The organism is Streptomyces sp. NPDC049687 (assembly GCF_044465285.1).
Classification (GTDB): domain Bacteria; phylum Actinomycetota; class Actinomycetes; order Streptomycetales; family Streptomycetaceae; genus Streptomyces.
This window is the reverse complement of record NZ_JBITLN010000001.1, coordinates 739010-796680: the sequence shown is the minus strand read 5'-3', so window position 1 is coordinate 796680 and position 57671 is coordinate 739010. Positions and strand designations below refer to the sequence as shown.

Annotated in this window: 44 protein-coding genes and 1 pseudogene (1 of these 45 cut by a window edge); 22 read left to right on the top strand and 23 right to left on the bottom strand. The window is 71.6% G+C overall.

The window, feature by feature from the left end; all coding sequences use genetic code 11:
- The first annotated feature begins 309 nt into the window (after positions 1–309).
- From ACIBVL_RS03650 to fxsT, 6 genes are all read left to right on the top strand, one after another.
- Positions 310–1101, top strand: coding sequence for a hypothetical protein (locus ACIBVL_RS03650; RefSeq protein ID WP_399091115.1), 792 nt, complete (start codon positions 310–312; stop codon positions 1099–1101).
- 243 nt (positions 1102–1344) lie between these two features.
- Positions 1345–2496, top strand: coding sequence for a glutathione-independent formaldehyde dehydrogenase (locus ACIBVL_RS03645; protein WP_399091112.1), 1152 nt, complete (start codon positions 1345–1347; stop codon positions 2494–2496).
- A gap of 85 nt (positions 2497–2581) precedes the next feature.
- The gene (locus tag ACIBVL_RS03640) at positions 2582–4864 is read left to right on the top strand and encodes an FdhF/YdeP family oxidoreductase (protein ID WP_399091109.1); all 2283 of its coding nucleotides are present in this window, start codon (positions 2582–2584) and stop codon (positions 4862–4864) included.
- A 216-nt stretch (positions 4865–5080) separates the two neighbouring features.
- Complete coding sequence (locus ACIBVL_RS03635) at positions 5081–6538, top strand: hypothetical protein (RefSeq protein ID WP_399092030.1); 1458 nt, start codon at positions 5081–5083, stop codon at positions 6536–6538.
- The gene (locus ACIBVL_RS03630; protein WP_399091106.1) at positions 6535–7656 is read left to right on the top strand and encodes a MoxR family ATPase; all 1122 of its coding nucleotides are present in this window, start codon (positions 6535–6537) and stop codon (positions 7654–7656) included. The genes ACIBVL_RS03635 and ACIBVL_RS03630 overlap by 4 nt, the downstream gene beginning before the upstream one ends.
- Entirely contained in the window at positions 7656–12143 is a 4488-nt protein-coding gene (gene fxsT, locus ACIBVL_RS03625; RefSeq protein WP_399091104.1) for an FxSxx-COOH system tetratricopeptide repeat protein, read from the top strand. The genes ACIBVL_RS03630 and fxsT overlap by 1 nt, the downstream gene beginning before the upstream one ends.
- 65 nt (positions 12144–12208) lie before the next feature.
- Here the strand turns inward: fxsT and ACIBVL_RS03620 are convergent, their stop codons facing one another.
- Positions 12209–13543 (bottom strand): cation:proton antiporter, encoded by a 1335-nt coding sequence (locus tag ACIBVL_RS03620; RefSeq protein ID WP_399092027.1) that lies wholly within the window; start codon positions 13541–13543, stop codon positions 12209–12211.
- A gap of 299 nt (positions 13544–13842) precedes the next feature.
- Between ACIBVL_RS03620 and ACIBVL_RS03615 the strand changes: the two genes are divergently transcribed.
- The 4 genes from ACIBVL_RS03615 (at position 13843) to ACIBVL_RS03600 (ending at position 18097) form a co-directional block, all read left to right on the top strand.
- Positions 13843–14895 (top strand): hypothetical protein, encoded by a 1053-nt coding sequence (locus ACIBVL_RS03615; protein ID WP_399091101.1) that lies wholly within the window; start codon positions 13843–13845, stop codon positions 14893–14895.
- Positions 14892–15992, top strand: a complete 1101-nt coding sequence (locus tag ACIBVL_RS03610) for a caspase family protein (protein WP_399091098.1) — start codon at positions 14892–14894, stop codon at positions 15990–15992. Before ACIBVL_RS03615 ends, ACIBVL_RS03610 begins: the two co-directional genes overlap by 4 nt.
- 85 nt (positions 15993–16077) lie before the next feature.
- On the top strand, positions 16078–16257 hold the full coding sequence (locus ACIBVL_RS03605) for a hypothetical protein (RefSeq protein WP_399091095.1): 180 nt from the start codon (positions 16078–16080) through the stop codon (positions 16255–16257).
- Between the two features lie 22 nt (positions 16258–16279).
- Positions 16280–18097 (top strand): HEXXH motif domain-containing protein, encoded by a 1818-nt coding sequence (locus ACIBVL_RS03600; protein WP_399091092.1) that lies wholly within the window; start codon positions 16280–16282, stop codon positions 18095–18097.
- A 7-nt stretch (positions 18098–18104) separates the two neighbouring features.
- Here the strand turns inward: ACIBVL_RS03600 and ACIBVL_RS03595 are convergent, their stop codons facing one another.
- On the bottom strand, positions 18105–18812 hold the full coding sequence (locus ACIBVL_RS03595; RefSeq protein ID WP_399091089.1) for an SDR family NAD(P)-dependent oxidoreductase: 708 nt from the start codon (positions 18810–18812) through the stop codon (positions 18105–18107).
- Positions 18813–18913: 101 nt separating this feature from the next.
- Here ACIBVL_RS03595 and ACIBVL_RS03590 point away from each other — a divergent pair, with 101 nt between their 5' ends.
- Entirely contained in the window at positions 18914–19744 is an 831-nt protein-coding gene (locus tag ACIBVL_RS03590) for a helix-turn-helix transcriptional regulator (protein WP_399091086.1), read from the top strand.
- A 7-nt stretch (positions 19745–19751) separates the two neighbouring features.
- On the opposite strand, the gene ACIBVL_RS03585 is transcribed toward ACIBVL_RS03590, so the two are convergent.
- The 10 genes from ACIBVL_RS03585 to ACIBVL_RS03540 all read right to left on the bottom strand — a co-directional run bounded on the left by ACIBVL_RS03585 (position 19752) and on the right by ACIBVL_RS03540 (position 33312).
- Positions 19752–20039 (bottom strand): DUF6355 family natural product biosynthesis protein, encoded by a 288-nt coding sequence (locus tag ACIBVL_RS03585; RefSeq protein ID WP_399091083.1) that lies wholly within the window; start codon positions 20037–20039, stop codon positions 19752–19754.
- 144 nt (positions 20040–20183) lie between these two features.
- On the bottom strand, positions 20184–21089 hold the full coding sequence (locus tag ACIBVL_RS03580; RefSeq protein ID WP_399091080.1) for an LLM class flavin-dependent oxidoreductase: 906 nt from the start codon (positions 21087–21089) through the stop codon (positions 20184–20186).
- 121 nt (positions 21090–21210) lie between these two features.
- A complete protein-coding gene (locus tag ACIBVL_RS03575) occupies positions 21211–22284 on the bottom strand; it encodes a glycoside hydrolase family 5 protein (protein ID WP_399091077.1) in 1074 nt (357 codons plus the stop codon).
- A 183-nt stretch (positions 22285–22467) separates the two neighbouring features.
- A complete protein-coding gene (locus ACIBVL_RS03570) occupies positions 22468–23505 on the bottom strand; it encodes a rod shape-determining protein (protein ID WP_399091074.1) in 1038 nt (345 codons plus the stop codon).
- Between the two features lie 485 nt (positions 23506–23990).
- Positions 23991–27287: an SAV_2336 N-terminal domain-related protein gene (locus ACIBVL_RS03565; RefSeq protein WP_399091071.1), complete on the bottom strand. Its 3297-nt coding sequence runs from the start codon at positions 27285–27287 to the stop codon at positions 23991–23993.
- Positions 27277–28308, bottom strand: a complete 1032-nt coding sequence (locus tag ACIBVL_RS03560; RefSeq protein WP_399091068.1) for an AAA family ATPase — start codon at positions 28306–28308, stop codon at positions 27277–27279. Before ACIBVL_RS03560 ends, ACIBVL_RS03565 begins: the two co-directional genes overlap by 11 nt.
- 50 nt (positions 28309–28358) lie before the next feature.
- Positions 28359–30089, bottom strand: coding sequence for a trypsin-like peptidase domain-containing protein (locus ACIBVL_RS03555; protein WP_399091065.1), 1731 nt, complete (start codon positions 30087–30089; stop codon positions 28359–28361).
- A complete protein-coding gene (locus tag ACIBVL_RS03550) occupies positions 30086–30436 on the bottom strand; it encodes a CU044_2847 family protein (RefSeq protein ID WP_399091062.1) in 351 nt (116 codons plus the stop codon). Before ACIBVL_RS03550 ends, ACIBVL_RS03555 begins: the two co-directional genes overlap by 4 nt.
- Positions 30437–30535: 99 nt before the next feature.
- Positions 30536–31873: a carboxyl transferase domain-containing protein gene (locus tag ACIBVL_RS03545; protein WP_399091059.1), complete on the bottom strand. Its 1338-nt coding sequence runs from the start codon at positions 31871–31873 to the stop codon at positions 30536–30538.
- Complete coding sequence (locus ACIBVL_RS03540) at positions 31870–33312, bottom strand: acyl-CoA synthetase (RefSeq protein WP_399091056.1); 1443 nt, start codon at positions 33310–33312, stop codon at positions 31870–31872. The genes ACIBVL_RS03545 and ACIBVL_RS03540 overlap by 4 nt, the downstream gene beginning before the upstream one ends.
- Before the next feature lie 208 nt (positions 33313–33520).
- On the opposite strand from ACIBVL_RS03540, the gene ACIBVL_RS03535 reads away from it, so the two are divergent.
- The gene (locus ACIBVL_RS03535; protein ID WP_399091053.1) at positions 33521–34390 is read left to right on the top strand and encodes a RimK family alpha-L-glutamate ligase; all 870 of its coding nucleotides are present in this window, start codon (positions 33521–33523) and stop codon (positions 34388–34390) included.
- Here the strand turns inward: ACIBVL_RS03535 and ACIBVL_RS03530 are convergent.
- Entirely contained in the window at positions 34374–34991 is a 618-nt protein-coding gene (locus tag ACIBVL_RS03530; RefSeq protein WP_399091050.1) for a hypothetical protein, read from the bottom strand. The two genes, ACIBVL_RS03535 and ACIBVL_RS03530, sit on opposite strands and share 17 nt — an antisense overlap.
- 156 nt (positions 34992–35147) lie before the next feature.
- On the opposite strand from ACIBVL_RS03530, the gene ACIBVL_RS03525 reads away from it, so the two are divergent.
- Both ACIBVL_RS03525 and ACIBVL_RS03520 read left to right on the top strand, forming a co-directional pair.
- Positions 35148–35921, top strand: a complete 774-nt coding sequence (locus tag ACIBVL_RS03525; RefSeq protein ID WP_399092024.1) for an IclR family transcriptional regulator — start codon at positions 35148–35150, stop codon at positions 35919–35921.
- Complete coding sequence (locus ACIBVL_RS03520) at positions 35918–36781, top strand: SMP-30/gluconolactonase/LRE family protein (RefSeq protein WP_399091047.1); 864 nt, start codon at positions 35918–35920, stop codon at positions 36779–36781. The genes ACIBVL_RS03525 and ACIBVL_RS03520 overlap by 4 nt, the downstream gene beginning before the upstream one ends.
- 45 nt (positions 36782–36826) lie before the next feature.
- Here the strand turns inward: ACIBVL_RS03520 and ACIBVL_RS03515 are convergent, their stop codons facing one another.
- From ACIBVL_RS03515 to ACIBVL_RS03505, 3 genes are read right to left on the bottom strand one after another with little or no spacing between them, the layout of a single operon-like run.
- Complete coding sequence (locus tag ACIBVL_RS03515; RefSeq protein ID WP_399091044.1) at positions 36827–38227, bottom strand: NAD(P)/FAD-dependent oxidoreductase; 1401 nt, start codon at positions 38225–38227, stop codon at positions 36827–36829.
- Positions 38220–39449 (bottom strand): MAB_1171c family putative transporter, encoded by a 1230-nt coding sequence (locus tag ACIBVL_RS03510; RefSeq protein ID WP_399091041.1) that lies wholly within the window; start codon positions 39447–39449, stop codon positions 38220–38222. Before ACIBVL_RS03510 ends, ACIBVL_RS03515 begins: the two co-directional genes overlap by 8 nt.
- The gene (locus ACIBVL_RS03505; protein ID WP_399091038.1) at positions 39449–40069 is read right to left on the bottom strand and encodes a toxin-antitoxin system, toxin component family protein; all 621 of its coding nucleotides are present in this window, start codon (positions 40067–40069) and stop codon (positions 39449–39451) included. Before ACIBVL_RS03505 ends, ACIBVL_RS03510 begins: the two co-directional genes overlap by 1 nt.
- A gap of 239 nt (positions 40070–40308) precedes the next feature.
- On the opposite strand from ACIBVL_RS03505, the gene ACIBVL_RS03500 reads away from it, so the two are divergent.
- The 7 genes from ACIBVL_RS03500 to ACIBVL_RS03470 all read left to right on the top strand — a co-directional run bounded on the left by ACIBVL_RS03500 (position 40309) and on the right by ACIBVL_RS03470 (position 47515).
- Positions 40309–41667, top strand: a complete 1359-nt coding sequence (locus ACIBVL_RS03500) for an extracellular solute-binding protein (RefSeq protein WP_399091035.1) — start codon at positions 40309–40311, stop codon at positions 41665–41667.
- Between the two features lie 34 nt (positions 41668–41701).
- Positions 41702–42646 (top strand): carbohydrate ABC transporter permease, encoded by a 945-nt coding sequence (locus tag ACIBVL_RS03495; protein ID WP_399091032.1) that lies wholly within the window; start codon positions 41702–41704, stop codon positions 42644–42646.
- Positions 42643–43494 carry a carbohydrate ABC transporter permease gene (locus tag ACIBVL_RS03490; RefSeq protein ID WP_399091029.1) on the top strand — a complete coding sequence of 284 codons (852 nt, stop codon included), beginning with the start codon at positions 42643–42645 and terminating at the stop codon, positions 43492–43494. The genes ACIBVL_RS03495 and ACIBVL_RS03490 overlap by 4 nt, the downstream gene beginning before the upstream one ends.
- A 9-nt stretch (positions 43495–43503) precedes the next feature.
- Positions 43504–44469, top strand: coding sequence for an arabinan endo-1,5-alpha-L-arabinosidase (locus tag ACIBVL_RS03485; protein WP_399091026.1), 966 nt, complete (start codon positions 43504–43506; stop codon positions 44467–44469).
- A 90-nt stretch (positions 44470–44559) separates the two neighbouring features.
- A complete protein-coding gene (locus tag ACIBVL_RS03480; RefSeq protein ID WP_399091023.1) occupies positions 44560–46074 on the top strand; it encodes an alpha-N-arabinofuranosidase in 1515 nt (504 codons plus the stop codon).
- 64 nt (positions 46075–46138) lie between these two features.
- The gene (locus ACIBVL_RS03475; protein ID WP_399091020.1) at positions 46139–46597 is read left to right on the top strand and encodes an RrF2 family transcriptional regulator; all 459 of its coding nucleotides are present in this window, start codon (positions 46139–46141) and stop codon (positions 46595–46597) included.
- 270 nt (positions 46598–46867) lie between these two features.
- Entirely contained in the window at positions 46868–47515 is a 648-nt protein-coding gene (locus tag ACIBVL_RS03470; RefSeq protein ID WP_399091017.1) for a DUF4360 domain-containing protein, read from the top strand.
- Between the two features lie 182 nt (positions 47516–47697).
- Here the strand turns inward: ACIBVL_RS03470 and ACIBVL_RS03465 are convergent, their stop codons facing one another.
- Positions 47698–48465: an intradiol ring-cleavage dioxygenase gene (locus tag ACIBVL_RS03465; protein WP_399091014.1), complete on the bottom strand. Its 768-nt coding sequence runs from the start codon at positions 48463–48465 to the stop codon at positions 47698–47700.
- A 337-nt stretch (positions 48466–48802) separates the two neighbouring features.
- On the opposite strand from ACIBVL_RS03465, the gene ACIBVL_RS03460 reads away from it, so the two are divergent.
- Positions 48803–49774 carry an arabinan endo-1,5-alpha-L-arabinosidase gene (locus tag ACIBVL_RS03460; RefSeq protein ID WP_399091011.1) on the top strand — a complete coding sequence of 324 codons (972 nt, stop codon included), beginning with the start codon at positions 48803–48805 and terminating at the stop codon, positions 49772–49774.
- A 1-nt stretch (position 49775) separates the two neighbouring features.
- On the opposite strand, the gene ACIBVL_RS03455 is transcribed toward ACIBVL_RS03460, so the two are convergent.
- From ACIBVL_RS03455 to ACIBVL_RS03430, 6 genes and pseudogenes are all read right to left on the bottom strand, one after another.
- Positions 49776–51473: a pyridoxal phosphate-dependent aminotransferase gene (locus tag ACIBVL_RS03455; protein WP_399091008.1), complete on the bottom strand. Its 1698-nt coding sequence runs from the start codon at positions 51471–51473 to the stop codon at positions 49776–49778.
- Positions 51474–51662: 189 nt separating this feature from the next.
- Positions 51663–52718 (bottom strand): annotated as a pseudogene (locus tag ACIBVL_RS03450) (aldose epimerase family protein); the annotation flags it as partial.
- A gap of 58 nt (positions 52719–52776) precedes the next feature.
- Positions 52777–54024 (bottom strand): multiple monosaccharide ABC transporter permease, encoded by a 1248-nt coding sequence (gene mmsB / locus ACIBVL_RS03445; protein WP_399091005.1) that lies wholly within the window; start codon positions 54022–54024, stop codon positions 52777–52779.
- Positions 54021–55571, bottom strand: a complete 1551-nt coding sequence (gene mmsA / locus ACIBVL_RS03440) for a multiple monosaccharide ABC transporter ATP-binding protein (RefSeq protein WP_399091002.1) — start codon at positions 55569–55571, stop codon at positions 54021–54023. Before mmsA ends, mmsB begins: the two co-directional genes overlap by 4 nt.
- 32 nt (positions 55572–55603) lie before the next feature.
- A complete protein-coding gene (gene chvE, locus ACIBVL_RS03435) occupies positions 55604–56710 on the bottom strand; it encodes a multiple monosaccharide ABC transporter substrate-binding protein (protein ID WP_399091000.1) in 1107 nt (368 codons plus the stop codon).
- 142 nt (positions 56711–56852) lie between these two features.
- Positions 56853–57671, bottom strand: the 3' portion of a protein-coding gene (locus tag ACIBVL_RS03430; protein WP_399090997.1) for a hypothetical protein. It continues 153 nt past the right edge of the window; the window shows 819 of its 972 coding nt (coding positions 154–972); the start codon falls outside the window, past its right edge; it ends in the stop codon at positions 56853–56855.

Here is a 57671-nt window from a genome sequence, read left to right as displayed (position 1 = left end):
ATTTCTACAAGCGGACCGCCCCGCTGACCAGGCTCGACGTATGGCACTTCCTGACCGAAAGTGCCCGTTTTCCGAAGTCCGGATGCCCTGGATGAGGCGGTTGAGGGCCCCGGGGCGTGCGAGACCGCTGCCTGCTTGGCCGCCGGGCGTGCCCGTTCGGTGCCCGTTTCCCGGATGATCAGCGACACCGGACCGGAATCGACACAACGGGGCAACCGGGACCCGTCCTCATGGGTCTAGCGACTGTGACACGACCTCAGGCCTCGCCGTGAGGAGACGGCGAGGCCGACGATCCCTGAGGGGGATTCCATGCGCATCCGCCCTGTTGCCGCCGTCGTAACCCTTGCCACCGCCCTTTCCGCGGCGGTGATTCCGGCGGCCGCCCGAGCCGCGGGCCCGGCCGCGTCCAGCGACACGACGTTCTCGAACCTCGTCGTCAACGGCGGCAAGGACATCGTGCTCGGCCTGACCACCAGGAAGACCATCACCCTCACGTGGACAGCGAAGGACCCGGACGGCATCGCCGCGTCCTGGGTCTACCTGTGGCACGGCCCCAACACCGACGACCAGGACGGCGTCCTGCCGCTGTACCCGCCGGCGGGCACGTGCACCGTGTCGCCCACCGACCGCACCACCTCCACCTGCGAGATGAGCTTCGTCGTGGACGCCGCGCGCGACCTCGACCACAACGGCCTCGCCGGCACCTGGAAGGTGTTCGCCGCGGCGCAGGACACCACCGACGACTGGACGGAGGCCGACGTCGCCGGCACGACGCAGATCAAGCGGTACGCCAAGGTCACGGTCAACGCCTCGCCCGAGCCGGTGAGGAAGGGCAGGACCATCACGGTCACCGGCAAGCTGACCCGCGCCAACTGGGAGAGCGGCACGTACACCGGCTACCGGGACCGGTCGGTCAAGCTGCAGTTCCGCAAGAAGGGCAGCACCACCTACACCACCCTGAAGACCATCACCAGCGGCAGCAACGGCACCCTGAAGACCACCACCAAGGCCGTCACCGACGGCTACTTCCGCTTCCTCTTCACCGGCACCGCCACCACCGGCCCGGCCACGGCGGCCGGCGACTTCGTCGACGTCGGGTAAGAGCTCCGGGCCGCACACCCACCACTGCGACGCGGGCTCGTCCCGGGCGAGCCGGGGCGAAGCCGGGCGGGAGTTGCAGCGCACCCCGGACGGGAGTTCCCTGGAAGTATCCAATGAGGAAGCCAGAGCGCCTGCGGCTACGAACGGACCAAGGGGCTCCGTCTCGGTGTGTGATCCTCCCGGCAAGAGCCTCGGTCAGGGCGTTTCGTCGTCGCCACCCGGCGCTCGACGGAGGTGATTCAGGTGAAAGCCGTTGTCTACGAGAAGCCCTTCAGCGTAACTGTCCGGGATGTCGACGACCCACAGATCCAGCACCCGAACGACGTGCTGGTACGGGTCACGTCGACCGCCATCTGCGGGTCCGACCTGCACATGTACGAGGGCCGCACGGCGGCCGAGGCGGGCATCGTCTTCGGACACGAGAACATGGGCATCGTCGAGGAGGCCGGCGCCGGTGTGACCTCCCTGTCCAAGGGTGACCGTGTCGTCATGCCGTTCAACGTGGCCTGCGGGTTCTGCAAGAACTGCCTGGCCGGGAGGACCGGCTTCTGTCTGACGGTCAATCCGGGCTTCGCCGGCGGAGCCTATGGCTATGTGGCCATGGGACCGTTCATCGGCGGGCAGGCGGAGCGGCTGCGGGTGCCCTACGCCGACTTCAACTGTCTGAAGCTGCCGCCGGGCGAGGAGTTCGAGACCGATTTCGTGCTGCTCGCCGACATCTTCCCGACCGGCTATCACGGCTGCGAGCTCGCCCAGGTGTCCCCCGGTGAGAGCGTCGCCGTCTTCGGTGCCGGCCCGGTCGGCCTGATGGCCGCGTACTCCGCGCTGCTGCGCGGTGCGTCGAAGGTGTTCTCGGTGGACCGGGTGCCGGAGCGGCTCGCCAAGGCCGAGGAGATCGGGGCCATCCCGATCGACTTCACCGCGGGCAACCCGGCCGAGCAGATCAAGGAACACACGGACGGCGAGGGAACCGACAAGGGCGTCGACGCCGTCGGCTACCAGGCCCAGGCGCACGACGCGAGCCATGAGGAACCCGCCGTCGTTCTCAACACCCTCGTCGAGACGGTGCGGCCGACGGGCATGCTGGGCGTGCCGGGCCTGTACGTACCGTCCGACCCGGGCGGTCCCGACGAGAACGCCAAGCACGGCCAGCTGCTGGTCTCCATCGGCAGGATGTTCGAGAAGGGCCAGCGGATGGGCACCGGCCAGTGCAACGTCAAGCAGTACAACCGGCAGCTGCGTGACCTGATCATCGCGGGGCGCGCCAAGCCCAGCTTCGTGGTCTCCCACGAACTGCCGCTGGACGAGGCGCCGACCGCGTACGAGAAGTTCGACCAGAGGATCGAGGGCTACACCAAGGTCGTACTGCATCCCGGTCACGCGCTCGCCGCGTGAACCAGGGTGGTGTCGCGGGTCGGCTGCCGGAGCCAAGCCCGGCAGCCGGCCCGCACTGAGCATGGACACAGGCAAAGAGGCGGTCATGGCCGACAAGCCCGTCAACCCGACGTCGTCAGGTCCCAAGAAGGACAGCGTCGGAGTGCACGGCATCACCGAGTCCGCGCGGTACTCCCTGGCCGAAATGGGGCCGAGGCGGAGTCTGCAGACGCTGTTGAAGGTGAACCACACCGACGGTTTCGACTGTCCGAGCTGTGCGTGGGGCGACCCCGAACCCGGTCACCGGAAGATCGCGGAGTTCTGCGAGAACGGCGCGAAGGCGGTCGCCTGGGAAGCCACGCGCAAACGCGTCGGCGCGGCGTTCTTCGCCGAGCACCCCATCGCCGACCTGCGGAAGCGGGACGGTCACTGGCTGGAGGCGCAGGGCCGGCTGGCACAGCCGATGTATCTCGCCCCCGGCGCGACGCATTACGCGCCCCTGTCGTGGGAGGACGCGCTCGCGCTCGTCGCCGACCGCCTGCGCGGCCTCGCCGATCCGAACCGTGCCGTCTTCTACACCAGCGGCCGGACGAGCAACGAGGCCGCCTTCCTCTACCAGTTGCTGGCGCGCAGGTTCGGCACGAACAATCTGCCGGACTGCTCGAACATGTGCCACGAGTCGAGCGGTGACGCCCTGAGCGCGACCGTAGGTGTCGGAAAAGGCCTCGTCACCTACGCCGACATCAGCGATCAAGCGGACCTGATCATGGTCGTGGGCCAGAACCCCGGCACCTGCCACCCCCGGATGCTCACCGCGCTGGAAGACGCCAAGCGGCGCGGCGCCCGGATCATTGCCGCCAACCCGCTTCCCGAGGCCGGTTTCGGCCGCTACCACAACCCGCAGACCGCGCGCGGCCTGGCCGGCCCCGGAACGAAGATCGCCGACCGCTGGCTCCCGGTGCGCGTCAACGGCGACCTGGCCCTCTTCGCGGGTCTGAACCGGGCCCTGATCGACCGGGAGGACGCCGCGCCGGGGTCCATCCTCGACCACGAGTTCATCGACCGCTACTGCGAGGGCTTCGAGGAGGCGGCAGCGGCGTGGCGTGCCCTGGACTGGTCGCGGATCGAGACGATGTCGGGTCTGTCCCGCCGGCTGATCGAGGACTGCGCGGCAGACGTGATCGCCGCGGAGAGCGTCGTCGTCTGCTGGGCGATGGGGCTCACCCAGCACCGCAACGCGGTGGCCACCATCCGCGAGATCGTCGACTTCCTGCTGCTGCGCGGCAACATCGGACGCCCCGGTGCCGGGCCCGCCCCGATCCGCGGGCACAGCAACGTCCAGGGCGACCGCACCGTGGGCATCTGGGAGAAGATGCCGGACACGTTCCTGGACAGGCTCCGAGACGAGTTCGGGTTCGATCCGCCCCGGGCCCACGGCCTGGACACCGTCGACTCGATCAAGGCCATGCGCGACGGCGAGGTCGACGTGTTCATCGGCCTCGGCGGGAACTTCGCCGCGGCCACACCCGACACGGAGGTGACCGAGGCCGCACTGGCCAACTGCGCCCTCACCGTCCACATCGCGACCAAGCTGAACCGTTCCCACCTGTGCCACGGCACCGAGGCGCTCCTCCTGCCCTGCCTGGGACGCACCGAACGCGACCGGCAGGCCTCGGGCGAGCAGTTCGTCACGGTCGAGGACACGATGGCGATGGTGCACGCCTCGCACGGACGACTCCTCCCCGGGTCACCGCATCTGCGCAGCGAGGTCGCGATCGTCGCCGACCTCGGGCACGCGCTCTTCGGCGACGACCTCGGCTGGCGCGGCATGCGCGACGACTACGCCGTGATCCGCCGCCACATCGAGCACGTCATCCCCGGATTCCACGCCTACGAGCAGCGCGTCCGGCAGCCCGGCGGCTTCATGCTGCCCCGGGCACCGCGCGACTCGCGCACCTTCCCCACCCCGACCGGCAAGGCGCGCTTCACCGTCAACCCGCCGACCGCTTCCGAAGTCCCACCGGGGCATCTGCTGCTGACGACGGTACGGTCGCACGATCAGTTCAACACCACCGTCTACGGCCTCGACGACCGCTATCGCGGCATCAAGGGCGGACGCCGGGTCGTCTTCCTCAACAAGGACGACCTCCGCGACCTCCACCTCCACGACGGTGACCAGGTGGATCTGATCAGCGTCTACCCGGACGGTGAACGCCGCGCCGCCGGCTTCCGCGCCGTCCGCTATCCGACGCCGCGCGGCTGCGCAGCCGCCTACTATCCGGAGACGAACGTCCTGGTCTCGCTGGACTCCACGGCCGAGACGAGCAACACCCCCACGACCAAGTCCATCGTGATCCGCGTCGAACCCTCCGGCGGACAGCGGCGGTGACGACCCCTCTCCAAGCCGTCCGACGCTCGGGATTCGCCGCTCGCAGGGTGGCGACGTGTCAGGCCCGGGCCATACCCTGGACGTAGGGCGGCGGCGCCTGGACTACCCAGCGTCGATCGGGAGTTGGGGAGCGTGGGGGCCGTGACGGGGGGGCGTTTGTTCAGCGAGGGCAATGGCGTTCTTGCGCCGGGATTCGAGCATGAGCTGGTAGATCTGATGTGCGCGGTGACGGGACTCGATGCTCCGGAGGGGCGCGATCTCTTGATCAGTATGCTGGCGAGCCGGTTACCCGAACTGGGCGACATCCGGCGACACGGCCGGATGCGGCTCGAGATGCTGGAGATCGTCCGAGCCTGCCTGCGGGAGCCGCACGGGCTGCCCGCGCTGCTCGCCACGCTGCACGACTACGCCCCCAACGCGACCGCCGTGCTGAGGATCAGGGAACTGGTCCTCGCCTCCCCGGTGCTGGGCGTTCTGCCCGAAGCCGAGTTACGGGCCGTCCACACACTGCTGGCCCGTGTCCGTCATCTCGACGCGCACGGCGTGCTCTACGCCGCCGCCGGTGACCTCACCCTCCCGCAGCGCCCCGTGGCCACCCTCCGGGAGGCCTTCGACTTCCTCGCCAGGATCAACGCCCGCCCCGACGGTCTGCTCCCCGTGATGGTGCTGGTCGAGCATGTGATCACGGCGCTCGAGGAGTCCGACGTCCACCGGCCGGTCGCCCACGACCTGCGGGAATGGAACGACGTCCAGGCCGCCAAGCTCGGCCTGGGCGCGCAGCTCAAGGCGCTGCGCGCGGAGATCGCCCAGGGCCCGGTGGCACAACCAGCTCCGGCTTGCCTCGTTGTGCAGTTGTGCAGACACGGGATGAGCGCGGACCGGTATCTGCTGTCCCACTGGCGCCAGATACGTCCGGGCCCGTGGCGGCCGGAGCGCGGAGAGGACCAGGTCGTGGCCCTGAGTGAGGTCGAGGCCACCGTGGAGCGGCTGGTCTACCAGGCCGAGCAGGACTGGGCCGGGCGACCCGGCCGGCCGGTGCTGGAGTTCGTCCTGCCCCTGCATCTGCTGAACCATCCGATGGAGTGGCTGCCGATGGCGTCCCAGTCCACCTCATCGACCGCCCTGTGCCTGAGCTATCCGGTGGTGCTGCGGAGCCTGGAGCGGATGCGGGCGCGGGAGTTCCACCGTCGGTGGCACAACCGCTGGCAGCGGATGATGGGCGACCGCGACATCGTCTGCCACTGGGACACGACGGGCCGGCGCGGCCACGACCCCGTGCGGTGGAACAGCTTGCTCACCGCCGACGAGCGGCTGGTCTCCGTCGCGCTCAACGCCCCTCCGCTGCCGGGACCCGGCGGCAGCCAGGCCTCCCTGGAGGCCGCCCTGCGCGCGGGCGTGCCCCTGGCGGTGTGGGACCGCCGGCCGGCGGCCCCGGGCGAGTTCCGCAAACGGGTCAAGAAGCTGCTGAAGGGCAAGGCCATCGAGCTGCCGCAGCGTGTCCAGCACTTGCGGAACGAGGCGGCCACCGCCGCCGCGACGCAACGGGATTCGCACGCAGGACGACATCTCGCGGTTCTCTTCGATGATCCGAACCGCATCGTCGACTGGTCCGGATTTCCGGGGGCGGACCCCGGGAGCGCGCGGGGCGGACACAACGACGAGGGGGACTCATGAGCGGTGTCCATCATCCGGTCGAGAACAGCCGGAACGCAGGGGCCGTCGCCGGCCGCAGCTGGTGGATCTACCGAGGCACCGGGCAGCCGCTGACCGACATCCGCCTCGCGGACATCCTGCCCCCGCCACCCGGGTGGCGGGACTTCGACGGCGGCCCCGTGCTGCCGCCCGTGCCGGCCGAGAGCGCGGAGACCGACCGCCGGCTCGGGGTCGTGGGCCGGGCCACGCCCCGGCAGGATCCGCACGACATCGACATGATCAACACGGCCCTGCTGCTCCGCAGGCCGCTGCTGGTGACGGGCCGGCCCGGCATCGGCAAGTCCACCCTGGCCTACCTCGTCGCGCGCGAGCTGGGCCTGGGCCGCGTCCTGCACTGGGGCATCACCTCCCGCAGCACGCTGCGCTCCGGTCTGTACGAGTACGACGCCATCGGCCGGGCCCAGGCCTCCCTCGGACGCGGCACGGCCGGCGCCCCACTGCCGCCCGGCGCGTCCGGCACCCCGGACGGCGCGACCGAACCGGCCCCGGACGGCGGCGGTGCGAAGATCGGGGACTTCGTGCGGCTGGGCCCGCTGGGCACCGCCCTGCTGCCGTACGAGCTGCCGCGTGTCCTGCTCATCGACGAGCTGGACAAGAGCGACATCGATCTGCCCAGCGACCTCCTGCACGTCCTGGAGAACGGCTCGTACGACATCCCGGAACTGGTCCGCGCCCGCCACCACGAGGACCGGGCACAGGTGTACACCGACGACCCGGACGTCACGGTCACGGTGACCGACGGCCGGGTACGGTGCAGGGCCTTCCCCTTCGTCGTGATCACCAGCAACGGGGAGCGGCAGTTCCCGCCGGCCTTCCTGCGCCGCTGCGTCCGGCTGAATGTCTCGCCGCCGCGCGAGGACCAGCTCGCCGCCATGATCGCGGCCCACTTCCGGGACCAGGACGGACGGCACGACGCCATGATCCGCAGGTTCGTGGAACGCAGCCGGGAGAACGGCGGACTGGCCACCGACCAGTTGCTGAACGCCGTGTTCCTGCGGACGGCGGGCGTCCGGGAGGACGACGAGTCATGGGGCGAACTGCTGGACGCGCTGTGGCGTGAACTGTCGGGGGCGCCCTGATGGGTGACGACCCGCGCCCGTATCCGGAGGCCTTCGAAGTGGCGGAGGCACTGTGGCTGCTCGCGTACCAGACGCTCGCGGCGCGGTTGCCCCCGTCCACCCGTCCGCCACAGGCCCGGCCGGCGACCCTGTCCGCTCTCTCCGTGCTGCCCGAAACCTCCGGGCAGCCGCCGCCGGCCCGATCCACGCCCGACGGCGCGAGCGGGGGAGCGGGCGGCCCCGCGGCCGGCGGTACGACGGAGTCGCCCCCGCCGGCCGGCGGCGCGGCGGACGACCTCGCGCCGCACGAGCCGGCTCCCTCGGGCGACCCGGTCCAGCTGCCCTTCCGGCTTCTGCCCGGAAGGACGACGGAGTCCGGGGAGGAGGTTCCCCGGGATTTCCGGGGCGTGTATGTCCGGGAGGAGCCGGCGGAGCCGACGCCGGATCTGCGGGACGCGGCGGGCATCGGCCGCCGGCTGCGACCGCTGAAGCAGGTGGTGCCCTCGGCGTTCGAGATCGAGCTGGACGAGGAGGCCACCGCCGAGCACGCCGCCGAGGACGGCCTGTGGCTGCCCTACACCCGGCCGGCGGACGAGCGCCGCTTCGATCTGGTGCTGGTGGTGGACGATCACGCGACCATGGTCATCTGGGAGCAGACGATCACCGAGTTCACCGCCGTGGCGGAGCAGCTCGGGGCCTTCCGCGACGTACGGGTCCGCCGGCTGGGCCTTCGCGACACCCCCGCGGGCGAGGAGACGGTCCTGCGCGGCCCGTACGGCGACGACGCCGTCGGGGTCCCCGCCGAGCTGGTGGACCGCACCGGCCGCCGGATCATCCTCGTCCTGACCGACGGGCTCGGGCCGCTGTGGCGGGCCGAGGCGGGCCGAAAGGCGTTGGAGCTGTGGGCCGCCGCCGGGCCGACGGCGATGGTGCATCTGCTGTCGCAGCGGGACTGGCACCGCACCGCACTGACACCCCGGCAGGTGCGGCTGCGCAGTCCGCGCGCGGGCGCCCGCAACACCGAACTGTCCGTGGACTTCCCGGCGGAACATTTCGACCCGTTCGACCCGCCGCCCGAGAAGTGGACGGTCGCCGTCCCGGTGCTGGAGCTGGACGCCGACTGGCTGGGCCGCTGGGCCGGGCTGGTGGCCGGCGAGGAGTCCGGCTGGGTCGAGGCCTCCGCGCTGCTGCTGGGGGTGCCCGACCGGGCCGCACCGGAGGAGCCCGAGCCGCCGTTCGTCCTCCCGGCGCCCTCGGTGCAGGAGCGCATCCGCCGCTTCCGCAGCCATGCCACCCCTACGGCCTTCCGGCTGGCCACCCATCTGGCCGCCGCGATCCTCGAACCCCGCCTGGTGCGGGACGTCCAGCGCAAACTGGTGCCGGAGGCGCAACCGGTCCACCTGGCCGAGCTGTTCCTGAGCGGCCTGGTCGAACAGCCGCCGCCCGGCGAACCGCAGAGCGCCGCCTCCCGTGTTCCGCTGGACTTCGTCGACGGCGCACGCGAGGCACTGCTGTCCAGCGCGATGCGCGCGGACACCGCCCGGGTGGTGAGTTCGGTGTCCGCTTTCTACGGCGACCGTTTCGAGGCGGCCCGTGGACTGCACGGGGCCCTGCTCGCCCCGGAAGACGTGCCCGATCCGCCGCTGACGGCGGAGAACCTGCCGTTCGTCCGCGTCGAGCTGGCCGTTCTGCGTGCCCTCTCAGGGCCCTATCTGTTCCGTGCCCGCCGGATCAGCGCAGCCCTGGAAGGGGCCCTGCCGGGAGCGTCGATCACGGCGAACGCGGGGCACATAGTCCACGATGTCAGTAATGAACATGTAAATTCCGACACGGGCGGCCTGACCATGACCGACACCACTGCCAGCCAGCAACGCGAAGACGGGGGTTCCCCGAGCGGGACCCCGGTCCAGGGGCTTCCGGCCCCGAACCCCGACGGGCAGTCGGGTGCCGCGTCACCTCCACCCGGCAAACCGGTCCCGGGTCCGGCCGCACAACCGCACCAGCTCCCGCCGCGCAACGCCGTACCAGCCGTCTGGGGCAACGTCCCCCCGAACAACCCCAACTTCGTCGGCCGGGAGGATCTCCTCGCGCAGGTGCGGGAACAACTGGTGACCGGCGACACCTCGGCCGTGCTGCCGCACACCCTGCACGGCATGGGCGGTGTCGGAAAGTCCCAGATCGCCATCGAATACGTCTACCGGTACGCATCCGACTACGACGTCGTCTGGTGGATCCCCTCCGAACAGCCGACGATGATCCTGACCGCGCTCACCGAACTCGCCCACCGGCTGGGCCTGAACGTAAGCAGCGAGGCCAACCGGGCCGTCCCGGCGGTCCGTGAGGCACTGCGCCGGGGCCAGCCCTATGACCGATGGCTCCTGGTATTCGACAACGCCGAGAACGTCGAGGCCGTGCGCCCCTACTTCCCGACCGGCGGCACCGGGAAGATCCTCATCACCTCCCGGAACCAGGAATGGGACCGGGTGGCCAGGACCCTGTCCGTCGACGTCTTCACCCGCGAGGAGAGCAAGGCCCTGCTCCGCCGCCGGGCCCGCGACCTGAGCGACACCGACGCCGACCTGCTCGCCGAGGCCCTCGGCGACCTGCCGCTCGCCATCGAGCAGGCGGCGGCCTGGCAGGCGGTCACGGGGATGGCCGTGCCCGAGTACCTGCGGCTGATCAACGAGAAGATCGCCGAATTGATGCTCGAACTCGTCCCCTCACCCGACTACCCCATGTCGGTCGCCGCCGCCTGGGACGTCTCGCTGCGCCAGCTCGAACAGCGCAATCCCGCCGCGTTGCAACTCCTCCAGGTCTGCTCCTTCTTCGCCCCCGAGCCGATCTCCCGCAGCCTGTTCAACAACTCGCGCAGCACCACCATCGCCCCCGAGCTGGACGACGCCCTGCGCCACCCGATCAAGCTCGGCCGGGCCATCCGAGAGATCAACATCTACGCCCTGGCCCGCATCGAGCACCGGCACGACACCATCCAGCTGCACCGACTGGTCCAGGCGGTGCTGGTCAACCGAATGTCCCCGCAGCAGCAGGCGGACATGCGGCACGGCGCGCATCTGCTCCTCGCCGACGCCAACCCCAACGGCCCCGACTCGCGGGAGCTGTGGCCGCGTTACCAGGCACTGCTGCCGCACGTGGTGGTGTCACGGGCGGTGGAATGCGACTCACCCTGGGTGCGGGGCCTGGTCCGGGGGGTCGTCGAGTTCCTCTACGTCTGGGGCGACCACGAGGGCGCGGCGAGAATGGCCCGAGAGGCGCTGGCGATCTGGACCGAGAAGTTCGGCGCCGAGGACCAGCTGACGCTGGAGATGGCCAAGTGGCAGGCCTTCATCCTCCGCATGATCGGTGAGTACGAGGAAGCCGCCGACATGATGCAGCGCACCGCGGACATCTACCTCCGGATCGCGGGTGAGGACGACGAGGGCACCCTCGACGCCCTCATCCAGCTGTGTGACGGCCTGCGGCTGAAGGCCGAGATGGCGCGGGCGCTGGAGATCAACCGGTCCGTCTTCGAACGCTCGCTGCGCGCCTTCGGCGAGGACGACCCGGCCACCCTCCGCGCGGCCCACAGCCTCGGCGTCGGCCTGCGGCTGATGGGCCTGTACAAGGAGGCGCGGGCGCACGACACGGAGACGGCCCGCCTGCGCGCTCTCACCCTCGGCGAGAACAGCCTGGCGACCTTGAACACCCTCAGCGGGCTGTCCATCGACATCCGGGAGACCGGCGACTATCCGGCCGCCGTCATCCACCAGGAGGACGTCTACGCCCGCTATGTCGCCAACTACGGTGAGGACAATCCCGCCACCATCAGTTGCGGCCGCGTCCTGGCGGTGTGCCGCAGGCGCGCCGGTGACCACGACGGGGCGCTTCAGATGGCGGAGCTGGCGCTGTCGAAGTTCCAGAACCGCTACGGTCCCGATCACCCGGACGCCGTGGCCTGCGCGGCCAACCTGGTCGTCGACCTGCGCCAGGACGGCCAGCTCAGGCGGTCCAGGGAGATCGGTGAGGCGACCATCGGACGCTACGTGGCGAAGCTCGGCAGCGCCCACCCCTACACCTTGTCGGCCCGTACGAACGTGGCCATCACCCTGCGCCACATGGGGGACCTCGAGGCCGCCGGGGAACACCTCGCCGAGGCACTGCCGGGCCTGCGCGAGTCCCTGGGGGACGAGCACATCCTCACCCTGACCACGGTCATCGGCATGGCCAACCAGTACAGCGCCGAAGAGCGTCACGAGGAAGCCCTGGAACTGGACAGGCAGGCCCTGGAGAGCCTGACCCGGATCCTGGGCGAGGACCACCCCACCACGCTGGCCTGCGCCAACAATGTGGCCCTGGACCTGCGCGCGCTGGACCGCGTGGACGAGGCCACGGCCCTGCACACCGAAACCCTGACCCGCTTCCGCAGCAGGCTCGGCGAAAGCCACCCGGCGACCGTCGCCGCCGCGAGCAGCCAGCGGGCCGAGGTCGACATCGCCCCGGTGCCCTTCTAGGGCGAGCGGAAAGCGCCGAGCCGGTCGGGCCCTGGGCCCGACCGGCTCGGCATGCGCAGGGGACGCTACGGCTGTGGCGCCGGTTCGGCGTCGACGGTCGGGGTCTGCCCGGGATCCGTCCCGGGCAGACCCCGCGCCTTCTGGGTGCCGGCCAGGGTTCCGGTGCCGTCGGTCGGCGGCGTCTCGGCCGGCGGGCGCAGCAGCTCGATCAGCGGCCCCGAGGCAGCCGTGGTCACCAGCGCCATCACGACCAGCAGCGCGTAGAGGCGCGGGCCGATCACGTGGGCCTGCAACCCGACGTTGAGCACGATGAGTTCGGTGAGCCCGCGGGTGTTGAGCAGTACACCGATCAGCAGCGAGTCACGCCACGGCATACGGGCGCCGTGGGCCGACAGCGCGCCGGCGGTCACCTTGCTCAGCACCGCCGCACCGCAGATCAGCGCCAAGAGCAGCAGGTCGGACGCGTGCAGCCCGCTCAGCTTGACCGCCATCCCGGAGATCGTGAAGAACACCGGCAGCAGCAGTCCACCGGTCTCCTGGAGCGGGCGCAGCACCTGGCTGTCCGGAGAGCCGTCGGGCTGGCGGGGCATGATGATCCCGGCCAGCAGGGCACCGAAGATCACATGGAGTCCGAGCGCGCTGGTGACGCAGGCCGACCCCAGCGCCACGGCGACCGCGACAGGGACATGGTTGGTCATCAGGGCGCCCGGCCTGCGCATCCACCACACCAGCAGGGGCCGTACGGCGAAGACCATCACCAGGACGTACCCGATCAGCAGGGCCACCTTGCCGGTCCAGGTTCGCACCGATCCGTTCTCGGTGCCCACCAGGACCACGGCCAGTACCGGCCAGCTCAGCGCGTCGATGACACCGGCGGAGGCCATCGCGACCACACCCGGCCTGCTGCCGGCCAGCCCCTGGTCCCGGATGATGCTGGCCAGGACGGGCACCGCCGTGATGGACAGGGCGACCGCCATGTAGAGGGTGAAGGTGGCGTCGACGGGATGCCCACCGTTGGCGGAAGCGAATGCCCTGGGAAAGAGCAGCACGATCCCGGCACCCATCAGCATCGGAATGACGAATCCGCCCAGGGATACGGCCGTCACCGCCCGCTGATTGCGCAGCAGACCGAGGTCAAGTTCATAACCGACAGCGAAGAGAAAGAGAACCAGCGCCACTTGCGCGAGCGAGCTCAGAATTGGCTGGATCTGCTCAGGGAAGAGGGTTTCGTATACCCGGCCCGGTGCCAGGCCCAGCAGACTGGGGCCGAGCGCGATGCCCGCGAATAACTGCCCGATGACCGATGGCTGCCCGAGCCTGCGGGCAGCCGCGCCCAGGACGTAGGAGGCCGCGATCACCACCGCGAGAGCTGCGACGACGTGAGTGACGATCAAGTCCATGCTCACCGGCGTTCCCCTTCCGGCAAGTGCCGCCCACTGTGGCACAGTCAGTACGGAGTGTAGCCGGGTTCCCCGTGAGTGACCTATTGTTGACACCGTTTGGTATATGCCGTCATGGACGGGGGGCAGCTGTGACGACGGTGTTATTCGTACACGGCACAGGAGTGCGTGAGCCGGGATTCAGCGCCACTTTCGAACTCGTACGGGAGGGCTTGCGGTCTTTCCGGCCCGATGTCCGCATGAATTCCTGCTATTGGGGCGGAAGCGCCGGATCAGTGCTGCATTCGAACGGTATCTCCGTGCCAGGGTACGGAACGGGGCGCGGAATACCGGAAGCCGGTTCCGACACAGGAGCCGACGACCTCGACGAGGACGTCGAGTTCTGGGGCCTCCTCTATCTCGATCCCCTGCTCGAGTTGCGCCTGCTCACCGAGGAACCCGCCACCCGCGCGGAACTGGCGCCGGGCGCGCGACCGCCGGGCGAGGCCCTCTCCTCGGCGGCCCTGTCCCTCACCGGGGACACCGGGCTGCGTCGGCTGCTGGACGCCGCGGGGATCGCGGAGGACTTCGCCGCCGCCGTGGCCGCCGTACTCACCGCCCCCGACGGCCGCAGCTACCTGCGCACCCCCGCCGCGGACGCCGGGACGGCCGTACTGGCAAGGGCGTTCGTCGCCGAATCCGTACGCCGCCGGACCGGGCGGGAAGGACCGGCACCGGCCCTCGACGGCACCGCCCGCGACGCGGCCGTCGCCCGGATCGCCGACCTGCTCCCCGGAACCCCCGGCCCCGACGAGAGGGGAACGCACCGCGGCCCGGTCACCCGGCGGGTCAAGCGGCTGGCCGGACGGCTGGCGCTCGGCCTGGCCTCCGCCCAGGCGGTGAAACGGCGTTCGGCACTCACCGACGCCGCCCACCCGGCGGCCGGTGACGTACTGCTCTACCTGGCCCGGGGCGCCGCGATCCGCGAGGCCGTCGCACAGGCGGTACGGACCGCCGAACCCCCGGTCGTCCTGCTCGCCCACAGCCTCGGCGGCATAGCCTCGCTGGACCTGCTGGTGCTGCGGCCGCTGCCCGAGGTCGCCCTGCTGGTCACCGTCGGCTCCCAGGCACCGTTCCTGTACGAACTGGGAGCGCTGCCCAGCCTGGAGCACGGCAGCCCCCTGCCCGCACACGTACCGCGCTGGCTGAACGTGTACGACCGGCGCGACCTGCTCGGCTATGTCGGCGCCGGCGTCTTCCCCGGCCGGGTCCAGGACATCGCCCTCGACAGCCGCCAGCCCTTCCCCCTCTCGCACAGCGCCTACTGGAGCAACCCTGAGCTGTACCGCCTCCTCGCCGGGGAGCTGCCGTGACCGCCGCCCGCCCGGACCGTACGTACGCCGTCGTCGTCGGCGTGGAACGCTATGCCGCCGGCCCGTCCTGGGACCTGCCGGGCCCCGCCGCCGACGCCCGCCGCTTCACCGCCTGGCTGCGCGGGCACGGCGTGCCCGCCTCCCACATCTTCCTGCTGCTGGACCCCTTGGCCGGGGCCGGCGGACCGGAGGTCGATGTCACGGCCGCTCCCGCCGGGCGTGAGGCCGTGCAGGAGGTGCTGACCCGCCGGCTGCCCGCGCTGGACGGCGATCTGCTCTGGGTGTTCTGGGGCGGCCACGGCGTCACCGACCCGCAGGGGCACCGCAGGCTCTTCTACGCCGACGCCGCCGCCGACGACCGGCGCAACCTGGACCTGGACGCCTGGCTGACCGCCTTCACCACCGACCTCCTGCCCGGCTTCCGGCGGCAGGTCTGGCTGGTGGACTCCTGCCAGACCTTTGTCGAGGACCTCGGTTTCGCCCGCGCCCTGCCCTCCGAACTCCCCCCGGGCGGCGACCGGTTGCCCGCCCGGGAACAGTTCGTCCTGCTGGCCTCCGGCCCCGGACAGCGCGCCGTCAACGACCCCGCGCGGCAGACCGGGGCGTTCTCCCGGGCGGCGCTCGCCGCCCTGGCCGCCACGGACGGCGGGTGCTGGCCACCGGACATGAACGTGGTCGCGGAAACCGTGATCGGGCAGTTCAACGAGGGGGCACAGCGGCCCACCTCGCTCTGGTACCGGTCAGGGGCCGGCGACGTACGCCACCTCGCGTTCCCCGCGCCCCGGCGTCGCGAGGAACCGGTGCCGGACGCCGCGCTGACCGCACTCGTCAACCTGCTGGCGGGGTGGCCCACCATGGCGGACCGCGACCACCGCCAGCTCGTGCTCGACGGGCTGCCCACCGACCAGGCCGGTGCCATCCGCCGGCTGGCGGCGCCACGGCCCGACATCATCAGCATCGTACGAACCAGCTGTCGCTACCCCGATGGCCTGGCCGAACTCGTCAGGGCGCTCGCCGACGTCGAGCCGGGCTCGCTGGAGCAGAGCGAGCTGAAGGACTGGGCCGACCGCTGGCTGCCGCCGGACCCCGGAGTCTGAGCGGCTGATCACGCTCTTCCCCAACCCTTCTGCCTGCGTCATCATGAAGTCATCGGGATGCAGGGCGTTTCTCAGGGGGAGCCGCATGAATACGTCCACCGAGTTCATGGGGTCCGAACTGGTCGATCTCAGTGAGATCCCGCTTTCCGCTCTTCGGGCACAGAGCCCGGACGCCTATGCGCCGTCACTGGACCGGTTGCTGCGGCAAATCGAACGGCCACGGGTCAACTTCGCCGGCGGTGAAAAACCGGGACGGGCTGACTGAGGGTTCCCGGGGAGGGAGATCTGTGCAGCCCCACGGACGCTCGGAACCCGCCCACACCGCTCACCACCTCGTCCCCTCGGCGTACTTCGACGAGCTGGCCGCGGGCCGGGGTGGCCCCGACCTGATCCGTTTCCTGTGGACGACCGAGTACAGCAGGCGGCTCCTGCTGCTGAGGACCCTGCTCGACGCCGTTGCCGCCACCCCCGGCGGGCTGGGCCCGCTGCCGCCCGTGGACAACGCGTGGGACATCCTGACGGCGGCCCAGAAGCGCGCTCCGGAGCCCTTCCGGGAGCTGCTGATGCACCCGCAGATCGGGATCTGGCTCGGACACAGCCTGCGCAGGCTGTCCCGCACGGCCTGGGGCGACGGACCGCTCTGGACCGATCTCGGTCATCTGCACGCCGTGTGCTCCGTGGCCGCGCTGCGTTCCGGCCTGTCGCTGCGTACCACCGTGCCGTTGCGCGACGGCACCGCGATGTTCCCCACCCTCGGGCTCGCCCGTTTACCGGGCCGTCCGCACTGGGGGACGGCGGAGGTGGTGGTGGAGGCCGGACGGCTGAGGGTGGACCCGCACGGCGCGTGCGTGGGCCCGCCCGAGCGGTCCGAGCTGCCCGACGGGGACGCCCCCGGATGGCAGGGACTGCGCAGACTGCGGGCGGACGTGGCGGGACGGTCGCTGACCGTCTGGCTGGACGACATCGACCCCTACCGGGACCTCAGCGAACCCCTGCCCCCGCAGCGCCTCGGCAAGGACGAGATCACCCGCTGGCAGGAGCGGTTCGACCACGGGCTGGATGTCCTCGTGGGCAGCGACCCGGGCATGGCCGCCGCCATCGCGGAGGGGCTGCGCAGCGTCACGGCGGTACCCCAGTCGCCGACCGGGGTCGTCCTCAGTGCCTCCTCCGGCGACGCCTTCGGCGGCATGCTGACGTCGCTGCCGCCGGATCCGGCGACCATGGCGGTCACCCTGGTCCACGAGTTCCAGCACACCAAACTGGGCGCGCTGCTGCATCTGCTGACGCTGGAACAGGACAGCGGCACCGAACGCCACTACGCCCCCTGGCGGCCCGACCCCCGCCCCCTGAGCGGCCTGCTCCAGGGCGCGTACGCCTTCCTGGGGATCACCGACTTCTGGTGCCGGTACCTGGACCGGGCGCCGCAACGGCGGCTGGCGGAATTCGAGTTCGCGTTACGCAGACGGCAGACCCGGGACGCCCTCGGCGTCCTCGGGGCCGATCCCGGTCTGACCGCACACGGACGCCGCTTTCTGCGGGGCATGGCAGCCCGGCTGCCGAACTGGTGGTCCGACAACCGGGTACGGCCGGACACCGCCGCCCTGGCCGAGTTCGCCGCCACCGACCACCGCACCGGCTGGCGGATCCGGCATCTGGCCCCCGCCCCGGATGACGTCCGTGCGCTGGCCAGGGCGTTCGCCGCCGGTGCCGCGGCCGACTGCCGTATCGCCGAGTCCTCCGTCGTCCCGGACCTCGCCGCCTCGTGGTCGTACGCCCGTATCGGCCTGATCCGGCAACGACTCGCGGCGCCCTCCGAGGACGGCGACTGCCCGGAGCCCTCCGCCGCCGACCGTGCCCTCGTCGGCCGGGATCCCGCCGCACCGGAGGCCTACGCCCGCCTCCTGGCCGACGATCCCGAAGCCCCCGAGGCCTGGACCGGCCTGGTCCTCGCCCTCGCCGCAGCCGACCCCGCCGCCCGCCCGCTGCTGCGGCGCCCCGAGTTCCCGCGCGCGATCCACCGCGAGCTCCGCCTCTCCGGCACCACGGCCGACCCCCGGCAGGTCGCCCTCTGGTTCGCCGCCGGCCCGGCCGGCCGCCGGCCGTGAGGCGGGGTCACCAGGGCAGCGGCCCTTCGGCGTCGAAGTAGCCACCCGTCGGCCCGTCCGGACCCGCCTGCGCCATGCGGACGATGATCTCGGCACCCTGCTCCACGGTCTGCACGCCGGTGTTGCCGTTCAGGTCGGTCTTGGTGAAGCCGGGTTCGACCGCGTTGATCCGCATGGCCGGGAACGCCTTCGCGTACTGCAGCGTGACCATGTTCAGGGCGGTCTTCGACGCCGGGTACGCGACGCCCGGATAGGCGTGCGCCGGAGTGCTCGCGTCGGAGACCAGGGTCAGGGAGGCCAGACCGCTGCTGACGTTGACGACCACCGGGGCCGGCGAGCGCCGCAGCAGCGGCAGGAACGCGTGGGTGACACGCACCGCGCCGAAGACGTTCGTCTCGAACACCTCCCGCATGGCGGCCGCGGTCGTCTCCGCGGCGCCGGGCACGCTGTTGCCGGGGCCGCGGGACTCGATGCCCGCGTTGTTGACGAGGACGTCCAGGCCGCCGTCGGCCTCGACGGTCCTGGCCGCGGCCTCGACGGAGGCGTCGTCGGTGACGTCGAGCAGGACGGCCCGCGCACCCAGCAGTTCGGCGGCCCGGCGGCCGCGCTCGGCGTCACGGCTGCCGATGTAGACGGTGTGGCCGGCGGCGAGCAGCCGGCGGGCGGTCTCGAAACCGAGGCCCTTGTTCGCTCCGGTGATCAGTGTCGTCGTCATGCCCTCAGACTGCGGCCGGGGACGGGGAGCAGACAGGACCCTCGTCTTCCTGGGACCGCCAGTACCAGGACGACGCGGGCAGCGCGGTGCACAGTGGTGGCATGGCTGGCACGGAGTTCGGGCGTACGGTACGGCGGTGGCGGGACCGGGTCTCCCCGGACGCGGCGGGACTGCCCTCGGGCGGCCACCGGCGCGCACCGGGGCTGCGCCGCGAGGAACTGGCGATGCTGGCGGGTATCTCCGTCGACTACGTGACCCGGCTGGAACAGGGCCGTGCCGTCAATCCCTCGGAGCAGGTCGTCGAGGCCCTCGGGCGGGCGCTGCGGCTCTCCACGGCCGAACGCGAGCACCTGTTCCACTCCGCCGGGCTGGTGCCGCCGGGACACGGCACGGTCCCCGCGTACATCGCGCCTAGCGTGCACCGGATGCTGGACCGGCTGACGGGGACGCCGGTGGCGGTCTCCGACGCGTCGTGGACGCTCCTGCTGGCCAATCCGCTCCACACGGCGCTGATGGGGGAGCGGCACGGCCGGGAGCGCAACGGCGCGTGGCGCACGTTCCTGGGCTCCGGTGAGAGCCGTGTCCGCCACACCCGGCAGTCCCGTGAGGCGATGGAGGCCGCGGTGGTCGGCGATCTGCGCGCGGCGGCGAGCCGCTACCCCGCCGACCAGCGGCTGCGCCGGCTGATCGCGGAACTGCGCGCGCACAGCGCCCGGTTCGCCGAGCTGTGGGAGTCCGGGGCCGTGGGACACCACGAGGCCTCCCTGAAGACCGTCGAGCATCCCCAGGTCGGCCCCGTGACCCTCGACTGCGATGTGCTCAGCGTCGCGGGCAGCGACCTGCGCATCATGATCTACACGGCCGAACCGGGCAGCCAGGACGCCGAACGCCTGGAACTGTTGTCGGTCGTGGGCCTGCACACCCTCGGATGACCGCCGCTCAGCAGGTACGACCGGTGTAGTGGGCGCCCTGGATCTTGGCGGCGGAGCCCAGCCAGGACGTGCCGGGTCCGACGCACGTCTCGTAGTCGGGCGCCCAGGCGACCTCGACCTTGATGACCACCCGGGAGCCGTCCGAGGTGCAGTGGTTGTAGAAGGCGTCCGATCCGGTCTCGTAGAAACCGCACGGGGCGGCGGCCGCGGGGCTCGCGGCGGCCACCCCGCTGACGGAAGCGAGAACGAGGGCGGCGAGACCGAGGCTGCCGGTCACCAGACGACGAACACGCAAAGGAGGACTCCTTACCGGTGGGGACCAGGACCCGCGGAACCCGGGCCCGCTGGTCGGTCGAATGCCCGCCCAGGATCGTCGCCCCGTCCCGGCCGGTGCGCGAAACGCGGCACCGTTCACCCAACGGATCGTTTCACCGCTCCCTCAATGGAGTGATACGCCCGGGTTCTCGTGCCCAGCCCGGCCCCACGCCTCCAGCACGGCCTCCAGCTGCCGCAACGGCTCCTCACCCACGATCCGCAGGACGACGGTCCCCGCGCCCGCCGCCGCGAGCTCCCCGATGTTCCCCGCGGCCTCCTCGGGCGTGCCGGAGACGGTGAACACCTCCTCCTGCGGCCGGCCGAGCCAGGCGCCGTGCCCCTCGGTGTGCGGGTGGAGGGTGCGGGCCACCTCGTCGGGGTCGTCGCCGACGCAGGCGAAGGAGAACGCCGTCAGAGTGTGCTCGGGACCCGCGCCGCCCTTGCCGGTCAACGCGCGGATGTTCGCCAGATCGCGCGGACCGTGACCCTCGGCGACCAGCGTGCCGTCCGCGACCCGCCCGGACAGCTCGAGCGACCGGGGCCGTACGACACCCGCGACGACGGGCGGCACCTCGACCGCCGGATGCACCAACCGGACCCCGTCCAGCCGCACTTCCCGCCCCTCCAGCTCCACCCGCTCCCCGCGCAGCAGCGCGCGCACCGAGGTGATCGTCTCCTCCAGGAGGGCCAGCGGCGAACGCGCCGCGACGCCGACCTGGGCCATCCACTCCGGCACCCCGTGTCCGATCCCGGCGACCAGCCGTCCCGGGAACACCCGTGCCAGCGTGGCGAGTTCCATGGCCAGCAGCGCCGGACTGCGCAACGGCGCCGGCGCGATCCCGATCCCGACCCGCATCCGCTCGGTCGCCCCCAGCGCCACGGCCGCCGCCGACACCCCGCCGTTCCACCCGAGATCCTCGACCACCCACAGGTCGTCGACCCCGATCCGCTCGACTGCCCGCGCGAACCCGGGCAGCCCTTCCGGCGCCCAGTCGCGGTCGTACATCACACCGATCCGTACGTTCGTCATCCGAGGAAACTATGCGGCGGGCGGCGCGTGGATCAACGGTGTATCAGGTCTTGCCCGCGCATGCGGGTGCGGGCCCGCCGATCGGGGGACCGGCGGGCCCGCTGACAGGGATGGGCGGTGGTCAGTTCCGGACCGGCTTCCCCCGCCCCCAGCCCCACGCGAGGCGGTCCGCGCCGGACTGGTTGGTGGTGGCCAGCCAGGGGCGGTTGGGGTCGCCGACGAGCTTCTGGAGGGAGTACGTGTCGTCGGTGCGCAGGCCCGGCCAGTACACCGAGCCCATCTTCAGCTCGCGGAAGGTGTCGGTGACGGCCTGGACGTAGTTGATGAAGTTGTTGTCCGGGGTCTTCACGTTGTAGTTCAGGCCGTCCGTCATGGGCGCGCCGAACTCGTCCGCCACGGTCCGGCCGGCGCAGTCGCCGATGCGCACCTTCAGGTCGGCCACCCACTCGTCGTAGGTGGCGTACGACTTCCAGAAGCCGTAGTGGTGCAGGGAGAGGTACGTGCCCTTCAGGCGCGGGTCGGCGCAGACCGAGGTGACGTGGTCGTTGTAGCCGGCGCCGCTGACGAAGACCCGGTTGCGGGGGACGGAGGGGTAGGTGTTCAGCCACTTCGCGGCGATGTCGGCCCACTGGCTGTCGGTGTAGCCGTGCGGCTCGTTCATCGGCTCGAAGTAGACGCGCTTGTCGTTCTTGTACGCCTTGACGACGGTGTTCCACATCGGCCAGTAGGTGGCCTCGTCGTCGATGTAGCCGTCCTTGCGGTCACCCGTGCCCTCCCAGTAGGAGACGATGACCTTGAAGCCCTTGTCGGACGCCGCGTCGATGACCCCGCGGTACGACTTCCAGTACGCGCCGTTGACCGTGTACGGGTTGATCGGCAGCCGGACCGTGTTGGCGCCGAGGTTCGCGCGGAACGCCGAGATGATCCGGCTCGCCTTCGCGTACGTCTGCCGGTAGGTGTCCGAGGTCGACAGACCGGACAGCTGGAGGTAGTCGTCGGCGAAGTTGTCGCGCGGGTCCGCCCAGTTCACACCCTTGAACTGGGTTGTGTCGGCGGCCGGGGCGGCGGAGGCGGACGCCGGGGCGGCGGCGAGGGTGGTGCCGCCGACCGCGGCGACGGCGACCGCGACGAGGGCGGCACGCAGGCGGGGGGACCAGGTGGAGGGGGTGGAGGCTCTGGTGGGGGTCTGGCGCATCGACTTGCCCTTTCAGGACGACGATGTTTGCGTAAACATCGCAGCTCGTCCGTGGCTGATGTTTACGTAAACATGGCGGCGCCGGAATCGTGGCACCCGGCCAGGTGATCGTCAAGGTTTCGCGCACGTAACGTTTGCGAGGGGAGTGACCGGAGGGGGCTGCGAGCAGGGCCGCGCCCGGGATCAGTTCCCCAGCGGCGCCAGCGTCAACGGGGCGATCTTGCCCTCCAGCATCGCGCCCAGGCCCTGTGCGGCGCAGATGTCCGGCCGTTCCGCGATGTGCACCGGCATGCCGGTTGCCTGGCGCAGCATGTGGTCGAAGCCCGGCAGCAGGGCGGACCCGCCGACCATCATGATCCCCCGGTCGGCGAGGTCGGCGACCAGATCCGGCGGGCACTCCCGCAGCACCCGGCCGATGCCGTCGAGCACGGCCGTCAGCGGGGTCTCGATCGCGTCCCGCACGGCGGCGGTGTCGACCTGGACGGAACGGGCGAGGCCGGTGGCCACGTCCCGCCCGTGGATCTCCGTGGACGTCGGGCCGTGCGGGCTGAGGCCGTTGCCGGAGAGGGCCAGCTGCAGGGGTCGCACGGACTGGCTCGGCAGCACCAACTCGTGTGCGTGGCGCAGGTGTTGCACGATCGCGTGGTCCACGGCCTCACCGCCGACCGGGATCCGCTCGGCGGTCACGATGGAGCCCAGGGAGAGCACCGCGACCTGGGTCGCGGCCGCCCCGCACACCATGATCATGGTGGCTTCCGGACGCTCGACGGGCAGTCCGCACCCGACGGCGGCGGCGATGAGGGTGTCGACGAGTTCCACGCGGCGGGAGCCGAGGCCGACGAGCGTCTCGATCGTGGCGCGCTGGGCGAGCGGGCCGGCGTCGTGCGGGGTGCAGGCGGCGGCCCGCAGGAACGGCTTGCGGCGCAACTGGCGGCGGATCTTGTCGCCGATCAGATGCCGCAGCATGCGCTGGGCCATCTCGATGTCGATGACCGTGCCGCCGGAGACCGGGCGCATCACCCGGATGTAGTGGGGTGTGCGGCCCGTCATCCTCTCGGCGAACTCACCGACCGCGATCAGCGCGCCGGTGCGGGTGTTCACGGCGGCGACGGACGGCTGGTCCACGACGAGCCCGGCGCCCCGCACGTACACCCGGGTCCGCGCCGCACCGAGGTCGACGGCGAAATGGCAGCGGCGCAACTGCTCCAGACTGGCGGTCATGGCGGTTCCTCCCGAGAGCGCGGACCGTGGGGCCGCCTTGGGCGGCGGGCCTCTCGTGCGGGTGGGCCGCCGGGCGGTCGGCCTCCTTCACATCGTGCGCGGACGGGGAGGGGGGCCGCCTCTTCAAGGGGGCCGGGCGGGGCGCAGCCGAATGGAGGTACGACAGTCCGTCGGCGGCAGAACCGCCACCGTCTCGGGGCCCGGCTCCCCAGACCCCACAGGAACGGACCCTCGGCGCCCTGGAGCCCTGGTCCGCGTACGAGTGTGAGGAGAACCCTGAACGGCGGTATCCGCCCTTCGTCGTCACCGCCTGCCCGACCGAGGTCGCGGACGCGCTGCACGAGCGCCGGGGCGATCGGTGGTGACCGGCAGGTGCCCGGCATACGGGGGGAGAGCCCGCACCGGGGCGATCCACGGAACCCGGTGAAGGGCCGGGAACCGCTGGGTGAGCCCGGGACGGACCGACCCCGGACTGACTGAGAGGGCTACAGCGTCCGGGCCGCCTCCAGGACAGGGGTCAGTGAGGGCACCGTGGCCTCGCAGCCCGCCTCGCGCAGGCCCTGTTCGACCGTGGGGTTGCGGGCGAGGCCGATGAACCGCAGGCCGACCTGCTGGGCGGCGGTCAGTTCGGCGAGGGTGGACCCGATCAGGACGCCGGTGTGGGCGGGGGCGCCCTGGGTGCGCAGGGCGCGCTGCAGGCAGTCGGGGTGCGGCATGAGCCGGCCGAGGTCGCCGGCGCGGCCGTGGACGCCCGCGAGCAGCGGGAGCCGGTAGGACTCCAGATGCCGGTGGACGGCCTGCTCGCAGACGTCCGTGGCGACGCCGATCCGGCGGCCGGTGTCGTGCAGGGCGCGGACCAGGGCGACGGAGTGGTGGGTCGTCGGCGCGTCCGGGACGGCCCTCAGCTCCAGTTCGTCGAGGCGTGCGCGCAGGATCGGGCCGAGCCGGTCGCGGGCGAAGGCCCGCAGGACGTCCAGCGGGTGCGCGAACACTTCCCGCGCCGTGCCCGCGTCCCCCGGCGGCCGGCCGGCCGGGCCGTCCTCGGGGCCGCGGTGCTCGGCGACCAGGGCGAGCAGGTCCAGGGCGGCCTCGCGGGCGGTCGTCGCGGTGAACAGGCGGGTCAGCGGGCCGTCGAAGCCGAACAGTACGGTCTCGGCGTCCGCGAGCAGCTCCGACAGCGGGCGGGCGGCCGGGGCCGGCCGGGCCACCTGGGGCGGTGGGGCGTAGTCCGGGGCGAGGGTGGCGGTGCAGGTCACGGTGAGACCGGGCACCGGCCACCTGCCGAGTTGGCTGTTGACGGCCCGTTGGGCGCCGGCCGCCCGGCGGAGGGAGTGGTGCCGGGTGACGGAAGGCGCCGTGTTCAGGAAGTGGGCCAGCAACCGCTCGCCGACCTGCCGGCCCGCCGTCCGCACATAGGCCACGGGGTCGGTCACCCGCCAGGTCAGCTCGAGGGCGGCGGTGAAGCCGCCCTTGCCGGAGCTGGGCAGGGTGACCTGGTGGACGGCGCGCCGGGGGGTGAGGTCGACCTCGTAGTACGTCACCGGGCGAGGCGGGTGGCCGTCGTACGGGTCGGCGGGGTTGAGGAGGGTGAGCGGGCCTTCGGGGCGGGTGTGCACGACGGCGGTGCGGCCGGGGGTGGGGATGCCGAGGCGGGTGAGGTCGGCGGTGACGAGGGGGCCCTTCAGCAGGTCCGCCCGTTCGCTGCCGGGGTGGTACCAGGCGGCGGGCGAGAGCCGGTCGTCGTAGAGCGGATGGAAGCGGTAGGGGCCGGAGGCGGCCGAGCTCGCCGTGTAGCTGTCGTAGAGGCCGGTGGACACGACGATCAGGAGGGGGGAGTCGCTTCCCACGGCTGTGGAGGTCCCGAAACCCACTCGCAGGCGTGGCGGTCGGGCGAGCGTGGCCCAGTGGTCGGGCAGCCAGCGCAGGGCCGCCACGAGGACCGGGAGCAGATCGGTGCCGGGCAGGACACGGACGGAGTAGCCGTCTGGGTGGACGTCGAGCTCGTACTGCTGGGGGGTGAGGGCGCCCCGGGAGAGGACCTGGTGGACCGCGTACTCGAGGGTGATACGGCTTTCGGGGTGGGCGGAGAGGTCGGTGTCGGTCCGGAATCCGAGGGTGGTGCGGGTGTGCGAGGGGTGGGCGCCGTCGTCGGGGGAGCGAGGTGGCGCGGACGGGCGAGGGAGCGGATCCGCCCCGCGCTGTTGCGCCGGACCGGCCAGCCGCCGCACGGTCTCCTCGCTGACCGTCGCGAAGGCCGGGCCGGTGCCGGCGTCCTTGCCGACGGCGGCCTCCGCGCGGAAACCGCCTGCTGTCAGGCCAGCCCGTTCGTCGATCAAACCGCCTATGCGCTCCAGGAGTTCGCGGGTTCGGCCGCGGGTCGTGCGGGGCAGGGTGCGCAGGAGCAGGTCGCGTACGCCCGGGCGGAAGTCGTAGGAGCCGGGCGGGCCGGGGACGGCGGTGAGCATGCCGCTGAGGATGACCTCGGCGAGGTGCTGCGGGCGCGGGTCGCGGTCCACGGCGCGCTGGACGAGGCGCATCACGGGGACGGAGGGGACGGCCAGGGCCAGGTGGCCGGCCAGGCGGAAGGCCTCCGGGGACGCCGTGGCGCGGAAGCGCAGGACGAGGTCCTGGGCGGGGAGGGCGGTGGGGGAGGGGGCCGCTCCGGCGGGGAGGGGCGCCGGGGGCAGCCAGGCCACCGCGCCCGGGGTGCGGGCGCCGCCCGGAGAGGCCACGAGTGCCGCCCAGTTGGCGAGCCACGGCGCGCCCGGTTCCAGGACGGGGAGGGGGACGGCCGGGCCGGGTGGGGGCGCGGACTCGGGGTCGTACGGGATGAAGGTGACGGCGGTCAGGGGGGCCGCCGCGGCCGGGGAGGTGAGGACGCCCGGCTCGGCCGGGAGCGCCGTCGTCGGCCACAGGCGTTCCGGGAGTGGTTGTACGACGGCCAGCGGCATCCTCGTCGACCAGTGCCGCAGGGTGCGGTACCAGCGTCCGCCCGCGGGGCCGGGGCGCCACTGCGGGCCCATGCAGTCGCTGACGACCAGGGTGACCGTACGGCCGTCGCCCGGGTCGGGGACGTGCCGGGCGCCGCCGTCGGGGCCGGCCGGGTGCAGGGTGACCGTGCGGAAGACGCCCGACTGGGCCAGCGCGGTGTGCAGTTCACGGACGAGGGGGCGCCAGACCGGCATGGTCGGGCCCGTGTCGTGGACCAGGTTGAGGCGCAGCCATCGGTCGCGGGCCGGGCGGAGCACGGGCAGCCAGACGTCCGGGTGCGCGCCGAGCCGTGCGATGCGGTCGGCCGTCGCCCGCTCGTCGAGCAGCCGGGCCCGTGCCGCCGGCACCGTGCGCTTCAGCGGGCGCAGGGCGCGCTGGAGGGCCAGGGGGTGGGGGAGCATCGGGGGCGCGGGGGCGAGGAGGGGGGTGGTGTCGCCGGCGGTTCCGGTGGCCGGTGGCGGAGGTGGAGTGGCGGCGGGGAGGCGGAGGGGGACGCGGGCGGGCGCTTCGCCTTGGCGGGCCGGGGGTGCGAAGGGGGGTGGGGGTGGTGTGGGGGGTGCGGCCGCCGTCGTGCTCCCGCTGTCCCCCTCGGCGGGTGCGGCTTCGCGTCCGGCCGGCTCCTCGTCGTCCGACTGCCGTGCCAGCCAGAGCAGTTCGGCCAGCTCGCGAGCGGTCGGTGCGGTGTCCGTGGCAGCCGTCAGCAGCGCGGTGAGCCGCTGAAGCGCGGCCGTGTCCCCGTCGGCGGTCCCCCTGTGGGCCGTCTTCCCGGGCGCCGTCTCCTCAGAAGCCATCGCCGTCCGCCGTGGCGCTGAGGTACGGCATGAGTTGCTCCGCCAGCGCGTCGCGGGAGTCGGCGTCCAGGCCGGCGACTCCGGTGAGGTAGAGGGCGTTGAGGAGCTGGTCGGTGGCGAGTTCGCCGTCGGCCGCGCGGGTCAGGAAGCGGTTGATGAGGTGTTCCGCCTCGCCGGGCGGGGTGTCGAGGTGGGCGCGGACGATCTCGGTGAGCTGTTCGCGGCCGGGGCGGCGCAGCTTCAGACGGACACAGCGGCGCAGGAAGGCGGGCGGGAACTCGCGCTCGCCGTTGCTGGTGAGGACGACGAACGGGAAGGCCCGGCAGCGGACCCGGCCCCGGGTGACGGTGACCGGGGCGTCCGTGCCGTCGGCGAGGACCTCGGCGGTGACGCCCTCGGCGGAGTGGCGGGCGGCCCGCATCAGTTCGGGGATCTCGTACTGGCCCTCCTCCAGGACGTTCAGCAGGTCGTTGGGCAGGTCGAGGTCGCTCTTGTCGATCTCGTCGACGAGGAGGGCGCGGGGCCGGGTGTAGGGCAGCAGGGCGGTGCCGAGGGGGCCGAGGCGAAGGTGGTCCTCCACGCCGCCGCCCCGGGGGTCGCCGTCGGCCTCCGCCCGCGCCGCCTGCCGCGCTGCGTACAGCCGGGAGAGCGGGTCGTACTGGTAGAGCCCGTCGGCCAGCGTGGAGCGGCTGGTGATGTTCCAGCGCAGGACGGGGCCGAGGCCCAGTTCGCGGGCGACCGCGTAGGCCAGGGAGGACTTGCCGGTGCCGGGCGGCCCGGTGACCAGCAGCGGGCGGCGCAGCACGAGGGCCGCGTTGACGAGCTGGACGCTCTCCGGGGTGGCGACGTAGGAGCGGGCGCGGTGGACGCGGTCGGGGGAGACGGCGGCCTCGTCGTCGGCGTCGTGCGGCGGCGGCAGCACGGGCTCGCCGTCGAACGCCCGCCAGGGCGGCGGCGCGGGCAGCCGGTCGATGCCGTCGTGCGGCTCGCTGTTCCCGGTGTAGACGGTCCAGTGGGGCATGGTTCTCCGAAACTCGGCGTGACGCGGCGTACGTCGGGACGGGGGGCGGCTCAGGCGACGGGGGAGTGGGCGTGGGCGGCCCCGCCGCCGCGGGGACCGACGTGCGGGTCGGTGAAGACGCGGGGGTCGTCCCACAGCAGCTGGATGTCACGGGCCCAGTGGCCGTCCTCCGCCTCGGCCTCCTCGCGCAACGCCAGTACCTGGCGCGGGAGTTCGGCGGGAGGCACGCCGGACACACAGGCGTCGAGCTCGTCCAGGAACGTCTTGCCCGCGCAGCCGTTCCCGCCCGCGCAGACCTCCTCGGGGCCGCTCGCGCAGCCACCGCGCGACCAGATCACCACCGGGGCGGGCGCGGTGAGCGAGGTGTCGAAGTGCGGGCGGGTGCGGGCCTCCGCCGGGGCGGTGGCGAAGCCGGCCAGACAGGCGTCGGGCTTGCGCAGCCGCAGGCGCAGCCTGGCGGGTTCCTCGGGGCTGCCGCACTCCACGCGGTGCACCCGCGCGCCCGGCAGGGTGTCGAGCCGCTTCCAGGCGCGGGTCAGCTGGTGCCGGGTGCCGGGCCGCAGCCGTGCCTGGTCGGTGACGACCAGCGGGTACACGGAGCCGAGCGGGGTGTCGTCGTCGGGGGCGCTCGCCCAGCGGTCCACGGGCAGGTCGATCCAGTCGCGGGGCAGCGCGAACGCGATCAGTTCGTCGCAGCCGGGCGTCAGATACCGGAACGCGGCCTCGATCCGGTCCTGCACGTAGGCGCGCACCCCGGCCTGCGGGACGGTCTCGGAGCCGACCGGGTGCCGGCGGCCCCCGCTGTAAGCGGACACCTCGACGCGGACGTGCCCGTCGCCCGCGCCGCTGTGCTGGAGGTGGACGAGGATGGGCGACCAGTCGGGTGCGGCCGCCGTCTCCGCGGGTGCCTGGAACACGGCGTCCACCTGGGCGGTGAAGCGGGCGACGGTGGCGGCCGCGTCGGCGCCGTCGATCTCGCAGAGCACGAAGAGGGCCGCCGACCACAGCGAGTCGAACCCCTCCTCGGGCGGGTCCGGGTCCAGCGGTCCCCTGGCGGCCTCGTAGAGCCGCACACGCCGTACGGGATCGACGTCGAGGCCGGCCCGGACGGTGCGCTCGACGAGGGCGCGCAGCCGGGCCCGGTCGGCCGCGCCGTGGTCGGAGGTGGGGACCAGGCCCTCCAGGTCGGGCCAGTAGCGGGCCATGACCTCGGTGGGCATCATCCGCCCGTTGTGCACGCCCGTCGCGTCCGCGGCCGCGGTGACCATGCCGACGACCTCGCCGGTCTCCACCAGGGTGACCGCGGCACCGCTGAACCCCGGCGCGAGCGGCTGCCCGCCCGGCTGCCAGGCCTCCAGCTGGATCCACTCGCGGTTGAGCAACTGGGGTGCGGTGATGCGGTATTCGGCGAGCGTCCCCTCGTCGTAACCGACCGGGAAGCCGTACACGACGAGTTTGCGGGGCCGGTCGGGCCGTTGCCCGTGCGCCGCGTCCACGGGCGCGAGCGCGGCCGGCGCGATCGGTACGTCGTGCGCCAGTTCCAGTACGGCGAGGTCACCGAGGTCGGTCGCGCCGCCGCCCCAGCCGCCGTCGGCGATCACCCGGGCCGGTACGGCGGGGGAGCCGGGCCGCTCGGTGAACGTCACCGTCAGCGCGTCCGCGCCGCCGCTCCCGCGCACCACATGGGCGCAGGTCAGCACCTTGCGCGGAGTGACCAGGAAGCCCGCCCCGGCGACCTGGCCGGCGCTCTCGATCCGGGCGTGCCACTCGGCGCTGTTCATGAGGCGCCGGTGGGCTCCGGCCCCTCGGCCACGGACGGAGACCAGGTCAGCTTCACCACGAGGTGGCCCTCCGCGGTGCCCTTGGCGATGATCGCGCCCGTCTCCGCCGAGAGCTTCACCCCGAACTCGATCTCCACTCCGTCCGGCCGTAACGAGCCGTCCCGGAACACCCGCAGCGCGGACTCGGCCGCCGCCCGCACCCCTTCCAGGGCACCCTCGAAGGTGCGGGCCGCCTGGACGGTGCCGTCACCCCGGGCCACCAGCCGCGAGCCGGGCCGCACCGGCTCGGCGGCCTCCACCGCGACCACGGCCCCGTCGTCGGTCTTGAACTCCACCAGTCTGTCCACGCGCCCCCGTAGCCCCTTCGCTCGCCCCGGACCCTGCGGCTGTGTGCATCCCCATTGTTACGGACGGTACTTGCGGTTGTCCTGTTCCGCCCGCCGTTTTCACGGCGGCCGCCGATCCCCTGTCCGGATCACGCCCAGTTCGGCCAAGTCCTGCGGCCGGATTCGGAGTTGGTCCGCCGTCGCCTCCACCTCCTCGGGAGGGCGCTTGAGGATCGCGGCGGCCGACTCGGGCGCGATGACGGAGAAGTAGCTGTCCGGGGTGGCCCAGGTGCGGCCGGGCGCGGCCAGGGCGAGCGCCCCGCCGGAGCCGCCCTCGCCGATCACCAGGGTGGTGAGGGGCGTCCGGGCGGTGGCGACCGCGCCGAACAGCTCCGCGATCGCCGCGCCCGCGCCCTGCCGCTCCGCCTCGGCGTCGTTGGCCGCGCCCGGGGTGTCCACCAGGGTCAGCACCGGGATGCCGAGCCGGTCCGCGAGCCGGATGAGCCGGGTGGCGGTGCGGTATCCGGCGGGCCGGGTGGCCGTCCCGGTCTGCGCGGCGTACGCGACCGTACGGCCCCGACGCTCGCCGAAGCCGCAGAGCATCCCGTCGGGATCGGTGCCGCCGCAGCGGTCGCCGGAGATCGCGAGGCGGTGGGTGAAGTAGGCGTCCAAGTAGCGGGCGGCGCGGGGGCGTCGAGGCGAGCGGGCCCGTCGTACGGCGTCCCAGCCGGAGGCCGGGAGAGCGGCCGTCCCGAGGGCCTCAGGCACGGGGGCGGGCCCGCTGGACGGGCGGGTGAGCAGCCGCAGCCACGCTCCGAGCGTCTCGCGCAGCTCCTCCGCTCCCACGACGGCGTCCACCGAGCCGGCCGCGACCTGCGCCTCCGCCGTGTACGCGGCCGGATCGGCGTCCGGCGGCCGCACCCGGGACCCGGCGAAACCGACCTGGGCGCCGGGCAGCGCGAGGACGACGTCGGCGCCCGCGCCCAGGGTGGCCCAGCCGCCACCGGTCGTCGGGTCCCGCAGCACGGCGATCTGCGGCAGCCCGGCCTCGCGCGTGAGCGCCGACTGCCGTGCCACCCTCTGGAGTTGGGTGAGCGCGAGCATGCCCTCCTGCATCCGGCTGCCGCCCGTGGCGACCAACGGGACCACCGGGAGCCGGTGTGCACGGGCATAGGTGTACGCCGCCTCCAGCCGGTCGCCGGTGTGCTCGCCCAGCGAGCCGCCCAGGAAGCCGAACTCGAAGGCGATCAGCACGGCTTGCGTGCCCTCGATGTCCGCGGTGCCGCAGACGACGGACTCCGTCTCACCGGTGCGGTCGGCGGCGCGGGCCCGGGAGAGGTCGTAGCCGGGCCAGGCCAGAGGCCCGTCGGAGACCAATGGCCGTGTGGGGTGGGCGAATTCGTCGAAGGAGCCGGCGACGAGGGCGATGGCCTCGCGCGCGCTCGCGCGGCCCGTCATGAGGGCAGCGCCCGCTTCATGATCTTCCCCATGTCGTTGCGGGGCAGCGCGTCCAGGTACCGGACCACGCGGGGCCGCTTGTGGGGGGCGAGCCGCCGGGCGACATGGTCCGCCAACGCGCCCTCGGCGGGCGGGGACTGCGGATCGACGGGGACGACCCACGCGACGATCCGCTCGCCGAGATCCGCGTCCGGCTCCCCGGTGACGGCGGCCTCCCGCACTCCCGGATGCTCCAGCAGCGCGTTCTCGATCTCACCGGCGCCGATCTTGTATCCCCCGCTCTTGATCAGATCGGTGGCCTTGCGGCCCACGATCCGCACATACCCGTCGGGATCGCGCACGGCCACATCGCCCGTCCGGAACCAGCCGTCGGCGGTGAAGGCGGCGGCGGTCGCGTCGGGCCGGTTGAGGTACTCGGTGAACAGGTTGGGCCCGCGCACCTGGATCTCCCCGACCGTCTCCCCGTCGTACGAGGTGACAGCCGCCCCCTCCTCGTCCACCAGCCGCAGCTCCACACCGGGCAGGGGCACGCCGACGGTCCCGGCCCTCGCCTCCCCGTCGGCCCGCACGGAGGTGTTCATCAAGGTCTCCGTCATGCCGTACCGCTCGATCACCCGCCGCCCCGTCGCCGCCGCGATCCGCTCGTGGTCGTGCACGGGCAGCGCGGCCGAACCGGACACCAGCAGCCGCGCCCCCGACAGCGCCTTGACCAGCTCGGGATCGTCGGGGAGCGCCTCGGCGACGCGGTGGTACATGGTCGGCACCCCGAACAGCATGCTCGCGCCGCTGTTCAGCTCCCGGGCCACACCCTCCGTGCCGAACCGCCCGAGATGCCGCAGGGCCCCGCCCCGTCGCAGCGGCCCCAGCACCCCCAGCACGAGCCCGTGCACATGGAACAGGGGCAGCCCGTGCACCAGCACGTCCTCCCCGGTCCACTGCCAGGCGTCGGCGAGCGCGTCCAGGGTGGTGGCGACGGCCCGACGCGGGATGACCGCGCCCTTCGGCGGGCCGGTGGTGCCGGAGGTGTAGACGACGAGGGCGGGCGCCTCGTCGTCCACGGGTTCCGCGGAGAGGGTGCCCGCGGCGTGCACATCGACGTCGACGCGCTCGACACCGGCCAGGGGGGCGGGCAGTTCGTCGCCCGGGGCAGCCAGGACGGCCCCGGGCGCGCTGTCCCCGAGGATGTGCCCGAGCTCCTTCTCCCCCGACTTCGGGTTGAGCGGCACGGCGGCTGCGCCGGCGAGCAGCACCCCCACCACGCCGACAGCCGTCTCCAGCGAGGGCGTGGCCCAGACGGCCACCCTCCCCACCCCCCGCACCCGCTCCCCGACGGCCCCGGCCGCCGCCGCGAGCTCCGCGTACGTGAGGCTCCGCTCACCGAAGCGCAGCGCCACACGCCCGGAGGGGTCATCCGTCAGGGCCGGGAAGAGAGAGGACACGCGGGGACTCCTTGCGGTTGGGGCGGCGCCGACAGACACGTTCCTACCCCAGACCAGGTGCGATCGGGCGCTTGCGGAGCTTGACGCTGGTCACTTCCACGTCTGGCCCGCCGACGGAGGGGAAGGCCGACGGCCTCCGGTCGCGAAGGGGATTGTTAGCCTTCCGGGCGATCGGACATCGGACAGTCGTACGAAGAGGGAGTCCAGCGTGCCCCGCATCGCACTCGTCACCTGCCGGCCCGGACCCGAGGTCTCCGTCGACCGTGACCTGCCCGGGCTGGTGGCGGCGCTGAGGGAGGCGGGGGCGGACGCGGAGGCCGTCGTCTGGGACGATCCTGACGCCGACTGGGCCGGCTACGACCTCGCCGTGATCCGCTCCACCTGGGACTACAGCTGGCGCGCGGACGAGTTCCTGGCCTGGGCGCGGAAGACCGGCGCGGTGACCCGGCTGGCCAACCCGGCCGAGGTGGTCCGCTGGAACAGCGACAAGCGGTACCTGGGGGAGCTGGCGGCGGCCGGAGTGCCGACCGTGCCGACGCGCTACCTGGCGCCGGGGGAGGCGGCGGACCTCCCCGGCCACCACGAGTACGTCGTGAAGCCGACCTCCGGCGCGGGCGCCCGCTTCGCCGCCCGCTACACCCCCGACGAGCACGACACCGCCGTACGGCATCTCGCGCGCATGCACGACGAGGGGTTCACCGCGATGGTGCAGCCCTATGTACGGGGCATCGACGTGGGCGGCGAGCGGGCGCTGCAGTTCTTCGGCGGCCGTCTGCTGCACGCCAGCCGCAAGGGGGCCGTCCTCGCGCCCGGCACGGCGTACGACGAGCGCAAGGTCGCCCACCCGGGCCTGGAACCCTGGCGGCCGACGGACGCCGAACTCGCCGTCGCCGAGCGGGCGCTGTCGGCCGTGCCCGACGCCCCCGAACTGCTGTACGCGCGGGTGGACCTCGTGGACGGGGACGACGGGCGACCGCAGGTCATGGAACTGGAGCTGGTCGAACCGAACCTGTTCCTGTCCCTGCACACCGGTTCGGTGCCGGGGGTCGTGGCGGGGATCCTCAGAGCAGCACGGTGAGCTGCCCGTTCGTGTCCCTGACCGCGATGCGCTGGAGCAGGCCCCAGGTGAACTCGGCGACCACCTCCCGCGGCACGCCGAGCGTGTCCGGCGCCGTGAACGCCAGTCCCCAGCGGGTGGGTGCCGTGCCCTCCAGGGGGCGGGCCGGGGGGAAGGCCTGGGCGACCTCGTCGACCGTGCAGGACCAGGGGGTGAGGTCGTTCAGGGTGCGCAGGTCGGGGGTCTGCGCTTCCGGGGCGCGGACCAGCCACTCGTTCCAGACGGAACCGTTCGGGTCGAGCAGCACCTCGAAGCGGAGGTCGGGCCAGAGGGGGAGCAGCCACTGCCAGGCCTCGCAGTCGAGGTCTCCGACGCGCCGGGCGGTTCTCGACTCCGGTTCGCCGAGGACGCCGCGGTAGCGGGAGAGGGCGCCCCGCGAGTGCGGGGAGTGCACCATGGCCTGCCAGCGCTTGTTGGCCTCCCTCATCTGCACGAGGGACACGCCCAGTCCATGACGGGCGTCGTCCACCCGCTCGGGGCTCTGGTCGGCCATGCGGCGCAGCAGGACGAGTTGGAAATCGAGGGCCGTGAAGGTGCCCGCGAGACGTTTCGGGGTCGGCATGCCCCCATCCTGGCCCACCGTGGCGGCGCCCTGACCCAGTGTGGCGATTCACGCCCATTGCCCGCCGGAGTGTCGTATGACAGCCTGTGTTCGTCATGCCGATCGCCTGTTGATATTTCGAACGCAGGCCAGGGACGAACAGGGAGGGGGCCGGTGGTGGGACGCCTCGTACCAGCCGTGACCCGAGCTCTCGACATTCTCGAGCTCTTCCTCGACGGGGACGGGACGCTCTCCGCCCCCGACATCGTGCGCAGGCTCCAGCTCCCGCGCACCACCGTGCACGAGCTGGTCACCACGCTCGCGGCCCGCGCGTACATCGTCCCCGTGCCCGGACAGCCCGGACGGTACCGCCTGGGTGTCCGTCCGTACCAGCTCGGCAGCCGCTACGCCGAGCAGCTCGACCTCGCCGCCGAGGGGCAGCAGGTCGCCCGCACCGTCGCCGAGACGTGCGACGAGACGGTCCACGTGGCGATACTCGAGGGCACCGACGTCATCTACATCGCCAAGGTCGACTCCACGCACGCGGTGCGCATGGTCTCGGCCGCCGGCCGGCGCCTGCCCGCCCACTGCACCTCCGTCGGCAAGATGCTGCTGGCCTCCCTGCCGGAGGCCGAGCTCACCGCCCGTATCCCCGACGACGCCGACCTCGTCCGGATGACCCCGAACAGCATCACCGAGCCAGGCGCGCTGCGCGAGGCGCTCGCGGAGATCCGGGAGCGGGGCGTCGCCGTCGAGAGCCGCGAGTCCAACCCGGACGTCAGCTGCGTGGCGGCCCCGGTCCGCGACCGCACGGGCCAGGTCGTCGCCGCGCTGTCCATCTCCGTCCCCATGATCCGCTGGAGCGACGAACGCCGCGCCGAACTGGAGCAGCTCGCCGCGAAGGGCGCCGCCGAACTGTCGGAGCTCCTCGGCTACCGGAGCGTGGCATGACGACCACGACGACCGCCTTCGAGGTGGCGGTACGGGCCGAGGCGACCCTCGGCGAGGGCCCCACCTGGGACGCGGCGACCGGCCGCCTGCTCTGGATCGACATCCTCGGCTCCCGTCTGCACACCTACGATCCCTCGACCGGCCGCCGCACGGTTCGCGTCACCGACCAGCACGTGGGCGCGGCCAAGCCCCGTGCCGGGGGCGGCCTGGTCCTCAACCTCCGCGACGGGGTGGGCCTCCTGGACGAGGACGGGACCTTCCGCTGGCTCCACCACGAGCCGGTCCCCGGCCGCCGCGCCAACGACGCCGCCGTCGCCCCCGACGGCTCCCTGTGGGCCGGCACCATGCGCTACGACGAGGCCCCCGGCGGCGGCACCCTGTCCCGTCTCACCGGCGACGGCTCGGTGCGGCCGGTCCTCGACGACGTGGCGGTGAGCAACGGCACGGGCTGGAGCCCGGACCACGCCCGGATGTACTACGTCGACTCGCCGACCCGCAGGGTCGACGTCTTCGACTACGACCCCACGGCGGGCCGTGTCTCCGACCGCCGCCCCTTCGCCGAGATCGAGGAGGGCGCCGGCTTCCCCGACGGCCTCACCGTCGACGCGGACGGCTGCGTATGGGTGGCGCTGTGGGACGGAGCAGCGGTACGCAGATACACCCCAACGGGTGAACTGGACCGCGTACTCAAGTTGCCGACCCCGCGCGTCACGGCCTGCGCCTTCGGCGGCGCCGACCTGACCGACCTGTACGTCACAACGGCCCGCGTGGGCCTGGACGCCCCCCACCCGGTGGCGGGGTCGTTGCTGGTGGTGCCGGGCGCCGGCAAGGGCCTGGCCCAACCGGCGTTCGAGGGCTGAGCCCGGGCCGGTGGGCGGGCGGGTGCTCCGGTGGGCGGGCGGGTGCTAACGAAGGCCCGCCCGCTTCAGCTCGTCCCCCGTCAGCGGCGGTCCGTCCAACGCCGGCCGCAACGGCCCCACCGCCGCGGCGACCAGCACGGACGGAGCCAACAACACCTCCGGCCCGCGCTCCAACGACGTCACATCCGTCACCCGGCGGGCGATCCGCCCGTTCCCGGTCGCCGTCAGCATCAGCCGGCTCACATACCCCGCCGCCAGCCGATCCCGTACCGTCGGCCCGCCCTCCGTCGCGCCCGGATAGAACACGTCCTGTCCGACCGCGAGGTCCCACGCCGCTCCGGCCGGCCGGGCCACCGCCCGCTGGACCCGCCGGGCGAGACCGGCCGCACCCCACCCGTGCCGCCGCACCAGGTCCCGCAGCAGCACCGCGCTCTGCGCGGCCACCGCGAGGCCATGCCCGTAGAGCGGGTTGAACGCGGCGAGGGCGTCCCCGACGACGGCGAAGTTCTCCGGCCAGAGCGGCATCCGCTCATAGAAGTGGCGCCGGTTGAGGGTGGCCCGGGTGTACGACACGCCCGTCAGCGGCTCGGCCCGCTCCAGCAGTTCCCCGATGATCGGATGGCGCAGCTCCTCGCGGGCGAAGCGGACGAAGTCCTCGGCCTCGGGGGAGGGTTCACCCCCACGGGTACCGTTCAGGGTCACGATCCAGCGCCCGTCCTCGATGGGCAGCAGAAAGCCGGCCCGGCCAGGGCGCCCGTCCCGCGGATCCGGCTGCACGTTCACGATCGGGTACCCGGACCGCGCCTGCTCGGGCGCGAGGTACAACCGACTCGCGTACGCCAGCCCGGAGTCGACCTCGCGTCGCGCCACCGGGGGCAGCCCGAGCTCCGTCAGCCACCGGGAGGCACGGGAGCCGCGGCCGGTCGCGTCGACGACCAGCCCGGCGCGGAGGACACGGATGTCCTCCCCCTCCCGCACCCGCACGCCGGTGACCGCACCCGCCCCGCCCTCCAGCCCCACCACCTCGGTGCCGTCCAGCAGTTCGACCCGCCGGTCCGCGAGGACCTGCGCGCGGATCGTCGCGTCCAGCAGGTCCCGTCCGGCGAGGATCACGTGGTGCGACTCGGGCCAGCGCCGGAACCAGCCCCGCGCCCCCAGGACGACCATGTCCGTGGTGACCGGGTGCCGGCGCGCCCCGGCCTCCCGCAGCGCCTGAGTGGCCCCCGGCAGCAGTTCCGCCACCGCCCGCACCCCGCCCGACCACAGCATGTGGGCGTGGCGTGCCTGCGGCAGCCCCTTGCGGGGCGCGGGGCCGTCGGGCAGGACGTCCCGCTCGACGACGACGACCCGGTCGGCGAGACCGGTCAGGGCTGCTGCCGCGAGCATGCCCGCGTGGGATCCCCCCAGGACGACGGCGGTTCTGGCGGGGGTGGGATCTTCACTCATGCGCGGACAAGCTCTCTGCCGGGGCGGCCGCGTGCTCGCGGACCGCGTCGATGTCTTCGGGGCGGCGGAGGACCTCGGACACGGCCTGGATCTCCCGCAGCAGATAAGTGGTGTCAGGTCCGGAGGGGCCGGACAGGCCGGAGGGGCCGGACGGCGAGGTGGCGCCCTCGGACCGCGGGGACCGCTCCCGCGCCCTCACCGCGTCCTGGATCGTCACGGCGGCGGCCAGGGCCTGCGCCCGCCCGCGCTCGAAACCGAGGGCGACGGCGGCCTCGTAGGACCGGGCGCGCAGGTCGTCGTCGAGGTACCGGGACAACTGCAGGAGCGCGTCGCGGATGAAGGTCTCGCGGCGGATCAGCCGCAGTTCGGGAGTGGCGCGCAGGGCGAGCGGCTCCCGCGTGCCCACGACGGAACGCATCAGCCGGGACAGAGGCTTGAGGCCGCGGTGCCGGCGCCGGACCCGCCAGCGCTCCTGGAGGTACTGGCCGGCGTGCGGCACGATGAAGCCGATCGCCACCAGGGTGGCGGCGATACAGGCCGCCGACGGCGCGATGCTGGTGCTCAGCCAGTCCAGGTCGTGTCCGGTCCAGCGGGCCGCCACGGCCGTCAGCTTGGCCGCGCTGAACAGCAGGTTCGTCACGTACCCGGCGCCCAGGAAGCGCAGCCCCCAGCGCAGCCAGGCGTCGAGGCCCTCGGTGCGGCTCCAGTTCCAGATCAGCCCGGCCGTGACCGAGCAGGCCACCGTGTGCGCGAGCAGGTAGAGCAGGATCTCCTCGCGCATGAACGGCGTGTTGGCGTAGTAGGTGTCCAGGTCCCGGATCCGCTCCACGGGCACGTCGGCGAGCGCGAACAGCACCCACAGCGCGACCACGACACCCGCGTACACGGAGACCACCCACCGGGTCGCGCGCCGGGTCTGCGCCGAGCGCTCGGTGAGGTTGTTGCGCCAGGCGATGACCAGCAGCAGCCAGGACGCGGAGAGCGCGGTGAGCAGCGAGTACACCCAGGGCGCCGCGATGTTGGGGACGCCCGTGACCCGGTTGGTCCAGGCGATGGTCTTCGGGGCGGCGAACACGAACACCGCGCAGGCGAACAGCAGCAGCCCGCCGACCGCCCGCAGCAGCGGGTCCCGCCACAGCTTGAGGATGCTGGGCAGCTTGATCGCCAGGGCGGCGCCCAGCACCACGGTGGGCAGCCAGAAGGAGATGTGCAGCCCGTGCATCACCGAGCCGTGCCTCTGCGTCCGCGGTAGCCCAGTGTCCGCTGCACGGGAGAGGTCTCGCCGGCGGATCCGGCCGTGGGACCCGTCTCGGACAGATGGCGGCGGAAGCGGGCCGCGAGCCGGTGGCCGAAGTCGTCGGCCTCGGCCTCGTCAGCCTCCCGGGAGCCGTTGCGGGCGGCCACGGTCAGCGCGATGGAATCCCAGCCGGGCCGTCCGGCGAGGACCCCCGCGGCCTCGGTGCCGACGCCGTGGTGGTGGTGCCGGTGACCGGCGTGCAGATGCCACAACTCATGGCCGACGATGACCAGTTGCTGCACCGCCTCGGCCCGCTCCTCCACGATGACCAGGTCGAAGTCGTGGAACTCCACCCACAGTCCGGTCACGCCGATCTCGTCGGGGAACCGCTCGAACCGCAGCTCGACGGGGCGTCCGCCGCGCAGCGCGGCCATCTCCTCGCACAGCGCCCGGCACACCTCCCGCACCCCGGCCGGCCGCCGGGGCCGGGCCCGCAGCGCGGCGGCGAGTCGGCCGGCCAGGTCGCGCATGGCCGGTCCGGTCCTCGGGCGCCACAGTCCGGAGGCGATCCGGGCCGCCCTCCCGCGCGCGCCCGCGATGTCCATCAGGTCCCGTCCCCCTTCTCACCGCCTGGCGGCTGCCTGTTCGAGCCTACGCGGCTGGATGTGTCCGCGTCACGAAAAGAATGGACCGGGGCCAGGATAGAAAGCGCTATCAGAAGTCCTGTCGAAACCATTGACGCGCCAAGTGCATCGATTTTACGGTCCCGTTCGAAGTTACGAGCAGAAGTCGAAATATCGAACATCAGGGAATCGACGAACCGACAGGACGGCAGGGGCAAGGTATGGGACAACCTGGCCTGAATCGCAGGCAACTTCTCGCCGCCGCGGGCGGTGTGGCGGTCGCGGGCAGCTTCGGCTTCGCCGCCCTCGGCTCCGGCGCCGACGCGCTGGCCGCGGGCGACCGCACCCGCGTGCGCTACTGGAACCTCTTCCAGGGCGGCGACGGCGCCAACCAGGTCGCGATGGTGGACGCCTTCCGCGCGGAGCACCCGGACATCGCCGTCAAGGACGCCACCCTGACCTGGGGCAATCCCTACTACACCAAACTCGCCATGGCCGCCGCCGGCAACCGCGCCCCCGAGCTCGCCGTCATGCACCAGGGCCGCATCCCGGGCTTCGCCCCCGGCCGCCTGCTGGACCCCTGGGACACCGGCCTCCTCGCCGAGTACGGCGTGCGGGAAGCCGACTTCAACCCGGTGCTGTGGCAACGCGGTGTCGTGGACGGCGAGTTGTATGCGCTCCCGCTGGACATCCACGTCCAGCTCAGCTTCTACCGCAAGGACGTCTGCGAGAGGGCGGGTCTCCTCGACGCGGACGGCCGCCTCCCCGCCGCCACATCGCCGGACGACTGGTTCGCCGTACTCAAGGCAGCCAGGCGGCAGTTGAAGGACGGCGTGCAGACCCTCGGGCTGCACGCCAACGACCAGAACTTCTGCTGGTGGTTCTTCGTCGCCTTCTACCAGCAGCTCGGCGGCACCTACTTCACCGACGACCACACCGACGTCACCTTCGACACCGACAAGGCCACCGAGATCCTGGAGTTCTTCCGCAAGCACATCACCGACGGCTACGTCACGGTCGGCGCGACCGACGGCGAGGCCTTCCTCGCCGGTTCCCCCTTCACCTGGGAGGGCAACTGGTCGGTGCCGTACTTCAACTCCCAGAAGGTCGAGTACGGTGCCCAGCCGCTGCCCCCCGTCTTCGGGAAGCCGGCCACCCACGCCGAGTCGCACTCCTTCATCCTGCCCCACCAGGCCGGCCGCGGTGGCGCCGCGAACGAGGACGCCTACCGGCTCGCCGCGTACATGGTCACCCACGCCACCACCTGGGCCAACGGCGGCCACGTCCCCGCCTACCTGCCCACCTTCGAGGACCCGGCCTACCTGAAGCTGGCCCCCCAGAACGAGTACTCGCGGCCCGCGATGGACCACCCCGCCACCGAACCGCACATCTGGTTCGCGGGGTCCACCGGCATCCTCGCCCAGCGTGTCGGCCCGATCGTCGCCGCCTCCAACCTCGGCTCGGCCAAGCCGGACGCGGCGGCCCGCCGTATGAAGGCCGCCCTCGAACAACTGCTGGCGGCGAAGAACCCGATGGACGGCCTCACGGCCGCCCAGGAACTGAAGGGAGCGGGCGCATGACCACCTTCCTCCGGGAACCGAAGGGGGCCGGCGCATGAGCACCCTCGCCCAGGCGGGCACGGCGCTGCCCGTCCGCACCGCGGTCGCGGCCGACTCCGCCCGCGCCCGCTGGGGCCGCCGCTTCCAGCACGGCGGCTGGTTCGTCGCCCCCTTCTTCGTCCTTTACGGCCTCTTCGTCGTCGTACCGGTCCTGCGCGGCCTCTACCTCAGCTTCACCGACGCCAACATCTCCGGCGACAACCCCGGCTTCGTCGGCCTGGACAACTACCGCGAGGCACTCCGCGACGACCTGGTGTGGGACTCCCTCTGGCACAGCGTCCAGTTCACCCTCTACGTCGTCCCGTCGATCGTCGTCGTGGCCCTGCTGATGGCGCTGATCGCCCACCACACCGTGCACTTCAAGTGGCTGTGGCGGCTCTGCTTCTTCGCGCCCTTCCTCCTCCCCTCGGCGGTGGTCGGCAACCTGTGGTGGTGGCTGTTCCAGCCCACCAACGGCATGGTCAACCACGTCCTCGGCCAGGACACCCCGTGGCTCACTCAGAAGTCCACGGCGATGCTCGCGGTCGTCATCGCGACCCTGTGGTGGACGGTCGGCTTCTCGTTCCTGCTCTATCTGGCGGCCCTGCAGAACATCCCCCAACACCTCTACGAAGCTGCCGAGTTGGACGGGGCGAACGCCTGGCAGCGGCTGCTGCACATCACCGTGCCCAACCTGCGCAACATCACGGGGCTGGTCTTCGCCCTGCAGATCCTGGCGTCCCTGCAGGTCTTCGACCAGGCGGTGGTGATGTACCAGTTCGGCCCCGGGCCGGAGGAATCGACCCGCACCTTCGTGCAGTACACCCTCGAAGAGGGCTTCACCAGCTATCGCGTGGGCTACGCCTCCGCGATCTCCTTCATCCTGTTCCTCATCATCGCGGCGGTCGCCCTCGGCCGGATGTGGCTGCTGCGCGACCGCGAGGAGGCCGCGACCCGATGACAACCCCCGCGCTGCGCAAGCCCCGCAGCACCTGGACCCCCGGCCAGATCGCCCTGACCCTCGTCGCGGCGGCCCTGTCTCTCGTCTGGCTGGCCCCCCTGGCCTGGGCCCTGTCCACCTCCCTGAAGACCCCCACCGAGTCGGTCGAGTCCCCGCACTGGATCCCCGAGAACCTCACCCTGGAGTCCTGGAAGGCGGTCCTGGAGGCCGGCAACATCCCCAACTGGTTCGTGAACTCGGTCGTGGTGTCCGTCTGTGTCACCTTCCTGGTCCTGCTCGTCTCCGCGCTGGCCGGATACGGCTTCGCACGCACCGAGTTCCGAGGCAAGTCGGCCCTGCTGGCGCTCACGATGGCGGGCCTGATGTTCTCCCCGGCGATCCTGGGCGTCCCGCTCTTCACCACGGTCCAGTCGCTGGGCATGGTCGACACCTACTGGGGCATGATCCTTCCGCAGTGCGCGCCGGCGGCGATGGTCTACATCCTCTACAAGTTCTTCCAGTCGCTCCCCAGAGAGCTGGAGGAGGCGGCCTTCATCGACGGCGCGGGCCGCTGGCGCATCTTCTTCACGATCGTGCTGCCGCTGTCGAAGCCGTCCCTGTCCGCCGTCGGCATCTTCACCTTCATCGCGTCCTGGAACAACTTCCTCTGGCCGTACATGGTGACCAACAACCCCGACCTGATGACCATGCCGAACGGCATCGCCACCGTGCAGAACGCCTTCGGCATCGTCTGGCCCCAGCTCATGGCGGGCGGCCTGATCGCGGGCCTGCCGCTGATCGTCGTGTTCGTCTTCTTCCAGAGCCAGATCGTGCGGGGCGTGGCCCACACGGGTCTGGCGGGCCAGTAAGGAGATCCGGTGCGCCTGAGACTCGCGAGCCTCCTCACCGCGGCGGTGGTGGCCCTCCTGCCCGGCACCGCCCGGGCCGACGTCACCTACCCCGACCCCCAGCCCGTCACGGGCCGGCAGATCATCCACGACCCCACGGTCATCCGCCTCGAGTCCGGCGGGTACGTGGCCTACTCGACCGGCGGGATCATCGGCGCCCGCACCTCGAAGGACCGCACCCACTGGGACGACGCGGGCAACGCCTTCGCCGTACCGCCGAGTTGGTGGTACGAGTACAACGACACCGGCGACCCCTGGGCCCCGGACCTCTCCTTACGAGCCGGCCGCTACTGGCTCTACTACGCCGTCTCCTCCTGGGGCACCAACCACTCCGCGATCGGCGTGGCCACCTCCCCGACCGGTCTCCCCGGCACCTGGACCGACCACGGCAAGGTCTTCGCCTCAGAGACGACCGACACCTTCAACGCCATCGACCCGGCGGTGATCCGCGCCGACGGCCGCCTGTGGATGAGCTTCGGCTCGTACTGGACGGGCATCCGGATGGTGGAGCTGGACCCGGTGACGGGCAAGGCGGTCCAGGGCGCCACGGTCCACCACCTGGCGACCCGCCCCGACGCGCCGTACGCCGTGGAGGGCCCGTACATCGTCCGGCACGGCAGCCACTACTACCTCTTCGCCTCGTACGACGCCTGCTGCGCGGGGGTGAACTCGACGTACAAGATCCGGGTGGGCCGCTCGGCGTCCGTGACGGGGCCGTACGTGGACAGCACCGGGAAGCCCCTGCTGGAGGGCGGCGGCGACCTTCTCCTGGCGGGACACGGCCGTTACGTGGGAACGGGCGGCGAGTCGGTCTTCAGGGACCGGGGCGGAGACGTCCTGGCGTACCACTACTACGACGCGGAGGACGGCGGCGTCCCCAAGCTGGGGCTGAACACCTTGCACTGGACGAAGAACGGCTGGCCCAGGCTCCTTTAGGGGCTCGGGGCGGTAACTACTTGCGGCTCCGCCGCGTGGGCGCGAGCAGCCACGGACAACCCGCAGACAGAACCGAACCGAAAGGCCAAGATGAGCACCGCCCGCTTCACCCTCGACCCCGCCTTCACCGTCGGCCAAGTCAACCCCCGCCTCTTCGGCTCCTTCGTCGAACACCTCGGCCGCTGCGTCTACACCGGCATCTACGAACCGGACCACCCCACCGCGGACGCCGAGGGCCTCCGCGCCGACGTACTGGAACTGGTCCGCGAACTCGGCGTCACCGCCGTCCGCTACCCCGGCGGCAACTTCGTCTCCGGCTACAAGTGGGAGGACTCCGTCGGCCCCGCGGCGGAGCGCCCGCGCCGCCTGGACCTGGCCTGGCACTCGACCGAGACGAACCGTTTCGGCCTCTCCGAGTACATCGGCTTCCTGCGGAAGATCGGCCCCCGGGCGGAGCCCATGATGGCCGTCAACCTCGGCACCCGGGGCGTCGCGGAAGCCCTGGAACTCCAGGAGTACGCCAACCACCCTTCGGGCACCGCCCTCTCCGACCTCCGTGTGATCCACGGCGACAAGGAGCCCTTCGGCATCAGGCTCTGGTGTCTGGGCAACGAGATGGACGGCCCCTGGCAGACGGGCCACAAGACGGCGGAGGAGTACGGCCGCCTCGCCGCCGAGACGGCCCGCGCGATGCGCCAGATCGACCCGGGTGTCGAACTCGTCGCCTGCGGATCCTCCAGCCAGTCCATGCCGACCTTCGCCGAGTGGGAGGCGACGGTCCTCAAGGAGACGTACGACCTCGTCGACTACATCTCCCTGCACGCCTATTACTGGCCGGAGGACGGCGACATCGACTCCTTCCTCGCCTCGGCCGTCGACATGGAGTCGTTCATCGACAACGTGGTGGCGACCGCCGACCACGTGGGCGCGCGGCTGAAGTCGAAGAAGAGGATCAACCTCTCCTTCGACGAGTGGAACGTCTGGTACCTGCGCAAGTGGGAGGAGCACGCGCGGGGCATCGACCAGGGGGACTGGCCGGAGGCCCCCCGCCTCCTGGAGGACAACTACAGCGTCACCGACGCCGTCGTCTTCGGCTCGCTCCTCGTCGCCCTGCTGCGCCACGCCGACCGTGTCACCGTCGCCTGCCTCGCCCAGCTCGTCAACGTCATCGCCCCGATCATGACCGAGCCTGGCGGCCCGGCCTGGCGCCAGACGACGTTCTTCCCCTTCGCCCAGGCCGCCCGGTACGGCCGCGGCCAGGTCCTCGACGTCCGCGTTGACTCGCCGACGTACGAGACGAAGAAGTACGGCGAGGCGGACCTGCTGCACGCCACCGCGGTCCGCGCCGAGGACGGCACCGTCACGGTCTTCGCCGTCAACCGCAGCCGGACCGGGACACTGCCCCTGGAAGTCGCCCTGAACGGGCTGAACCTGACGTCGGTCGTCGAGCACAGCGTGCTCGCGGACGCCGACCCGGACGCCCGCAACACCCTCGCCGAGCCCGAGCGGGTCGCCCCCCACCCGGCCGACGGCACGGCGTTGCGGGACAACACCCTCACCGCCGTGCTCGAACCGCTGTCCTGGAACGTGATCCGGCTGGCGTAGCGGCCGCGTGATCGCCGGCCGGCCGGAGGCTCGACCCGGCCGGCGATCCGTTCACAATGGGTGCATGAGGATCTCGGCGCGGGCGGACTACGCGGTGCGGGCGGTACTGGAGCTCGCCGTACGGCAGGGCGGTGACCCGGTCAAGGCGGAGACCGTCGCCGCCGCGCAGGACATTCCACACAAGTTCCTGGAGGGGATCCTCGGCGATCTGCGGCGCGGTGGAATCGTCGACAGCCGGCGCGGCGGGGGCGGCGGCTACCGGCTCGCCCGGGACCCCGCGGCGATCACGGTCGCCGACGTGATCAGGGCGGTGGACGGCCCGATCGTCTCCGTACGGGGCGAACGCCCGACGGGTCTGACGTACACGGGTTCCGCGCAGCCCCTGCTCCCGCTCTGGGTCGCGCTGCGGGCGAACGTACGCCGGATTCTGGAGGGCGTCACCGTCGCGGACATCGCGGCGGACGCGCTGCCGGACCCGGTGAAGGAGCTCGCGGCGGAGCCGGCGGCCTGGGAGAACCCCTAGCGATCCGGGAGAGAGGGCCGCCGAGCCGGGTCCCCTCCCGGAGCGGCAGCCGACGGCGGTCCGATCCCGAACCGCCGTCCGGCAGTCCGAAGCCGACCGAATCGCAGGGGCGGCCCCTCGTGTCGTAAGCAGGCATGTGAACGGGCCGGGGTGAATGGCCGGAGTTCGATCTGGCCGCGCCCCGGGGGTCTCCCTACGATTCCAACGCCGCGGCACTTCACAGAAACCTCACAGGTTCTCCACACTTCAACGAAGAAGGAGAGACCCCCCATGGCAAGTGGACTGCTCCTGGGCGGCGCCGTCGCCGCCCTCGTCACCGCGGCGGTACCCGCACACCACCCGGGCGGGTTCGTCGACCCGCCCCCGGACAAGATCGTCATCGATGTCGCCACGGTGAACGGCTCCGGCTGCCGGCCGGGAACGGCCGCCGTCGCCGTCTCCGAGGACAACACCGCGTTCACGGTGACCTACAGCGACTATCTCGCCCAGGTCGGCGGCAGTTCCGACCCGACCGCCTTCCGCAAGAACTGCCAGCTCAGCCTGATCGTCCATGTCCCGTCGGGCTTCACGTACGCCATCGCCCAGGCGGACTACCGGGGCTTCGCCTCGCTCCAGTCCGGGGCGAACGCCGTGCAGCGGGCCTCGTACTACTTCCAGGGCTCGTCGCAGACGGTGTTCAAGACCCACACCTTCAACGGCGCGCTCAACGACAACTGGCAGGCGACCGACACCACGGACTGGGCGAACCTCGTCTACGCGCCCTGCGGAGTCCAGCGCAACTTCAACATCAACACCGAGCTGCGCGTCAACGCGGGCACCTCCTCGCCGTCCAAGGTCAGCTTCATGGCGATGGACTCGACCGACGGCGACATCAACACCGTGTACCACATGGCGTGGAAGGAGTGCCCCGGCAAGTGAGCCGGACGGCCGCCCGTCGCCCCGGGGTGACGGGCGGTCCGCCCGCTCAGCGCAGAGCCGGTGCCACCGGCCCCTGATCTCCCGCGGACACCGCGTCGCCGTTGCCCTGCGGGCCGACCTCCGGCACGCCGGCTGGGCGCCACCGCGGCTGCGGTGACGCCCAGCCGGTCAGCGGGGCGGGATCAGCTGTCCACCCCGAGGGTCAGCGTCCCGGCGTACCCGGACGAGGTGGAGCTGCCCAGGGCCGTCAGGGTCAGGAGGCCGGACGTGGCGCCTCCGTCGTCGTAGATGGAGTCCTGGGCGAGGGTGGTGCGGGTGACCGTGTTGGTCGAGTACGGGGAGACCTTCGCGACGGCGGCCGTGATCGTCTCGTTGAAGAAGAGCTGACCGGTGTGGACCTCCTGGCCGCCGGTGAAGTGGCCGTCGGAGGGGACGGTGACGCCGGTGTGCACCTTGACGTGGATGTGGACGCAGCGACCGCGGTACCAGCCGGGGTAGATCGTGGTGATCGCGGCGACACCGCTGGAGTTGGTGAGCACCCCGCCGCGCAGGAAGGTGCCGTCGTCCGGTTCACTGTGGCCGTTGTTGCCGACGTAGCCGGAGTACTCGCCGAGGGCGTCGGCGTGCCAGAGTTCGACCAGGGCGTTGCCGAGGGGAGCGCAGCCGCTGGAGTCGACGACCGTGAGGGTCAGCTTCAGCGGGATGCCGGCCTTGCCCTCGGTGATGTCGGAGCGGACGTACTGTCCGTCGAGGTAGTAGGGGCCTTCGGTCATCTCCTTCGTGAGGGTGCAGACGGCCGCGGCGGCGACGGGGGCGGCGCCGGCCGTCGTGGCCGTGGGGGCTCCGGACGACGCTACGGCGCCCACGGCCAGGGTGGCGGCGGTGGCGCCCGTGGCCACGAGAACGGTACGGCGTCCGATCGGGCTGCGAGTTTCCGAGGTGTCTGTCATGAACACGGCACCATAGGGACGGACCCTGTAGGCAGGCTGTCGGTTCGGCAAAGTGAGTATCCGTCAAGTTCCTTGCAGGACAGGAGGGGAACGGGCAACCAGCGACACCGGCGGTGGCGGCCCGGGTGCCGATCGCAGTCCGGCACCCGGCCGCGCTTCTGACTGATCGCCGCCGCCGGGCCCGGGGGTCCGAGGGTGACTGAGGGGATGTGCTGACGGGCGTGCGCGGACCATTGACGCGCAAAGCGTTCGATTCTACGGTCCGGTCCGACGACTCGGCCGCTGTTCGATATGCCGCACATATGGAACGGCGAACCCCCACCGAAGGAGCGTCCGCATGAGCCGCACCTCTCGCAGAGCTGCCCTTCTCTCCGTCCCCGCCGCGATCCTGCTGGCCCTGACCCCCACTACGGCCTCCGCCTACCCCAACCCCGGCACCGTCACCGGGGCGACGGTCGTCCACGATCCGACCATGATCCGCACCTCCGCCGGCCGCTATCTCCTCTATGCCACCGGCGGCGGCCTGGCCCACCGCAGCTCGGCCGACCGGATCGCGTTCGGCGCGGGCGCCGACGCCTTCTCCACCCGGCCGGGCTGGTGGTCCTCGTACGGCACCACCGAGGCCTGGGCGCCGGACATCTCGTACCACGGCGGCAAGTACCTGATGTACTACGCCGTCTCGACCTTCGGCTCCAACAAGTCGGCGATAGGACTGGCCGGTTCGACGACCGGCCTGCCCGGCTCCTGGACCGACTACGGCACCGTCTACACCTCCACCACGTCCAGCGACTACAACGCCATCGACCCGAACCTCTTCGTCGACGACGACGGCAAGTGGTGGCTGTCCTTCGGCAGTTGGTGGACCGGCATCAAGATGATCCGCGTCGACCCGGCCACCGGCAAGCAGCTCTCCTCCGACACCGCCCGCCGCTCCCTCGCCGCCCGCCCCACCGGGACCAAGGCCGTCGAGGCGCCGTACATCGTCAAACGGAACGGCTACTACTACCTCTTCGCCTCCTACGACACCTGCTGCGCCGGCACCGGCTCGACGTACAAGGTGAAGGTGGGCCGGGCCACGAGCGTGACAGGGCCGTACTACGACAGGAACGGGGTGGCGATGACGAACAACGGCGGCACCGCCGTGCTGGAGTCGCACGGCAGTGTCATCGGGCCCGGCGGGCAGTCGATCACGAACGACACGGACGGTGACCTGATCGTCTACCACTACTACGACGGCAACGACAACGGCACGCCCAAGCTCGGCATCAACCTGCTGAGCTGGAGCACCGGTTGGCCGGTGGCGTACTGAGCTACCCCGCCTGCCCCATCCCCGCCGCATTGGGCCAGCTCTGGGCGTTCGGCCAGCCGGTGGTCGCGGCGGGCGAGAGGCCGTTGGTGCCCCTCACCTGGGCGGCGGTGAGCCCGCCGCGGGCCGGGACGCCGGGCGGTGTCTGGGCGGAGGCCATCGGCGCGGCGGCCGGGGTCATCGCCGAGGCGGGGGTCATGGCGGGAGCGGGGGCCATGGCGGGAGCCATCGAGGCTGCCGGGCTCATGGCCGGGCTCATGGCTGCCGGGGCCATCGCCGCGGGGGCCATCGGCGCGGGGGCCGGCGCCGGGGCCGGAGCGGGCGCGGGCACAGGCTGGGGGAAGACCTGTGCCGCGGCCGGCAACGGCATCCCGGCGCCGTTGGACGGGGCGGCCTGCGCCACGGCGGGCGCCTGCATCGGCATGCCGGTGGCGGCCGGGGCCGCGACCAGCCCCGGCATGCCGACGGCCTGAGCGGCGAGGCCCTGCATACCCGCCCCGTTGGTGGCCTCCACCAGCCGGTCCACGGCCGCCGTACCCGAGCTGTAGCTGGTCCCGGTGCCCAGCTCGGGCACGGCGGCTCCCCTCCTGGTCCCGTAGAGCACCTGTTCCAGGCCGGACACCAGGCGACGCACGTCCACCTGGGGGCGCACCACGAGCCGCAGGAAGCGGCTGGAAGAGCCGATCTTGTTGCCGCACTCACGGACCAGGATGCGGTGCTCGGTGAGCATCCGGTCCCGGACCACGGTGCCCTCGGCGCCGACGGGAAGGCGCACGAAGAGGAAGTTCCCCTGCGACGGGTAGACCGTCAGGCCGGGCAGGGCGGAGAGCTGGCTGGCCATGTCGAGACGGTCCCGGCGCACCTGCAGCAGGCTCTGCGCGTACTCGGGGCCGTGCTCCTTGAGCATGAACACCACGTACTCGGCGAAGGCGTTGAGGTTCCACTTGGGCAGCATCGAGCGGACCTTGCCGGCCAGGGCAGGGTTGGCGACCATGTAGCCGAAGCGGATGCCGTGCAGACCGAAGTTCTTGCCGAGGCTGCGCAGGACGATGACGTTCGGGCGGATCATCGCCTCCTGCACGACGCTCGGTTCCTGCTCCGCGTCGGCGAACTCCAGGAACGACTCGTCGATGACGATCAGGTCCAGGTCGGCCATCGCGTCCATGAACTGCACCAGCGCGTGCTTGTGCAGGAAGCCGCCGTCCGGGTTGTTCGGGTTGCAGATGACCGCGACCCGCGTGCCCCGGGTGCGGATGAACTCGGCGTACTGGGCGAGGTCCAGCGCGAAGCCGCTGGACTCCTGGAGCGGGAACATGTCGACCCGCTTGCCGGTCTCCATCGGCTGGTCGGTCCAGCGGCCGAAGGTGGGGACGGGGATGGCGAGGGACTCACGGACCAGCAGATGGTCGATCCAGGTGATCAGCTCGGTCGAGCCGTTGCCCATGGCCACGGCCTGCGGCGGGAGCTGGAGCAGGTTGCACAGTTCCGCGGTGATCGTGTCGGCGCTGCTCGGGTAGTACGTGACGATGTCCCGCAGTCGCTGGGACATCGTGTCCATCATGGCCGGGGTGGGGAAGTAGGGGTTGCACGGAATGCAGAAGTCCACTGGGCCGGTGCCGTCCCCGCCCTCGCGTGTCAGCGCCGCCATCGACGGGCTGTGCGCCGCCGTACTGCGGAACAACGAGGTGACGTTGTCGGCCATGGAACCTCCGTAGGGGGCGGGTCCGGTGGGGACGCCCGGGCCCGTCGTCTGGGTGGCCCGCGCGGGGGAGCACGGGCCGCTCCTACATACGGAGGTGTGAGTGACACCGTTCAACCGGTGTGAAAAAAATGTGAGTTACGGAACCGGAGGTCGATGTTTCGCATCCGCCCCCGGCGTTCATGGCGATGATCAGGAGCTGAAGCCGTGGATCGTCGTGGTCCGGTACGTCTGCCCTGGCCGCAGCACGGTCGACGGGAAGGACGGCTGGTTCGGCGAGTCCGGGAAGTGCTGTGTCTCCAGGCAGAGACCGTCGCCCTGGCGGTAGGTGCGGCCGCCGCTGCCGGTGAGGGTGCCGTCCAGGAAGTTGCCCGAGTAGAACTGCAGACCGGGCTCGGTCGTGGCGACCGTCAGGGTGCGGCCCGAGGACGGATCACGCAGGGCCGCCACGGGGACGGGCCGTGCCGTCACACCCTTGTCGAGGACCCAGTTGTGGTCGAAGCCCTTGGCGTGGAGCAGCTGCTGGTCGGCGACCCGGATGTCCCGGCCGATCGCCTTGGCCTCGCGGAAGTCGAGGGGGGTGCCCGCGACCTCCGCGAGCTCGCCGGTCGGGATCAGTCCCGCCGCGACCGGTGTGTAGCGGCCGGCGGCGATGGACAGCTCGTGGTCCAGGATCGAGCCGCTGCCCTCTCCGGCCAGGTTCCAGTACACGTGACTGGTGAGGTTGACCACCGTCGTCCGGTCGGTGGTGGCTTCGTAGTCGATCCGCCAGTCGCCCTGCGCGGTGAGGGTGTACGTCACCTTCACCGCGAGCGTGCCCGGGTAGCCCCTCTCGCCGTCGGGGCTCGTGCGGGAGAGGCACAGGCCGACGTCCGGGCCCTGCACGAACGGCTCGACGTCCCACACGTGCCGGTCGAAGCCCGGGGTGCCGCCGTGCAGGCTGTTCACGCCGTCGTTGACGTCGACCTGGTGGGCCTCGCCGTCGAGGGTGAACCTGCCCTCGCCGATGCGGTTGCCGTAGCGGCCGATCAGCGCGCCGAAGTACGGGGACGCGGCGACGTAGTCCTCGAGGGTGTCGAAACCGAGGCAGACGTTCGCGTACCGGCCGTGGCGGTCGGGGGTCTCCAGGGACTGCACGATCCCGCCGTAGGAGAGGACCTTCAGGCGGGTCCCCCCGTTCTCCAGCGCCCAGCTGTGGATCTCCGTGCCGTCGGCGAGCTCGCCGAAGAGCGTTTTCACCGGGTGTCCGTCTCCTCCCATGGGAAGGGCCCCGCCGTGCGGCGGGGCCCCGTCCGTCCGATCCGGTCTACGAGCCGGACTTGCGCTTGTTCCACACGTCGAACCCGACCGCGGCCAGCAGGGCCAGGCCCTTGATGACCTGCTGCCAGTCGGTGCCGACGCTGAGGAGGTTCATGCCGTTGTTCAGCACGCCGAGGACGAGACCACCGATGATCGCGCCCAGCACGGTGCCGACACCGCCGCTCATGGACGCGCCACCGATGAACGACGAGGCGATCGCCTCGAGTTCGAAGTTGAGGCCCGCCTTGGGCGAGGCCGCGTTCAGACGGGCGGCGACCACCAGACCCGCCAGGGCCGCGAGCACGCCCATGTTCAGGAAGACGAAGAAGGTGACCTTCTTGTCCTTGACGCCCGACAGCTTCGCCGCCGGCAGGTTGCCGCCGATCGCGTAGATGTGCCGGCCGAAGACGGCGTTGCGCATGACGTAGCCGTAGCCGACCACCAGCAGGCCCAGGATCAGCAGCACGATCGGCGCGCCCTTGTAGCTGGCGAGCAGCATGGTGACGGTGAGGATCGCGGCGGCGATGGCGACCAGCTTGAGCAGGAAGAGGTTCCTCGGCACCACGTCGAGGGAGAACTCCTGCTGGCGCTTGCGGTCACGGACCTCCTGCAGGACCACGAAGGCCAGCAGGACGAAGCCGAGCAGCAGCGTGATGTTGTGGTAGTTGGTGGTCGGGCCGACCTCCGGCAGGAAGCCGTTGCCCATCTTCTGCAGACCGTCGGGGAACGGGCCGAGGGTCTGGCCCTCCAGGAAGATCTCCGTCAGACCGCGGAAGAGCAGCATGCCCGCCAGGGTGACGATGAAGGAGGGTATGCCGAGATAGGCGATCAGGAAGCCCTGCACCGAGCCGGCGATCGCGCCGACGATCAGACACAGCACCAGCGCGAGAGGCCACGCCACATCGTGCTGCACCGTCAGCACGGCCGCGAAGGCGCCCACGAACGCGGTCAGTGAACCGACCGACAGGTCGATGTGACCCGCGATGATCACCAGCATCATGCCGATCGCGAGGATCAGGATGTAGCTGTTCTGCAGGACCAGGTTGGAGACGTTGCGCGGCAGCAGCAGGTCGCCGCTGGTCCACACCTGGAACAGGACCACGAGCAGGCCGAGCGCGATCAGCATGCCGTACTGCCGCATGTTGCGCCGCAGCCCGTCCAGCATCAGCTGCAGCAGCCCGCCGCCGGCGGCCGGGCCCCCGCTCTTCCCGGGCGGCGCGGCCGCCGGGCTCTTGTCGGTCACGTCCGTGCTCATCGCGTTACCTCTTTGTCCTTCGTCATCTGACGCATCAGCACTTCCTGCGTGGCCTCGGCCCGCGAGAACTCGCCCGTGAGCCGTCCGGCGGCCATCGTGTAGATGCGGTCGCACATGCCGAGCAGTTCGGGCAGCTCGGAGGAGATGAAGACGACCGCCTTGCCCTGGGCGGCCAGCTGGTCGATGACCGTGTAGATCTCGAACTTGGCGCCGACGTCGATACCGCGCGTGGGCTCGTCCAGGATCAGCACATCGGGACCCGCGAAGATCCACTTGCTGAGGACGACCTTCTGCTGGTTGCCGCCGGACAGCTTGCCCACCGGCTCGAAGACGGTGGGCGCCTTGATGTTCATGGACTTGCGGTAGCCCTCGGCGACCTGCCGCTCCTCGTGCTCGTCGACCACACCCCGCTTCGCGACCTTCTTCAGGGCGGTCAGCGAGATGTTGCGGTTGATCGTGTCGATGAGGTTGAGGCCGTAGTGCTTGCGGTCCTCGGTGACGTACGCGATCCCGTGCGTGATCGCCTCCGCCACCGTCTTCGTGCGGATCTCCTTGCCGTCCTTGAGGACCGTCCCGCCCGCGTACCGGCCGTAGGAGCGTCCGAAGACGTTCATCGCGAGCTCGGTGCGGCCGGCGCCCATGAGGCCGGCGATGCCGACGATCTCCCCGCGGCGCACCTGGATCGACACGTCGTCGACGACCTTGCGCTGCTGGTCGATCGGGTGGTGCACGGTCCAGCCGCGGATCTCCAGGGCGGGGGCCGCGCCCTTCTCCGCCTCGTGCGGGGTCCGCTCGGGGAAGCGGTGGTCGAGGTCGCGGCCGACCATGCCGCTGATGATCCGGTCCTCGGTCGTCTCCGCCGACTTCACGTCCAGTGTCTCGATGGACTGGCCGTCACGGATGATCGTCACCGAGTCGGCGACCCGGCGGATCTCGTTGAGCTTGTGGGAGATGATGATCGAGGTGATGCCCTGCTTCTTCAACTCCAGGATGAGATCGAGGAGTTTGCCGCTGTCCTCGTCGTTCAGCGCGGCGGTGGGCTCATCCAGGATGAGCAGCTTCACCTTCTTCGACAGCGCCTTGGCGATCTCCACCAGCTGCTGCTTGCCCACGCCGATGTCGGCGACGCGGGTCTCCGGGTGGTCGTCGAGACCGACCCGGCGCAGCAGCTGGGTGGCGTGCCGCAGGGTCTCCCTCCAGTCGACGAACCCGCCCTTGGCGTGCTCGTTGCCGAGGAAGATGTTCTCCGCCAGGGAGAGGTACGGCGACAGCGCCAGCTCCTGGTGGATGATCACGATGCCGTGCTGCTCGCTCGCACGGATGTCCTTGAAGTGGACCACCTCTCCCTCGAAGAGGATGTCGCCCTCGTAGGAGCCGTGCGGATGGACGCCGGAGAGCACCTTCATCAAGGTGGACTTTCCGGCGCCGTTCTCACCGCAGATGGCGTGGACCTCGCCCTGCCGGACGGTCAGAGAGACGTCCGACAGCGCCTTGACGCCGGGAAAGGTCTTGACGATCGAGCGCATTTCCAGGACGGGTCCCGCCATGGTCGTGCCTTCCAATCCGTAAGGTTCGACGCTTACTTGAGCTGGTCCGCCGTGTAGTAGCCGCCCTCGACGAGCTCCTTCTCGTAGTTCGACTTGTCGACGCTCACCGGCTGCAGCAGGTAGGCGGGGACGACCTTGGTGCCGTTGTCGTACGACTTGGTGTCGTTGATCTCGGGGTCCTTGCCGTTGAGCGAGGCGTCCACCATGTCCGTGGCGACCTGGGCCAGCTTGCGCAGGTCCTTGTAGATCGTCATCGACTGCTCACCGGCGATGATCGACTTCACCGAGGCGAGCTCGGCGTCCTGACCGGTGATGACCGGCAGCGGCTTGCTCTTGGAGCCGTAGCCGTCCGACTTCAGCGCGGCGATGATACCGATGGAGATGCCGTCGTACGGCGAGAGCACCGCGTCGACCTTGCCGCTCGTGTAGGACGAGGTGAGCATGTCCTCCATGCGCTTCTGGGCGGTGGCGCCGTCCCAGCGCAGGGTGGTGACCTGGGTGAGCTTGGTCTGGCCGGACTTGACCACGAGCTTCTTCTTGTCGATGTACGGCTGGAGCACGCTCATCGCGCCGTTGAAGAAGTACTTGGTGTTGTTGTCGTCGTTGGAACCGGCGAACAGCTCGATGTTGAAGGGACCCTTGCCGCTCGCCAGACCCAGCTTGTCGACGATGTACTGGCCCTGGAGCTTGCCGACCTTCTCGTTGTCGAAGGACGCGTAGTAGTCGACGTTCTTCGTGCCGAGGATCAGACGGTCGTAGGAGATGACCGGGATCTTGGCGTCGGCGGCCTGCTGCAGGACGTTGTTCAGGGACTTGTTGTCGATGGCGGCGATGACGAGCGCCTTGACACCCTGGGTGATCAGGTTCTCGATCTGCGAGACCTGCTGGTCGGGGTCGTCCTCGCCGAAGACCAGCTTGGTCTTGTAGCCCTTGGCCTTCAGGTCCTTCTCGACGTTGGCGCCGTCGGTGATCCAGCGCTCGGAGGACTTGGTCGGCATCGAGATGCCGATGGTCCCGCCCTTGGAGTCGCCCGCTTCCTCCTTGCTGCCGCCCTCGCCGGACTGCCCGCAGGCGGTCAGGGTCAGGGCGAGGGAGGCGGCTCCGGCGATGGCGGCGAGGGCGGCTCTGCGGTTACGCATGATCATCATCCTTGATGTGTGTGCAGGGATCGGTCTCGCGGAGCGAGGGCGCTCCCGCAGGTGACGCGGCAAAGACCGAGGAAGAGACGTGTGGGATTCTGCGTGCCTGTGTCGGCTTCTGTGAAGCGAGGTTTCCGGAACGTTATGCCGGGGTGTCGAACCTGTTCAGTTTGCCGGGCAGTCGCGAGCCCAGGGGCGCCATGTCGCCGTCCGCTCCGTGACGCGCGAGCAGGTCGAGGGCGAGCCGTCCGCGCCGCACCCGTTCCCGGGCGGTGGACAGCGTCAGGTCCCGCATGTGGTGGCCGTACGGGTAGATCCCGGGCGCCTTGGACAGGCCGAACTTCAGGTAGAGCGGTGCGCCGCGCCGGATCAGCTCGGCGACCTCGTACATCCGGATGTAGCCGCCGAGGTCGTCGGGGGCCTCGATGTACATGTCCATGGGCGCGCCGGACGCCCGGCGGATCTCCGTGAGGTGATCCAGCGTCAGGTCGCTGGGCACGTTGACCGAGTCGGCGCCCAGCCGCTCGTACACCGCGTACGAGGCCGGGTTGACGGGGCCGATCAGTGCCGACACCTTCAGGGTCGTGTCGGCCGGCAGGATGCCGGCCGCGCGGGCCCGGTGCAGCGTCCACAGCACGCCCTCGTCGGCGACCAGCAGGCACTTGACGCCCAGCTCGGTCGCCCGCACGGCGTCCTCGACGCACCCGGCGACGGCGTCGTACCCGCGGGCCCGGAGGCCCCCGCCGCGCGAGTCGGTCCGCGTGGAGCCGCCGATGTCCCACGTGCCGCGCGGGCCGGTGAACAGGCACAGCTCGATGTCACGCTCATTGGTCGCGTCGACCATCTCGGTGATCTCGGCGTCGGAAAGCATCCACACGCCGCTGCCCTGGCTGATCCGGTGGATCGGCACGTCGAGCCGCGAGGCCTCCTTCAGGATGACGGCCAGCGCTTCGGGACCCTC

Bases quoted from the DNA above. Each gene is read 5' to 3' on its own strand.
- ACIBVL_RS03590 (WP_399091086.1), top strand. From the start codon at position 18,914: ATGGCTGGCACGGAGTTCGGGCGTACGGTACGGCGGTGGCGGGACCGG.
- ACIBVL_RS03515 (WP_399091044.1), bottom strand. From the start codon at position 38,227: ATGAGTGAAGATCCCACCCCCGCCAGAACCGCCGTCGTCCTGGGGGGA.
- ACIBVL_RS03520 (WP_399091047.1), top strand. From the start codon at position 35,918: ATGACGACCACGACGACCGCCTTCGAGGTGGCGGTACGGGCCGAGGCG.
- mmsA (WP_399091002.1), bottom strand. From the start codon at position 55,571: ATGGCGGGACCCGTCCTGGAAATGCGCTCGATCGTCAAGACCTTTCCC.
- ACIBVL_RS03460 (WP_399091011.1), top strand. From the start codon at position 48,803: ATGAGCCGCACCTCTCGCAGAGCTGCCCTTCTCTCCGTCCCCGCCGCG.
- fxsT (WP_399091104.1), top strand. From the start codon at position 7,656: ATGGGTGACGACCCGCGCCCGTATCCGGAGGCCTTCGAAGTGGCGGAG.
- ACIBVL_RS03580 (WP_399091080.1), bottom strand. From the start codon at position 21,089: ATGACGAACGTACGGATCGGTGTGATGTACGACCGCGACTGGGCGCCG.
- ACIBVL_RS03630 (WP_399091106.1), top strand. From the start codon at position 6,535: ATGAGCGGTGTCCATCATCCGGTCGAGAACAGCCGGAACGCAGGGGCC.
- mmsB (WP_399091005.1), bottom strand. From the start codon at position 54,024: ATGAGCACGGACGTGACCGACAAGAGCCCGGCGGCCGCGCCGCCCGGG.
- ACIBVL_RS03530 (WP_399091050.1), bottom strand. From the start codon at position 34,991: ATGCCGACCCCGAAACGTCTCGCGGGCACCTTCACGGCCCTCGATTTC.
- ACIBVL_RS03480 (WP_399091023.1), top strand. From the start codon at position 44,560: ATGAGCACCGCCCGCTTCACCCTCGACCCCGCCTTCACCGTCGGCCAA.
- ACIBVL_RS03620 (WP_399092027.1), bottom strand. From the start codon at position 13,543: ATGGACTTGATCGTCACTCACGTCGTCGCAGCTCTCGCGGTGGTGATC.
- ACIBVL_RS03635 (WP_399092030.1), top strand. From the start codon at position 5,081: ATGTGCGCGGTGACGGGACTCGATGCTCCGGAGGGGCGCGATCTCTTG.
- ACIBVL_RS03555 (WP_399091065.1), bottom strand. From the start codon at position 30,089: ATGAACAGCGCCGAGTGGCACGCCCGGATCGAGAGCGCCGGCCAGGTC.
- ACIBVL_RS03595 (WP_399091089.1), bottom strand. From the start codon at position 18,812: ATGACGACGACACTGATCACCGGAGCGAACAAGGGCCTCGGTTTCGAG.
- ACIBVL_RS03545 (WP_399091059.1), bottom strand. From the start codon at position 31,873: ATGACGGGCCGCGCGAGCGCGCGCGAGGCCATCGCCCTCGTCGCCGGC.
- ACIBVL_RS03565 (WP_399091071.1), bottom strand. From the start codon at position 27,287: ATGGCTTCTGAGGAGACGGCGCCCGGGAAGACGGCCCACAGGGGGACC.
- ACIBVL_RS03470 (WP_399091017.1), top strand. From the start codon at position 46,868: ATGGCAAGTGGACTGCTCCTGGGCGGCGCCGTCGCCGCCCTCGTCACC.
- ACIBVL_RS03650 (WP_399091115.1), top strand. From the start codon at position 310: ATGCGCATCCGCCCTGTTGCCGCCGTCGTAACCCTTGCCACCGCCCTT.
- chvE (WP_399091000.1), bottom strand. From the start codon at position 56,710: ATGCGTAACCGCAGAGCCGCCCTCGCCGCCATCGCCGGAGCCGCCTCC.
- ACIBVL_RS03560 (WP_399091068.1), bottom strand. From the start codon at position 28,308: ATGCCCCACTGGACCGTCTACACCGGGAACAGCGAGCCGCACGACGGC.
- ACIBVL_RS03495 (WP_399091032.1), top strand. From the start codon at position 41,702: ATGAGCACCCTCGCCCAGGCGGGCACGGCGCTGCCCGTCCGCACCGCG.
- ACIBVL_RS03570 (WP_399091074.1), bottom strand. From the start codon at position 23,505: ATGACCGCCAGTCTGGAGCAGTTGCGCCGCTGCCATTTCGCCGTCGAC.
- ACIBVL_RS03640 (WP_399091109.1), top strand. From the start codon at position 2,582: ATGGCCGACAAGCCCGTCAACCCGACGTCGTCAGGTCCCAAGAAGGAC.
- ACIBVL_RS03490 (WP_399091029.1), top strand. From the start codon at position 42,643: ATGACAACCCCCGCGCTGCGCAAGCCCCGCAGCACCTGGACCCCCGGC.
- ACIBVL_RS03575 (WP_399091077.1), bottom strand. From the start codon at position 22,284: ATGCGCCAGACCCCCACCAGAGCCTCCACCCCCTCCACCTGGTCCCCC.
- ACIBVL_RS03510 (WP_399091041.1), bottom strand. From the start codon at position 39,449: ATGCACGGGCTGCACATCTCCTTCTGGCTGCCCACCGTGGTGCTGGGC.
- ACIBVL_RS03605 (WP_399091095.1), top strand. From the start codon at position 16,078: ATGAATACGTCCACCGAGTTCATGGGGTCCGAACTGGTCGATCTCAGT.
- ACIBVL_RS03455 (WP_399091008.1), bottom strand. From the start codon at position 51,473: ATGGCCGACAACGTCACCTCGTTGTTCCGCAGTACGGCGGCGCACAGC.
- ACIBVL_RS03475 (WP_399091020.1), top strand. From the start codon at position 46,139: ATGAGGATCTCGGCGCGGGCGGACTACGCGGTGCGGGCGGTACTGGAG.
- ACIBVL_RS03505 (WP_399091038.1), bottom strand. From the start codon at position 40,069: ATGGACATCGCGGGCGCGCGCGGGAGGGCGGCCCGGATCGCCTCCGGA.
- ACIBVL_RS03500 (WP_399091035.1), top strand. From the start codon at position 40,309: ATGGGACAACCTGGCCTGAATCGCAGGCAACTTCTCGCCGCCGCGGGC.
- ACIBVL_RS03465 (WP_399091014.1), bottom strand. From the start codon at position 48,465: ATGACAGACACCTCGGAAACTCGCAGCCCGATCGGACGCCGTACCGTT.